The organism is Nocardia sp. NPDC050697, from assembly GCF_040654395.1.
Classification (GTDB): domain Bacteria; phylum Actinomycetota; class Actinomycetes; order Mycobacteriales; family Mycobacteriaceae; genus Nocardia.
Genome location: NZ_JBFAHY010000001.1, coordinates 1442878 through 1496996, shown reverse-complemented (window position 1 = coordinate 1496996; position 54119 = coordinate 1442878). Strand labels below are relative to the sequence as shown.

Here is a 54119-nt window from a genome sequence, read left to right as displayed (position 1 = left end):
GCTCGCCGACCGCCCCGAGGCGCTCGCCGACCTCGCCGCGGTGGAGTCGAGCGCCACCCGCTGGCGCACCGGCTACGCCGAGACCGTCACCGCCGCACCGGAACGCGCCCGCGGCGCCGCCGCCGAGGGGCGGCAGCTCTTCGACGCGGTGCGCGCCGGGTTCACCGGCCAGACCGACCGGCTGGCGGCCGCGCTAAATACCGAGCGCACGGCCATGTACCACAACCGGGACAACCGCAACCTGTTGCTCGGCGGCCTCGTCGTGGTCTTCCTGCTGGCCGCGGTGCTGCTCACGGTGCTGGTGCGCGGCCTGGTGGTGCGGCCGCTCGGGGAGTTGCAGCGCAGCTCGCGGCGGGTGGCCGACGGCGATTTCGAGCACCGGATCGCCGCGCGCGGCCCGGCCGACATCGCCACCGTCGGGGCCGCGGTGGAGGACATGCGCCGCCGGATCGTCACCGAACTGCGCTCCTCCCGCGAGCAGGAGGCCACCCTGGTCAGGCAGGCCGCCGACCTGGATGCCCAGACCGTCGAGCTGCGCCGCTCCAACCAGGAGCTGGAGCAGTTCGCCTACGTCGCCTCGCACGACCTGCAGGAGCCGCTGCGCAAGGTGGCCTCCTTCTGCCAGCTGCTGCAGAAGCGCTACGACGACCAACTGGACGACCGCGGCCGGCAGTACATCGAGTTCGCGGTGGACGGCGCCAAGCGGATGCAGGTGCTCATCACCGACCTGCTCAGCTTCTCCCGGATCGGCCGGGTGAACGACCGCACCGAGCACCTGGAGCTGGACCCCGTGCTGGACCGGGCGCTGCACAACCTCGGCACCGCGCTCGCCGAGTCCGGCGCGACGGTGCACCGGCCGGAGCGGCTCCCCGCCGTGGTCGGCGATCCCACGCTGCTGGAGCTGCTCTGGCAGAACCTGCTCGGCAATGCCGTGAAGTTCGCGGCGCCGGACCGGAAACCGGAGATCCGGATCGAGTACGAGGAGCGCGACGGCACGCACCACTTCGCGGTGCGCGACAACGGGATCGGCGTCCCGCCGGAGTTCGCGGAGAAGGTCTTCGTGATCTTCCAGCGGCTGCACAACCGGGAGGAGTACACCGGCACCGGCCTCGGGCTCGCCATCTGCCGCAAGATCGTCGAGTTCCACGGCGGCCGGATCGAGCTGGACACCGAGTACACCGGCGGCGCCCGGTTCCGCTTCACGCTGCCCGTCGCCGCGGAGTAGCGCAGCGAGAGTTCCGCCACCCGCGCTTTCGAGTTCGGCTACCCGAACTTATGATGACCCCATGAAGTGGGATCGGATGGTGCTGCTCGTGGTGCTGGCGCTCGGGCTGGCCTCGGCCGGCTGCGACCGGGTCGGCGCGCGCGACGACGACGGCCGCCCGGTGGTGCTCACCACCTTCACCGTGCTCGCCGATATCGCCGCGAACGTCGCGGGCGACCGGCTCCGGGTGGAGTCGATCACCAAGGCGGGCGCGGAGATCCACGGCTACGAGCCGACCCCCGGCGATATCCGGCGGGCCGCGCAGGCCGACCTCGTGGTGGACAACGGGCTGAACCTGGAGGCCTGGTTCGCCAAGTTCGTCGCCGACCTCGACGTGCCGCACGTGGTCGCCTCGGAGGGGGTGCGGACCATCGACATCGCCGCCGACGCCTACGCCGGCAAGCCCAACCCGCACGCCTGGATGAGCCCGCTCAACGTCCAGCTCTACGCCGACAACCTGGCCCGCGCCTTCACCGAGCTGGACCCGGAGGGCGCGCCGCAGTACGCCGCCAACGCCGCCGCCTACAAGACCGAGCTGCAACGCGTGCAGGACGACCTGGTGACCCGGCTCGCCGCGCTGCCCGCGACCCAGCGCGCGCTGGTGACCTGCGAGGGCGCCTTCTCCTACCTGGCCCGCGACGCCGGGCTGACCGAGCGCTACATCTGGCCGGTGAACGCCGAGCAGCAGGCCACCCCGCAGCAGGTGACCGGGGTGATCGAGTTCGTCCGCGCGGCCGCGGTGCCCGCGGTGTTCTGCGAGTCCACCGTCTCCGACGCCCCCATGCGGCAGGTGGCCTCGGCCACCGGCGCCCGGCTCGGCGGGGTGCTCTACGTGGACTCGCTCTCCGAGCCGGACGGCCCGGTCCCCAGCTACCTCGAGCTGATCCGGCACGACGCCGACACCGTGGTGGCGGGGCTGACCGGGAGCGCCGCCCGATGACCGCCGCCATCGAGGTCGACGAGGTCACCGTGCACTACGGCGAGGTGCTCGCGCTGGAGCGCGCCGCGCTGACGCTGGACCGCGGCCGGGTCTGCGCGCTGATCGGGATGAACGGCTCCGGCAAGTCCACGCTCTTCAAGTCGATCATGGGCATGGTCACCCCGGACGCGGGCACCGTCCGGATCGCGGGCGGCACCCCCACCGCGGCCCGCAAGGCCGGGCTGGTCGGGTACGTGCCGCAGTCCGAGGAGATCGACTGGGCCTTCCCGATCACCGTGCGCGAGGTGGTCATGACCGGGCGCTACGGCCGGTTGGGGTTCACCCGAAGGCCGCGCGCGGCCGACCGGGCGGCGGTGGACGCGGCGCTGGAGCGGGTGGAGCTCACCGACCTGGCGCACCGGCAGATCGGGCAGCTCTCCGGCGGCCAGCGCAAGCGCGCCTTCGTCGCCCGCGGCATCGCGCAGGGCGCCTCGGTGCTGCTGCTGGACGAGCCCTTCGCCGGCGTCGACAAGCGCTCCGAGGCCACCATCACCGCGCTGCTGCGCGAGCTGGCCGCCGACGGCGCCGCCGTGCTGGTCTCCACGCACGACCTGCACGCCCTGCCCACCCTGGCCGACGAGGCGGTGCTGCTCATGCGGAAGGTGCTCGCGCACGGCGATCTCGACGAGGTGATCCGGCCGGAGAACCTGGTCCGCGCCTTCGGGCTGGACCCGATGGCGGGCGGCGCCCGGTGATCGACCTGCTGCTCGACCCGTTCGCCTACGACTTCATGGTGCGCGCGCTGGCGGCCACCGTGATCTCCTCGGTGGTCTGCGCCATCCTCTCCTGCTGGCTGGTGCTGATCGGCTGGTCGCTCATGGGCGACGCGGTCTCGCACGCGGTGCTGCCCGGGGTGGTGCTCGCCTACATCGTCGGCGCGCCGTTCGCGCTCGGCGCGATCGTCTTCGGCTTCCTCGCGGTGGCGCTGATCGGGGTGGTGCGCGACACCAGCCGGGTCAAGGAGGACGCCACCATCGGCATCGTCTTCACCACGCTGTTCTCGCTGGGCTTGGTGCTCATCTCGGTGACGCCGAGCCAGACCGACCTGAACCACATCATCTTCGGCAACCTGCTCGGCGTCGCCCCCGAGGACCTGTGGCAGATCGCGGCGCTCGGCGCGGTGGTCTTCGTGGTGGCGCTGGCCAAGCGCCGCGACCTCACGCTCTACGCCTTCGACCCGACGCACGCGCACGCCATCGGGCTGAACCCGCGGCTGCTCGGCGCGCTGCTGCTCGGGCTGCTCGCGCTCACCGCGGTGACCGCGCTGCAGGTGGTCGGGGTGGTGCTGGTGGTGGCCATGCTGATCATCCCCGGCGCCACCGCCTACCTGCTCACCGACCGGTTCGGCCGGATGCTGCTGATCGCGCCCGCGCTCGCCGCGGCCGCGGCGGTGACCGGGCTGTACCTGGCCTACTACGGCGACACCTCGGCCGGCGGCATGGTGGTGCTGGCGCAGGGCGTGCTCTTCGCCGCGGTCTACCTGTTCGGGCCGCGGCACGGGCTGATCGCCACCCGCTGGTCGGCGGCGCGCAGGCGCAGGCGGGCCGTGCGCGCCGGCTGACTCACACCAGCGGCTTGCCCGCCCGCATCCGGCGCCGCATATCGGCCAGGTGCCGGTCCAGGGGGTACTGCTGCCACGGCTCCGGCAGCCGCCGGATCAGGGTGCCGAGCCCGCGCATGATCAGCTCGAAGGCGCGCTGCCTGCGCGGCCCCCAGTCCAGCCCGAGCTCGTCGCGGAAGTGCTGCGGCAGGTAACCGGTGGTGAAGAAGCGGTTCACGTGCTTGCCGAGCAGCTGCTGCACCCGGCTGTACGGGCCCAGGTCGACCACCTGGTCCAGCAGGTAGCGGCGCACCTCCTCGTCGATGGAGAGCTGCGGGAGCATGGACTCCCAGTACGCGGTGAAGGCCGCGCGGTCGGCGGGCCACAGCTCGGCCGGCATCTGCAGCGTGGTGCCGAACCGCGCCGACGCCCGGTACAGCGCGTCCTGGAACTCCTCGGTCTGCTCGCCGTAGAGCAGCCGGAAGGAGTCGGCGGTGCCGAGGTAGATGCAGCCCGCCACCCAGAGCTGCAGCTTGGGGTCGAAGGCGTTGTAGCGGACCTCGGCGCCGGGCTGCGAGCGCACCTGCCGGTGCGAGGTATTGGTGGCGGTGCGGTAGGCGATCCGCTCCTCCTCGGTGCCGAGCATGGCGACCGCGAGGTAGGTGAGCGTGGTGCGGCCGCGCTTCTGCGGCCGCAGGTCGAAGCGGCCGCTGGCCACCGTGCTCTCCACCACGCCGCGGCCCACCGGCGCCAGGCTGAGCTGCATGATCACATTCGCCGGGCCGCCGAGCAGCGCGCCCGGCCCCGCGATGAAGCGGCGGCGGTGCATCGGATGGTCGCCGGCCGGGATCGGCGTCGGCTGGATCGCGCGGGTCATCTTCGACCTTCCGAGTTGATGAAACAAGTGGGTTCCAAGTCTCTCATGTAATCAACGGTTCAACAACGATCGCGCGTCCGATGACGCCGGATGTCGAAATAAGTGAATGCGAATTCTGGTGCTGCGCTACGCTCTGCGCACCATTCGTCGTCGCCGAGGGAGAACCGCCGTGGGGCTGCAGGAGCTGACCGATACGCTGGCCGCGGCGCGCGTGCTGATCCGGCGCGGCATGCTGGATCCGCTGCGCCCCGACCACAATCTGCGCACCGTGCGGGACGCGAACCACTACGGTCCCTTCACCACGGTGCTGCGCGCGGCGGCGCGCCGCTGGCCGGCCCGGACCGCGGTGATCGACGACCGTGGCGGGCTCACCTTCGCCGAGCTGGATTCGCGCTCGGATTCGCTGGCCCGCGGCCTCGCCGCGCGCGGCCACGGCGCCGGGACCGTGCTCGGGGTGCTCTGCCGCGACCACCGCGGCATGCTGCTCGCCATGGCCGCGGCCGGGAAGCTCGGGGCCAGGGTGGTGCTGCTGAACACCGGGTTCGGCGGCCGCCAGCTGGCCGAGGTCGCGGTGCGCGAGCGGATCGCGGCGCTGCTGCTCGACGCCGAGTTCCTGCCGCTGCTCGCCGAGGCGCCCGCGGAGATCGCCCGCGTCCTCACCCGGGTGGACGAGGCGGCGCCGGCCGACCCGGAGCTGCTCACGGTGGACGGGCTGGTCGCCACGCACGCGCCGGAGCCGCTGCCCGCCCCGGCCGCGGCGGGCGGGCTGGTCATCCTGACCAGCGGCACCACCGGGACGCCGAAGGGCGCGCCGCGGGAGAAGGTCTCGCCGCTGCAATCGGCGCAGTTCCTCGACCGCATTCCGCTCCCGAGGGACAGCACCATGGTGATGGCGGCGCCGCTGTTCCACGGCACCGGCCTCTCCCAGCTGGGGCTCGGCTGGGCGCTCGGCAATACCGTGGTGCTGCGGCCCGGCCGCTTCGACCCGCGCTGGACGGTGGCGGCGGTGGCCGAGCACCGGGCCGGGAGCCTGGTGGTGGTGCCGACCATGCTGCAGCGCATCGTGGATCTGCCCGCCGCCGAGCTGGCCGCGCACGACACCTCCGCGCTGCGGGTGATCTTCGCGGCCGGGTCGTCGGTCTCGCCGGATCTGAGCAGGCGGACCGCCGAGCTCTTCGGCGAGGTGCTGTACAACCTGTACGCCTCCACCGAGGTGGCGGTGGCGGCGGTGGCGACGCCGGAGGACATGCGGCTGGCGCCGGGCACCGTCGGGCGGCCGCCGGTGGGGTGCCGGGTGGCGCTCTACGACGAGCGGCGGGCGCGGATCACCGAGCCGGGGGTGGTCGGGACGATCTTCGTCTCCAGCGGGCTGAGCTTCGCCGGGTACACCGACGGCCGCACCAAGGAGACCGTGGACGGGCTGCTCTCCAGCGGGGACGTCGGGCACTTCGACGCCGAGGGGCGGCTCTTCGTCGACGGCAGGGACGACGACATGATCATCTCGGGCGGCGAGAACGTCTTTCCACTCGAGGTGGAGAACCTGCTGGTCGAGCGGGGTGATATCGCCGAGGCGGCGGTGGTCGGGGTGCCGGACGCCGACTTCGGGCAGCGGTTGCGCGCCTTCGTGGTCCCGGTCGAGGGCGCCGCGGTGGACGCGCAGGAGATCAAGGACTACGTCAAGGCGGATCTGGCGCGGCACAAGGTGCCGCGGGAGGTGATCGTCCTGGACGAGCTACCGCGCAACGCGACCGGGAAGTTGCTGCGCCGGGCGCTGCTCGAGTACGACCCGGACGCGGCCGGGTGAGCGCGCCGGCCGGGCGGCGCGCGAACCGGACCGCCACCGAGATCCTCGACTACTTCGGGAAGTGCCCGCGCTGCGGGTATCCCGCCACCGCCTGGCTGCACACCGTCGTCGCCGACGGCCGCACCAGGCGCGAGGTGGTCGGGGTCTGTGATTCGCCGTGCGGGTGGACCGGGCCGGTCCGGGTGACCAGCATGACCGGGCAGGGCCGGGCGCGGTCGTAGCCGTCAGGCGAGCGCGGCACGTAGAGCTTCGGCCACGCCGCGCGGGCGCAGCGTCGGGGCGGTGTGGCCGCCCGGGAACACCGCCACCGGCACCCCGAGCAGCGCGCCGAGCGCGTGCGCGCACTCGGCGGGCGGACCATCGGTCGAGCGCCCGACCGCGGGCACGACGAGCTCGGCCCGGAGCGCGGACACCTCCGGCCGGTACTTCCGCACGGCGGGCGCGTCGTATCGGAGGAAGACCTCGAGGTTGGGCCGCTCGAAGTCCGGCCGCCCGATCTCGACCTCCGGCTCCCGATCGGCCGGGTTCACCGCGATGAGCTGGGCGAACGCCACCATGGCGGCCGCCACCCCCGCCTCCGCGTAGGCATCCTCCAGGCGCTTCTGCGCGGCGAAGAGCGCCATCCCCTCCGCGTCAGGGAGCAGCGCGGAGATCGGCGGCTCGTGCGCCACCACCCGGGAGACCGAACCCGGGTGCCGGATCGAGAGTTCCAGCGCGATGGCCGCGCCGATACTGCTCCCGAACACCGCCGCGGGCCCGTCGGCGACCGTCGCCAGCACGGCGGCCGCGTCGTCGGCGTGGTCGGCGAGCGACCCGGCGGGCGGCAGCACGGTCCGGGCCTGGCCGCGCCGGTCGTGGGTCACCACGGTGAAGTCCGCGGCGAGGTCGTCGCCGAGCGGGCCGTACGCGTCGGCGTCCCCGTCCCCGCCGGCCAGCAACAGCAGCACCGGCCCCGAACCCCGGACGCGGTAGTGGATCCCGGTCATGGCGGCGAGGCTACCGCCGCAGGTCGAGATCGGCGACCCGCACCAACCCCTGCTCCGCGCTGGCGGTTTCGAGCACGAAGCGCCCCTGCCGCCCGTCCAGGTGCAGCGCGGCGAGCGAGTTGCCGAAGTGCGGCCCGCTGATCTTCTCCCAGCGCACCGGGTCGGGGGAGATCCCGCGCCGGTCGGCCAGGCGGCGCAGCGCCCGGGCCAGCCGGCGTCCCCACGCCGCGGCGAAGACGGCATGGAAGATCTTCGGCGGGTCGTTGTGCACCGGCGAGCAGACCAGTTGCAGCACCGTGGATTTCGTCGGCTCCGGGTAGTCGGCGCGGGCGGCGTAGCTGTGGTGCACGTCCCCGGAGAGCACCGAGATGGTGGCGGGCGCGTCCGCGGCGCTGCCGATCCGCCGGATGAGCGCGGCCAGCCGCTCGAAGGACTCCCGGAAGGCCGGCCAGTGCTCCAGATCCGCCACCTGCCGCACCTGCTCGCCCAGCTTGCCGCGCCACCCCGGCAGCCCGGCGGCGCGCTCGTTCAGTGACTGGAAATGGCTGAGCGCGGGCGGCATGAGCCACGGCAGCGACGACCCGATGAGCAGGTGGTCGATATCGCCCGCGGCGTTCTGCTCCAGCCAGTCGAACTCGGCAGCGCCGACCATGAGCCGGTCACCGTCCAGGATGCGCCCGCTGCGGGTGTCGATGACCAGCAGCCGGATCCGGCCGAAGTCGCGGCGGTAACTCCAGCGCACCGGCTTGCGCCCGTCTACCTCCCGGTCCGCCTCGGCGCCGAACTCCTCCAGCATCGGCCGCACGTCGCCGCCGTGCGCGACGACCTTCTGATACAGGTCGTTCGCGGCGAGGTCGTCCGGCGCGAGGTTGCCGAGGTGCTGGTAGACCCAGTAGGAGGCGAGCCCCGAGCGGATGCGCTCCGGCCACCAGGGCAGCGCCGCCATCTGGTCGCGCCAGGTACGCGAGGTGTTCCAGTCGTCGCGGATGTCGTGATCGTCGAAGACCATCGAGGTGGGGACGGTGGACATGAGCCAGCGGATCTCCGGGTCGGCCCACGACTCGTGGTACAGCTCGGCGTACTCCCGGAACGAGACCACCTCGCCCTTCGGCTCGTCGCCGTTCCGCCGCTCCGCCAGCCACTCCTTGATGCGCGGCGTCGGCTCGTCGGCGTACACCTGGTCACCGAGCAGGATGAGCGCGTCCGGCCACTCCGGCTCGGGCAGCTCCTTCATGCGCAGCGCGTAGGTGTCGAGCGCGTCCACCCCGATCTTGTCCGCGGTGAGCGCGCCCGGCTCCGCCTTCGCCGCCCGGCAGGAGCCGAAGATCAGCGTGCGCACCTGATGCGTGCGGATCCGGCTCGGCGGGAACTCCGACTCCGGCTCCGGCCACACCGGCGCGCCGTCCAGCGCGACCTCGTACGGCACCGAGCTCTCCGGCTCCAGCCCCGTCACCACGACCAGGGCGAAGTGCAGCTCGCCGACCTGGAAGGTGCGGGCGCGCGCGCCGAGCACGGTGACCTCGCAGGGCGCGTCGGTCTCCACCCACACCGTCGCCGAGGTGGTGTCGACGTGCCGCAGCACCGGACCGAGAACCAGTTCCGCCATGATCTCGACGGTACGTCGCCCGCGCCGCGGCGGCGCGCGGAATCGGCCCGCGAACTCCGGTCAGGCCGGGCTGAACACGTCGAACACCGCCTCGGCGCGGTCCCGCTCGCGGGTCATCCGGTACCGGCCTCGGCCAGCTCGTCGGGGTCGAGGGTGTGCCCGGGGACGAGGCCGGGCAGCGCTGTCTCGCGCTCGCGCTGGATGGGCTGCGCGGCTGACTCCGGCGGGCCGGCCGAGCAGGCCGCGGACCCCGCCGCCGGGATCGGGCGCGGCTTTCCGATCGCGGCGCCCTGCCCCGGTGCTCCGGCCCCGGGGCAGGGCGTGACCCCTGCGCTCGGAGCGCCGGGTGTTCCGCGGGATCGCCCCGGTGCTCAGGTGCCGGGCGGGGTGCCCGCCGTGCGGTTCGGGTCGATCACGGCGAAGACCTCGTCCTGCGGGCCGCGCAGCACGCCCATGCGGCCGAACGGGCTGTCGTCGGGGCCGCTCAGCACCGTGGCGCCGAGGTCGGCGGCGTGCCGGAGCGTGGCGTCGGTGTCGTCCACCTGGAACCAGGTCAGCCAGTAGGACGGCTGGGCGGTCACCTCGTTGACGCCGCCGAGCGGCGGGCCGTCTGGGGTGTGCGAGAAGGTCGAGTAGACGAAGTTCTCGCCGTCGCCGATCTCGGCGTAGGCCCAGCCGAAGACGCCGGTGTAGAACTCCTGCGCGCGCCGGTACCCGTCGGTGTGCAGCTCGTTCCAGCAGTAGGCGCCGTGCTCGTTGTAGATCCCGGCGCCGTGGTGGGCGCGCGCCTCCCAGACGCCGAAGGCGGCGCCGGTGGGGTCGGCCGCGACCAGCATGCGCCCGACGTCCATGACGTCGAAGGGCGGGACCAGGACACCGCCGCCGCTCTCCGTCACCGCGGCGGCGGTGCGGTCGGCGCTGTCGGTGGCGATGTAGGTGGTCCACACCGAGGGCATGGCCATCTCGGGCGGTTTGGGGCCGATCCCGGCGGCGGCGCGGTCGTTGCGCCGCGCCATCAGGTAGCCGCCGGATTCGGCGCCGCCGTCCTCGATCTCCCAGCCGAAGAGCGCGCCGTAGAACGCGGCGGCCTGCTGCGTGTCGTCGACCTGGCAATCGACCCAGCACGGGGTGCCGGGCGGCCAGGGGGTATCGCGATCGGGCATGTCGACCTCCTCTTTCGGTAGTCGTTCGGGTTCATCCTGCGCGCATCGGCGGTGCCGCGCTGCCGTTCCGGCAACAGTTCGGCGAATAGGGGGTTCGGCGATAATTGCGTTGTCCCACCGGCGCGGAATTCGTACCGTCGGACGCATGGATCCGATTACCGAGGGCGAGATCCGCTCGTCGTTCGTCAACTGTTCCAAGGGCGAGGCCAAGCGGCTGCCGGTCCCGCGCGACCTGGCCGAGCGGCCCTGGGACGACCTGGACTTCCTCGGCTGGAGCGACCGCTCGCTGCCGGGCCGGTGCTACCTGGTCGCCCCCGGCGCCGACGGCCCGGTGGGGATCGCGCTGCGCTACGAGACCGGCGGCTCCGGGCGGGCCCAGATGTGCACCATCTGCCTCACCACGCACACCGGCGGCGGGGTCTCGCTGCTCACCGCGCACAAGGCGGGCGAGTCCGGGCGGCGCGGCAACTCGGTCGGCACGTACATGTGCACCGACCTCGCCTGCTCGCTCTATGCCCGCGGCCGCAAACGCCCCGCGCTCGGCAACCGCTACCGCGAGGATCTGAGCACCGAGGAGAAGGTCGAGCGGGTGCGGCAGAACCTCCGCGCCTTCCTGGACCGGCTGCGCGGCTGAGCGCTGCACCGCGGCAACCATGGGGTTACGATCCCCGGTCATGGCCATCTTCTCGCCCGGGTTCCGGGGCAGGGCCCGCGGCGCGGACGACCGGCTGCCGCCGGGGCAGTACCTGACCGAGGACTTCCCGGTGCTCGCCGCGGGCCCGACCCCGCGGATCGACCCGGAGCGCTGGACCTTCACCGTCACCGACGAGACCGGCGCCGAGACCAGCTGGAGCCGCGCGGAGTTCCTCGCGCTGCCGCAGGAGCGGCCGCACGTCGACATCCACTGCGTGACCCGCTGGAGCAAGCTGGACACCGACTGGACCGGGGTCTCGCTGGACACCCTGCTCGGCGCGGTGGAAACCCAGGCCGAGTACGCGCTGGTGTACAGCTACGGCGGCTACACCACCAACCTCCCGCTGGACGACCTGCTGGACGGGCAGGCCTGGGTGGTGCACCGCTACGACGGCGCCGAGCTCGATCCGGAGCACGGCGGCCCGGCCCGGCTGCTGGTGCCGCACCTCTACTTCTGGAAATCGGCCAAGTGGGTGCGCGGCATCCGGCTGCTGGACCGGGACGAACAGGGCTTCTGGGAGGCCGCCGGCTACCACGACTACGGAGATCCATGGCGCGAGCAGCGGTACCGGGACGACTGACCGCGGCCCGCGGCTGGCGCCCCGCCGAACTGGCGGGCGAACGATTCGAGACCCCCGCCGCCCGCACCCTGCTGCTGCGGGTGGCGGACTGGCCGGGGCACCTGCCCGGGCAGCACGTCGACATCCGGCTCACCGCCGCCGACGGCTACCGGGCGGTGCGCAGCTACTCGATCGCCGCGCCCGCCGACGGCGACATCGTCGAGGTCACCGTGCAGCGGGTGCCGGACGGCGAGGTCTCCGGCTACCTGGTGGACGAGCTGCCGCTGGGCGCCAGCGTCGAGCTGCGCGGGCCGGTGGGCGGGTGGTTCGTCTGGGATCCGGCCGCCGGCGGCCCCGCCGTACTGGTCGCGGGCGGCTCCGGGGTGGTGCCGATCATGGCCATGCTGCGGGCGCGGCGCGCGGCGAACCCGGCGGTGCCGATGCGCGTGCTGTACTCGCTGCGCACCCCCGCGCAGCGCTACTACGGCGCGGAGCTGGACGGTGACGAGGTCTTCCTCGCCTACACCCGGCGGGTGCCCGCCGGCTTCCCCCGCGACCCCGGCCGCCTCACCGCCGCCGAGCTCGGCGAGCACGGGCTGCCACCGTCATCCGATGTCACCTGCTACGTCTGCGGCCCCAACGGCTTCGTCGAGGCCGCGGCGGCGCTGCTCGTCGAGCTCGGGCACGACCCGGCCCGGATCCGCACCGAACGCTTCGGCCCGTCGCGCTGACCGAACTGGACACCTGAACGAATCCCTGTCCATAGGATGGCCGGGTGAAAGTACACCTGCAGGTCGACGGCGCACCCGGCCGGGCCGCCGAGCACGCCCGGGAACTGGCCGCGACCGGAGCCGACGGGCTGTTCACCTTCGAGGGTCCGCACGACGTCTTCTTCCCGCTGGTGGTCGCCGCCGGGGCGGTGCCGCTCGAGCTCATGACCAATGTCGCCATCGCCGGGCCGCGCAGCCCGCTGCACCTGGCGCACGCCGCGCACGACCTGCAGAGCTACAGCGGGGGGCGGTTCCGGCTCGGGCTCGGCTCGCAGATCCGGGTGCACATCGAGAAGCGGTACGGCAGCACCTGGGGCAACCCCGCCGCGCGCACCGCCGAGACGGTGGCCGCCGTGAAGGCGATCCTGGACGCCTGGGAGGGGAACGCGCCGCTGAACTTCCGCGGCGAGTTCAGCACGCACACCCTCATGCCGCCGAACTTCAACCCGGGCCCGAACCCGTTCGGCCCGCCGCCGGTGCTCATGGGCGCGCTCGGCCCGGTCATGACCCGCAAGGCCGCCGAGGTGGCGGACGGGCTGCTGGTCATGCCGTTCAACACCGACCGGCACCTGGCCGAGCGCACCGCCCCCGCCCTCGCGGAGGGGCTGCGCCGCTCGGGCCGCACAGCGGCGGAATTCCCGGTGATCGGGCAGGTCATGGTTGCGGTGGGGCGCACCGAGGCCGAGCTGGAGGCCGCGATCGCCGGGGTCGGCATGCTCATCGCCTTCTACGGCTCCACCCCCGCCTACCGCCCGGTCCTGGAGGCGGAGGGCTGGGGCGAGCTGCAGCCGCGGCTCAACCAGCTCTCCAAGACCGGCGGCTACGCGGAGATGCGCGCCCTGGTCACCGCGGAGATGGTGCGGCGCATCGGCATCGTCGGCACCCCCGCCGAGTGCGCCGCCCGCATCCGGGCCCGCTTCGGCCCCGATGTCGCCGAGGTCTGCTGCTACTTCCCCGGCTACACCCCGGACCCCGGCGCCGTCGCCGACCTGGTCACCGCGGTGCACGCGGCCTGAGTTCAGGCCAGCGGCGCGCGGTCCGGGGTGAGCGGGGCCGGGTTGTAGCCGCTGTCGCGCAGCGCCTCGAAGGCGCGCTCCCGGTTGCGCGGGCTGCGGAACTCCGCGTGCACCGTCTTGCGCTCCAGGTCGATGTCGTGGACGGCGATGTCCATGGACGTCAGCACGGCGGTGATGGTGCGGACGCAGTGCTTGCAGTTCATGTCCGGCACCGTCACCAGCCCGTCGGCCGCCGCGTCGGCGGCGGGGGCCGGGGGAGCGGGCACCGGGTCGATGCGGGCCACCGCCGCCGCGAACGCCTCGACGAGGCGGTCCGCGACGAGCGCGTGCAGCTGGAGCGGCACGCCGTCCACCCGCTGCCAGCCCGCGGCCGGGCAGACCGGGCGCTCGGCGGGGCCGAGCAGCGCGTACTGCCGGGAGATGAGGTCCAGCTCGTCGTGGTAGCGGGCAATGGCCTGCTCGATGCCGAGCCCCTCCTCGGTGCGGGCCCGGTGCATGACCGCGCGGGCCTCGGCGAGCGTGGCGTCCTTCATGGCGTGCAGGGCCGCCACCGACTCCGGGGTGTAGCGCAGCCGCTCGCCGGTCTCGGCGAAGGCCACCGGGATCATGCCGCGCCGGTGCGTGGAGGCCTGGAGCTCCCAGAACCAGCGCGTCGCCACCGCGCCGAAGATCCCCGAATCCCGCAGCGCGCGGGCGAAATCGACCGGATCGCGGTGCCGGGTGCGGTGTGCGAGCAGCGCGTGCTGGGTGAGCGCCCGCGCCGCCGCCTCCACCCCGACCCGGACGATCTCCAGCGGCTCCTGGTCGGTGGTCGTCCCGGCCAGCACCGCGCGGGCGGGCGCGTCCAGCGCGCGCACCCGGCCGAGGAAGGTCTCGTCGGTGCGCAGCGCCCGCCAGAGCTCGAGGAAGGCCGAGCGGGCGGCGATCGGCACGATCGGGCCGGGGCCGCCGGCGTGGAAGTGGCCGGTGTTGGTGATGCCCTCCTCGTCCACCCAGGTGAGCCGGTGGGTCGCCGAGGTCACCAGCTCCGCCGGGCACGGCCGCATGAAACGCTCCAGGTAGAGCCGCTGCGAGAGCGTCAGGTGACGTCCGGGCTCTGGCAACAGCGGCACCGCCCGGTAGTGCGCGGTGAACGGCTCGCGATCGGGCGCGGCCGCGGCGAGCAGCCCGGGATGGGCGAGCGAGCCGAGGATCCGGGCGAGGGCGGCACGGTCGTAACGCGGTTCCACGGGACCTCCCGACTGCGTGGCGGCACGACGACACGACGTCGTGCCCGCACGCGATGTGCTGGCGCGGCGTCCGGCCCCCGTCCAGAATAGCGACGCCCGCCGTGCGGACCGACGAGTTCCCGCGACCCGGCCCGTCGGTACCGGTGACGTCGACGTGAGGAGTCAACCCGTGCGAATCGTGCGCGAGGGGATCGGATTCGGGGAATCGCTGCGCTGGCACGGCGGCCGCCCCTGGGTGGCCGACTGGGCCGCCGGGCAGGTGCTCGCGCTGGACGGCGCCGGCGGCGCCGAGGTGATCGCCGAGGTCCCCTCCTTCCCGCTCTGCTTCGACTTCCTGCCGGACGGCAGGCTGCTGCTGCTCGACTCGGCCGGGCGCCGGGTGCTGCGCCGCGAACCCGACGGCGCCCTGCACCCGCACGCCGACCTGGCCGAGTTCGGCGCCACCCCGTGGAACGAGATCGCGGTGGACGCGGCGGGCCGCGCCTACCTGAACAACATCGGATTCGACTTCCCCGGCGGCGAGTTCGCCCCCGGCTTCCTGGTCCTGGTCGAGACCGACGGCACCGCCCGCCGGGTGGCGGGCGACGTCGCCTTCCCGAACGGCATGGCGCTCCTGCCCGGCGGCGCGACGCTGATCCTGGCCGAGTCCTACGCCGAGCGGCTGACCGCGTTCGCCGTGCGCCCCGACGGCACGCTCGGCCCGGCGACCGAGTGGGCGGCCACCCCCGGCGACCACCCGGACGGCATCTGCGCCGACGCCGACGGGGCGATCTGGTACGCCGATGTCGGCACCGCGCGCTGCGTCCGGGTGCGCGCGGGCGGGGAGCGCTGCGGCACCGTGGAATTCGACCGCGGCGCCTTCTCCTGCACCCTGAGCCGGGGCCCGGATCCACAGCTCTACCTGGTCGGACAGGAGTGGGGCGGGGAATCGGAGGTGCCATCGGGGGTAGTGGCCGCGGTACCGGCCCCCGCGCCGGGCGCCGGGCGGCCGTAACCCGTTCGCGGGCAGCGGCGCCCGTTTCGGCGCCGCGCGGCCGGGTAACTGCCGAACGACCGCACCGCACGGATGAGAAGGCACCATGGCTATCAGCAATACCTCGACGGGGTCCGCGAGCCGGATCGCCCAGAACAGCACATTCGAGCACTTCGCCCGCGCCGGGTACGTGATGAGCGGGATCGTCCACCTGCTCGTCGGCTACATCGCGCTGCGCGTGGCCTTCGGCAGCGGCGGCACCGCCGACCAGTCCGGCGCGATGGCCCAGATCGCCGCCGCGCCCGGCGGCAAGTTCGTGCTCTGGTTCGCCGTGGTCGCCTTCGTGCTGATGGCGCTGTGGCGGCTGGCCGAGGCGGCCTTCGGCAGCGCCAACAAGCCGGACAAGAACAGCAAGGAGGGCGAGGCGTTCCGCCGGGTCAAGGCGCTCGCCACCGCCATCGTCTACGCCGGGCTCGCGCTGACCGCCTTCTCCTTCGCCAAGGGCGGCGGCAAGTCGAGCAGCGGCCAGAGCAAGGGCACCACGGCGAAGCTGATGGAGAGCACCGGCGGCAAGGCCCTGCTGATCATCGCGGCGCTGGTCGTGCTCGGCGTCGGCGCCTACTACGTGTACAAGGGCGTCACCAAGAAGTTCCTGGAGGACCTGGACACCAGCAGCCAGCTGGCCAAGCGCCTCGGCACCACCGGCTACATCGCCAAGGGTGTCGCCATCGCCGTCATCGGCGCGCTGATCGCCTGGGCCGTCTTCGACCACGACCCGAGCAAGGCGGCCGGCCTGGACGGCGCCTTCAAGACGCTCGGCGCCCAGCCCTTCGGCCAGGTGCTGCTGGTGCTCGCCGCGCTCGGCATCGCCGCCTACGGCCTGTTCAACTTCTTCCAGGCACGGCACGCGAAGATGTGACATACCGGTCCAGCCGGTCGGCCAGCTCGCGCGGACGGCTCAGCATCACCCCGTGACTTCCGTCGATTTCATCGGGGTCGATGCCGAGCCGTTCGCGCACGACCGTGCGCACGAACTCCGCCGGGAAGAAGCGGTCGTCCCGGCACAGCAGGAACCGGGTGGGCACATCGGGCCACGCCTCGAGCGGCACCGGGACGTCGCCGTCCTCCACCTGATCCCGCCCGCGCGCCAGCTCCTCGCTCGCCAGCTCGGCTGGCACGTCGTGCAGGAACGCGGCGACGACCTGCTCCTCGGTCTCCATCGGCAGCTCCGGGCCGAGCGCGTCGTACCCGGTCGCCGCCCACCACTCGTTCGGCGCCTCGCCCGGCGCCGGGATCATCGCGCTCACCAGGATCAACTGCTCCACCGGGCGCCGCGCCGCCAGCACCGGCGCCACCAGCCCGCCGTACGAGTGCGCCACCACGACCACCCGCTCCGCGTCGCCGAGCTCGGCGGCCAGGAAATCCGCGTACTCCGCGATCCCGCTCTGCGGATCCTCGATCGGCAGGTCCGGCGCGAGCACCTCGTACCCGCGCTCCGCCAGCAGCGGCGCGACCAGGTGCCAGTCCCAGCCGCTGGCTCCGCCGCCGTGGATCAGCAGGACGGTGATGGGGGAGTCGGTCATGCCGGGAAGCTTAGGCGCCCGCTGTCGGACCGCGATGGCAGGATTCCCGCCATGACCGCCTCGGGGGACGATGTCCGCGCCTACGCCCTTTCCCTGCCGGAGACCGCCGAGGACTTCCAGTGGCAGATGCCGATCTTCCGGGTCGGGCGCTCGCTCTTCCTGACGCTGCCCGACGACGAGACCTCAATGGCGGTGCGCTGCCCGATCATCGACCGGGACGAGCTGGTGGCGGCGGAGCCGGAGAAGTTCTGGATCGCCCCGCACGAGGCCGGGAACCCCTGGGTCCGGGTGCGGCTGGCGGCGCTGGACGACCGCGCGGAGCTGCGCGCCATCGTGCTCGACTCCTGGCGGCTGGCCGCGCCGAAGCGGTTGCTCGACACCTGAGCGACCGACCGGATCGCTCCCGATACTGGCAGTTCGCGCCGGGTTTGCTCGCCGGAAGCCACTCTGCCGGGGAGCGAGTTGTCCCGAGGACGTGGGGCGAGAATCGTCGGAGGCATGCAATTCGATGACTACGCCCAATTCCTGCCACCGGAGTACCGGGAGCGGGCCCGCGTCGCCCCGGCGTCGACGTGGTGGCAGTGGCGCGGGCGTCGGGTGCACATCGCGCGCGCGGAGTTACCGGAGGCGCGGCTGCGGGTGCTGGTACTGCACGGCGGCGGCGGGCACAGCGGCGCGCTCTGGCCGCTGGCCGCCGCGGTCGCGCCGGACGGCGTCGAGCTGCTCGCGGTGGATCTGCCGCTCTACGGCGCCACCGTCGAGCCGAATCCGCGCGCGGTGCGGTACGGCGACTGGATCGAGCTCGTCTGCGATCTGGTGCGCGCCGAGACCGCGCGCGACCCGCGGCCGCTGGTGCTCTTCGGGGCCAGCATGGGCGGGATGCTCGCCTACGAGGCGGCGACCCGCACCGGCGCGGCGGCGCACGTGCTCGCCACCTGCCTGCTCGACCCCGCCGACCCGGCCGCCCGGCGCGCGGCCGCCCGCACCCCGGCGGCGGCGCGGCTGGCGCCGGGGCTGGCCGCGCTGGAGCCGGTGCTCGGCGGGGTCATGGTGCCGATCCGGCTGCTCGGCGATCTCCGCGCCATGAGCGCGAACGCCGAGCTCACCCGGTTCTGCGCCCGCGACCCGCGCGGCGGTGGCGCCCGGGTGCCGCTCGGCTTCATGGCCAGCTTCCTGCGCTTCGAGCACACCGCCCCGGCCGGGTACACCGGCCCGCCGGTGACGCTCGTGCACCCCGCCGACGACGCCTGGACCCCGCCCGCGCTGAGCCTGCGGGTGCTGGAGCGGATCGCGGCGCCCACCGAGGCGATCATGCTCGAGGGGTGCGGGCACTTCCCGGTGGAGCGGCCGGGGCTCGACCGGCTCGCGGACGTCATGCTGCGGCTGCGCGACACCGTTCCGGTGGTGAGCCGCAGCACCAGCGAGACCAGCTGATCGGGCTGCGCGTCCACCGGCACGGCGCCGCCCGCTCGACCTGCCGATGCGCTCGGCCGCGGGCTAGCGTTCCAGCGTGCGCTCGGCGGTGCGCAGCACCAGCTCGAAACCGCTCCGCACGATCGGCGTCCAGACCCGGGTGAGCACCCCGGCCGCGATCGGCGTCGCCACCGCGAACTCCGAGCGCCAGCGCACCCGGGTGCCCTCCGGCACCTCCGCGCAGGTGATGCTCCCGGCCTCGTGCCGCAGCGGCGGCACCGCGCGGACGATCCGGTACTCCATGCGATACGGCGGCTCGTACCCGGTGACCAGCTCGGTGAGCGCCAGCGCCGCCGTCACCACCTGCCGCACCGCGCCGACGCCCTGCGGCACCGGTGTGCCGGGGGTGACCAGCCGGGCGCGCAGCACGCCGGGCACCGACCGGTAGTTCGCCGAGTCGGTGAGGAAGGCGAAGACCTCCGCGATCGGGGCCGCGATCACCCGCTCCACCTCGACCGTGCGCGCGGCGGTCATCGCGTGCCGATTCGGCGGGTGAGCGCGGTGTCCGGCGCAGGTGTCTCGGACACCGTGTGTATCGCACGCGACGCAGGCGCCCCGCCGTGCGCCGCGACCGGCGCGGACGCCGTCGGGATGCGGCCCGGATTCAGCAGAACAGCGACCTGCACCGCGGTGCTCCCTCCACTCGGAATGCGCTCGCAAGAATGCGAACCTCAGCTAACTTAGCCGCTTCCGCGCACCGGTGGGGGCGAAACTCGCGGCCCTGTTTCTCACCGATATGGACCACGGGGTCTTGGAATCAGCGGTAACATCGCCGACTGAATCGTGTGGTGTGCCCTGATCCGGGCCACCGGGAGCAGGGAGGTTCTCGTGGGCGTCGAGGTCAGGACCGAAGGGGTCACCAAATCGTTCGGCTCGCAGCGGATCTGGCAGGACGTCTCGCTGACGCTGCCGTCCGGCGAGGTCAGCGCGCTGCTCGGGCCGTCCGGGACGGGCAAGTCGGTGTTCCTCAAATCGCTGATCGGGCTGCTGCGCCCGGAGCGCGGCGCCATCTACATCGACGGCGTCGACATCACGACGTGCTCCAACAAGCAGCTCTACGACATTCGCAAGCTCTTCGGCGTGCTCTTCCAGGACGGCGCGCTCTTCGGCTCCATGACGCTCTTCGACAACGTGGCCTTCCCGCTGCGCGAGCACACCAAGAAGTCCGAGACCGAGATCAAACAGATCGTCATGGAGAAGCTGGAGCTGACCGGTCTGGTCGGGGCCGAGGGCAAGCTGCCCGGTGAGATCTCCGGCGGCATGCGCAAGCGCGCCGGGCTGGCTCGGGCGCTGGTGCTCGACCCGCAGATCATCCTGGTCGACGAGCCGGACTCCGGCCTGGACCCGGTGCGTACGTCGTACCTGTCGCAGCTGCTGATCGACATCAACGCCCAGATCGACGCGACGATTCTGATCGTCACGCACAACATCAACCTGGCGCGGACGGTTCCGGACAATATCGGCATGCTGTTCCGGCGGCAGCTGGTGATGTTCGGCCCGCGCGAGGTGCTGCTCACCTCCGACGAGCCGGTGGTCAAGCAGTTCCTCAACGGCCGGATCATCGGCCCGATCGGCATGTCCGAGGAGAAGGACGAGACCCAGATGGCCCGCGAGCAGGCCATGGTCGACGCCGGGCACCACCACGGTGGCGCCGAGGAGGTCGAGGGCATCGCCCCGCAGATGCGGGCCACCCCCGGCATGCCGGTGCGCCAGGGCATGCTGCGCCGCAGGCAGCGGGTTCAGGAGATCCTGCACACCCTGCCCCCGAACGCGCAGACCGCCATCCGCAACTCCTTCGAGGACGGCGAGCGCACCGAGGTCATCGAGCATTACGTGTAATTTTGGTCCGGCTCCGCCGGACGTGTTCGCGGCCCCGAGAAGTCTCGCCGCCGAGCGCTCGAGTCTCGCGGCTGCGCCGCCTGCGCTTTCGAGCACTCGGCGACGAGACGGGCCGCGAACCGGGCTCGTCGGGCTCGCCCGCTCGGGCGGCTTCAACGGGAAACGGGGTATGCCTGACGAGTAGGCCCCGCCGACAGGAGAAGACCATGAGCGCCGTGCGCACCGAGGACCGGACGATACCGGGGCGGCAGGGCGCGATACCGGTCCGCGACTACCTGCCCGCGGAGCCGCGCCCCGGTGCGGCGCCCCTGATCTGGCTGCACGGCGGCGGCTTCGTCACCGGCGACCTGGACACCCCCGAATCGCACCGGGTCGCGCTGCGGCTGGCCGCCGCGGGGCGGCTGGTGCGCGCCGTCGACTACCGGCTGGCGCCGCGGCCGTGGGGCAGGCGCTCCTCGAACACCCCGCCCGGGCACCACTACCCGGCCGGGCTGGACGACGTGCTCGACGCGAGCCGCGCGCTCGCCGCCGAGCACGGCCGCATCGTGCTCGGCGGCGCCAGCGCGGGCGCCTGCCTCGCGGTGACCGCGGCCCAGCGGCTACCGGGAACGGCGGGGCTGCTGCTCTGCTACGGCCTCTACCACGCCGAACTCCCCGCGCTGCCGGTCTCGGTGCGCAGGCGGACCCGGGGGCTGGCCGGGTACCGGCAGTTCACCCCGGCGGCGGTGTACAAGATGAACGTCAACTACGTGGGCCGCGAGGAGCTGCTCGCCGGCGGCGCCTTCCCCGGCGGCACCGACCTCACCGGGCTCCCGCCCACCCTCATGCTCGACGCCGACTTCGACACGCTGCGCGCCTCCGGCGAGACCTTCGCCGCGGAGCTCGACGCCGCCGGGGTCCCGGTGGCGCACGCCGTCGTCCCGCACTCCTGGCACGGCTACCTGAACCGGCACCGCCTCAATGCCTTCCGCTTCGCCCTCACCGCCATGAACGGCTGGCTCGGCAAGCGCGACGCCGCGATCGCCCGCACCCCCTGACCGGCCCGGCCCGCCCCGGACAGCCTCGGCTGCCCGGGGCGGAAGCCGGCTCAGCCCAGTTCCGCGGCCCGCGCCCAGACCCGGTGCTCGGGCAGCGCGGCGGCGAGCACCTCGAACCCGGCGGTGAGCCCGCCCGCCGCGTCGACACCGGCCGAACCGCTGTCGATCCCGGCGCGGGCGAGCGCCTCGGCACCGCGCTCGGTGTAGGCGATGCCCTTGAGGTGCCGGTGCGCCTCCTGCAGCAGCACCACGAGCTTGGGGTACGGGGGCGCCGCGGCGATCAGCAGGGCGTCGAACTCGACGGAGCGCGCGGTGTCCAGCGTGCGGGAGATCGGCACCGGGCCGAACTCGCCGCCGTGCGGGCCGATCACCAGCGGCGTCACCCCGGCCGCGAAGGCCGCCGCGACGGCGTCGGCCAGCTCGCCGGTGTCGGTGCCGTCGTCGGCGACGATCCCGACCAGCCGCCCGTCCACCGGCCACTCCGCGCCGAGCTGGGAGAGCGCGGGCGACGGCGTGACCTCGGCGAGCTCCGGCGCCGCGCCGTCCAGCGCGAGCCCGAGGTTGCCCGCGACGGTGCTCGCCAGCCCCTCGTCGATCTGCCGCAGCACCCCGAGCGTGCGCTGCTTGATCGCCTTCTCGTACACCTTGCCCAGCTCGAACGAGTACGCCTCGGCCACGTGCGCCTGCTCCACCGGGGTGAGGCTGGCGTAGAAGATCCGGGCTCCGCTGAAGTGGTCGTCGAAGCTCGCGGGCGACTCCCGCACCTTGGTCCCGGCCACCATCTCCGGGAACTCGATCAGCGTCTCGGCCGGGTTCGCGAGGAACGGGCAGCCGCCGTCCAGGCTGTTCGGCCGGTACGGCGCGACCCCGGTGTGCACGGCGGTCTGGTGCATGCCGTCGCGCAGCATGTCGTTGATCGGCGCGTGCGGCCGGTTGATCGGTAGCTGCGCGAAGTTCGGCCCGCCGAGCCGGGTGATCTGGGTGTCGATGTAGGAGAAGAGCCTGCCCTGCAGCAGCGGGTCGTTGGTGACGTCGATGCCGCGCACCAGGTGCCCGGGGTGGAAGGCCACCTGCTCGGTCTCGGCGAAGTAGTTGCGCGGGTTGGCGTTCAGCGTCATGGTGCCGACGATCCGCACCGGCGCCAGCTCCTCCGGCACGATCTTGGTGGGGTCGAGCAGGTCGAAGCCCTCGAAGGTCTGCTCCTCGGTGTCCGGGAAGACCTGCACCCCCAGATCCCACTCCGGGAAGGCGCCCGCCTCGATGGCGTCGCCCAGGTCGCGGCGGTGGAAGTCGGGGTCGACGCCGGCGGCGATCTGCGCCTCCTCCCAGAGCAGCGAGTGCACCCCGAGCCGCGGCTTCCAGTGGAACTTCACCAGCGCCGAGCGGCCGTCGGCGTCGATCAGCCGGAAGGTGTGCACGCCGAACCCCTCCATGGTCCGGTAGGAGCGCGGGATGCCGCGGTCGGACATGTTCCACAGGGTGTGCGCGGTGGCCTCGGTGTGCAGCGAGACGAAGTCCCAGAAGGTGTCGTGCGCGCTCTGCGCCTGCGGGATCTCCCGGTCCGGGTGCGGTTTGGCGGCGTGCACGATGTCCGGGAACTTGATCGCGTCCTGGATGAAGAAGACCGGGATATTGTTCCCGACCAGGTCCCACACGCCGTCGGCGGTGTAGAACTTGGTGGCGAAGCCGCGGGTGTCGCGCACCGTGTCGGCCGAGCCGCGCGAGCCGAGCACGGTGGAGAAGCGCACGAAGACCGGGGTCTCCTCGCCCTTCTCGAACAGTTTCGCGCAGGAGATCTCGGTGGCCGCGCCGTTGCCGACGAAGACGCCGTGCGCGGCGGCGCCGCGGGCGTGCACCGCCCGCTCCGGGATCCGCTCGTGGTCGAAGTGCGTGATCTTCTCGCGCAGGTGGTGGTCCTGCAGCAGCACCGGGCCGCGCGGTCCCGCCTTGAGCGAGTGGTCGGTGTCGCGCAGCCGGGCGCCCTGCGCGGTGGTGAGCGCGGCGCCCTGCTGGTTCCGCGTGCCCGGCTCGGCGCCGGTGGGGGAGACCGGGGCGGGGCCGCGCTGGTCGGCCTTGGGCGGCAGCGGCTCGCGCGGGGTGGTCGGCTCGTCGAGCGGGGCGGGTTCGGTGCCCGGTACACCGGGCGGCTGCGGGGTTTCCGGCATGGCGGAGGGACCTCCTCGATCGGGGCTGACGGGGCGAGGCCGTGCTACCCGGCGCCCCGGGCGCGAAACGCCGCCCCGGTCAGCCCCGCTGATGCACCGTCAGCAGCACGTGGTCGAAGACCGTGCGCAGCCGGGCAGGCACCTCGACGCCGTCGGCCACCGCCGCGCAGAGCTGTTCGGCGAAGCGGGAGAGCTCCAGGCCGCGCTCGGCGGCGCGGGCGCGCAGCAGCGCGTCCGCGCGCCGCGCCGGAATGCCGTAGACCACCATGAGCATCCCGGCGGCCCGCTCGATCGGGCCGCGCAGCCGGGCGTGATCCGGCAGCGCGTCGTCGATCAGCGCCCGGTGCTGGGCCGCCACCGGGCCGGTGAGGTCGACGTAGAAGCCGGTGAGCCCGGCCGGGCCCGGGTCGGCGACCACGATCACCACGCGGGCGTTGCCCCTGGCGTCGGTGAGCCGCTGCCGCAGGCAGAACCCCTCGCCGCTGCCGACGGCGGCGCGGAAGAGCGCGCGATCGTCCGGGTGCTGGTGCGCGGCGAGGAGTTCGGCGGTCGGCACCACCTCGCCGAGCTCGTAGCCGTGCATGGCCGCGGTCTCCGCGGACCAGTGCCAGCGGTGCTCGGCGGCCCGGTGGCCGAAGGTGCCGGTGCGCAGCGCGGCCGGGGATCGCCTGCTTCTCATGCGGCCGGATCGGCGGGGGAGTTGGTCATGGCCGTTTCAGTATCGTGCAGTTGCCGCGCCGCGCGCTATCCGGGGCGGCGCCGCCGCTGGTGTGCCGCCCGCGCCCCGGCGTGCGCGGTCCGGAGCAGCTCCGGCAGCGCGGGAGCGGTTCGCGCGCCGGGGTTCACCACCGCGAGCCAGCCCGCCCCGGCGTAGAGCGGGTGCGCGAAGAGGGTGTCGGTGGCGGCCGGGTCGGCGGCGGGCACCCCGGCGCGCGGCGGGTGCCCGGTATGCGCGGCGAACGCCGTGGCGCCCGCGGCGATATTGAGCCGGAAGCGGCTCGCGCCGAGCCGCGATCCGGCGTCGCCGGGGTAGTCCTTGGTCACGATGGTCGCGAAGGGCTGCGCGCGCGGCAGCACGCCGTCCGGGGCGTAGAAGAAGAAGGTGTCGCCCCAGGCGACCTCGGGCACGCCGGAGTCGCCCGGGCCGGGGCGCTGCGCGAGCACCCCGTCGAGGCCGGAGACAAGGCGGATGATCTCGTCGATGTCCACGCCTTCGAGCATTACATTCGAGTGCTTGTGGAGACTTCCGACCGCACGACCGTGGCATCGGCCCGCCCAGCCCTCCACTACGGCACCGCGCAGCTCGCCCGCCGCGCCGGGTGCTCGGTGCAGCACGTGCGCGACCTGGAGCGCGCCGGGGTGCTCCCGCCCGCCCGGCGCGCCGCCAACGGCTACCGCCGCTACGACGACCTCCACCTGCGGTGCCTCCTCGCCTACCGCGCGCTGGCCACCGCGCTCGGCCCGGTGCCGGCCAAGGAGCTGCTGCGCGCCCTGCACCGCGACCCCGCGGACGCCGTGCTCGCCCGCCTCGACGCCGCGCACGCCGGGCTGCACCGGGAACGCGCCGAGCTCGCCGCGGCGACCGCCGCGGCCGCCGCCGTCGCGGCCGAGCCGATCCCCGACCCGCGCCCGGCCGACGCCATGGGCATCGCCGAGCTCGCGGCGGCGCTCGGCATCCGGGCATCGGCGCTGCGGCACTGGGAGGCCGAGGGGCTCATCCGCCCCGGCCGGGGCCGCGGCGGCGCCCGCCGCTACACCCCGGCCCAGGTGCGCGATGCCAGGATCGTGCACCAGCTGCGCGCCGCCGGACACCGGATCGGCGCCGTGCGCGCGGTGCTGGGCGGGCTGCCGCGCGGCGACACCGCCGCCGTCGCCGCCGCGCTGACCGCCCGCGAGCAGGCCATCGCCGCCCGGTCGCGGGCGCTGCTGAGCGCGGCCGCCGCGCTCGCCCCGCTGTGCGGAGCATGACGGATCTCTCACCGCCGATCGGCGCCGGGCCAGGCATGCTCGATAGGGCGGCGATCGTCGAGTGAAGGGTGCTCCATGTCCGCGCTTTCCCACGGTGGGGGACGGCCCGTCCGGTTCGGGTGGATGCGGCCGTGGCATCCGAGCCCGCTGCTGCGCCCGCTGGACCGCGCCGAGGCGGTGCTCCGGCTGGTCGTGGTGGCCGCCGTGCTGCTCACCGTCCCGCTGGCCTGGAGCCTCGGCACCGAGGTGGCCGCCGCCGACGCGGCACGCATCCGGATCGAGCGGGAGACCAGGACCGCGGTGCAGGCCACCGTGGTGACCGAGCCCGCCGAGGTGGCGCCCTACACCGTCCGGGCCACCGTGCGCTGGGACGAGAGCGGCCGCTCCGGCACCGCCGAGGCCGCGGTGCCGCGGGCCGCGTCGGCGGGCGACCGGGTCACGCTCTGGCTCGACCCCGCGAACCGGCCGGTGCTCGCGCCGCGCAGCCCGGACGCCGCCCCGATCGGCGGGATCGGCACCGGCGTGCTGGTGCTCTCCGCCGCCGCCGGGCTCGGCTGGCTGCTGGTGCGGGCGGTCGCGCTGCTCCTCGACCGGCACCGCTACGCCGCCTGGGGCGCGGCCTGGGAGCGCAGCGCCCCGCGCCGCTACCGCGACCCGCCCGCCGCGGTGTAGCGCAGCGCTGCCTTCGCTACCGCGACCCGCTCGCCGGGGTGTAGCGCAGCCCCCAGCTGCGCTCGGCGCGCGCGCCCGGCGCCAGCCAGACCAGGCCGCGGCCGGAGTTCAGCGCGTCCGGCGGCGCGGTCATCGGCTCCACCGCCACCGCGAGCCCGCGCACCCCGTCGCGCGGGAAGATCCGCGGCGTGAAGACCTGCGCGTAGCCCCAGTCCGGGCCCTGCAGCAGCTCGACGGCGGCGCCGTCCGGCGCGGTCAGCCGGGCCGCGGCGCCGTCCACCGGCCGCACCGCGCCGAAGGCGGTGTCCAGGTCGAGCTCCCCGACCCGCACGCCGCCGCGCAGGTCGAACGGCGTGCCCGCCACCGGGTGCTCGGCCACCGGGTTCATCCGGTCGTCTGCCTCGAACCGGGTGCCCGCGTGCAGCGTGAGCGCCAGCTCCTCGATCGGGTGCGCGCCGACCCGCAGGTAGGGGTGCGCGCCGACCGCCCACGGGGCCGTGCGCTCGGAGCGGTTCAGCACGCCGTGCGTCACCGCGAGGCCGTCCGGGCGCAGCGCGTACCGCACCCGGGTGTCGAGCAGGAAGGGCCAGCCGTGCTGCGGCGGGATCAGCGCACCGAGCGTCACCGCGTCGGCGGTGCGCTCGAGCACGGTGTAGTCGGTATTGCGCAGCAGGCCGTGGATGGCATTGCCGCGGGCCGGTTCGGTGAGGTCGAGCTGCTGGACGGCGCCGTCCAGGGTCCAGCGGCCGTCGCGCACCCGGTTCGGCCACGGCACCAGCACCAGGCCGCAGCCCTGCGGCGGCGGCGCGGTGGCGGGCACCGGCTCGGTGACGGCGGTGCCGTCGACGGTCAGCGAGCGGAGGACCGCGGCCACGGTGCCGATCTCGGCGCGCACCCCGCCCGACTCCAGCGCGATCGCCACTCCGGTGGCGGTGATAGCGGATTCGAGCACGTCGTGAGCCTACGGGGAGAATCCCTGGCTATCGTGGGGCGGTGGCATCCGGAATCGTCAAGCGGCAGGCGCGGCTCGCCGACGGCCGCGAGCTGATCTACTTCGACGACGCCGACACCCGGCTCGGCCCGGAGCGCCGGATCGACGCCAGGACGCTGGAGCCGCGACCCGGCACCGCCGCCATGCGGCTCGACGTGCTCACCGGGGAGTGGATCTCGATCGCCGCGGCCAGGCAGAACCGGGTGGTCCTGCCGCCGTCGGACCGCGACCCGCTCGCCCCGCAGACCCCGCTCAACCCCTCCGAGATCCCCGACGTCTACGACGTGGCCGTCTTCGAGAACCGCTCACCCGCCTTCGGCCCCGCGCTGCCCCCGCTGGCCACCGGCGCGCCCACCGGCCTGGCCGACCTCGCCGAGCTCGGCTTCGGCCGGGAACTCGCCGCCGTCGGCCGCTGCGAGGTGGTGTGCTTCAGCCCGGAGCAGCAGGGCTCGCTCGGCACGCTCGGCACCAGCCGGGTGCGCACCGTGATCGAGGCGTGGGCCGACCGCACCGCCGAGCTCTCCGCGCTCCCCGGCATCCAGCAGGTCTTCCCGTTCGAGAACCGCGGCGAGGCCATCGGGGTGACGCTGCACCACCCGCACGGCCAGATCTACGCCTACCCCTTCGTCACCCCGCGCACCGCCCGGCTGCTCGACACCGCCGAGCGGCTCGGCCCCGGCTTCTTCGGCGAGCTCCTCGACTTCGAGCGCTCCGGGCCGCGGGTGGTGTTCACCGGCGAGCACTGGACCGCCTTCGTCCCCTTCGCGGCGCGCTGGCCCATCGAGGTGCACCTGCTGCCGCACCGGCACGTCCCCGATTTCGCCGGCACCGACGCCGCCGAGCGCACCGAGCTGGCGGTGCTGCTGCCGCGGCTGCTGCGCGGCATCGACGCGCTCTACGGCACCCCGACGCCCTACATCGCCGCCTGGCACCAGGCGCCGGTCCGGGTCGGCCGGGACGCGCTGCGGCTGCACCTGCAGCTCACCTCGCCGCGCCGCGGCGTGGACAAGCTCAAGTACCCGGCGGGATCGGAGGCGGCCATGGGGGCCTGGATCGGCGACATCCCGCCGGAGACCGCGGCGGCCCGGATCCGCGCGGCGCTGGCATGAGCGCCCGCGCGCTGTTCCGCGAGCTGACCGGGGGCGATGCCGCCGGGGTGTGGTCGGCGCCCGGCCGGGTCAACCTCATCGGCGAGCACACCGACTACAACGAGGGCTTCGTGCTCCCGTTCGCCATCGACCGGCGCACCGAGGTCGCGGCCGCGCCGCGCGCCGACGGGGTGCTGCGGGTGGTGAGCACCTTCGGCGCCGGGGCGGTCGAGCTGCCGGTGGCCGGGCTGGCGCGCGCGCACGCCGGCGGCGAGCTGCGCGGCTGGTCCGCCTACCCGCTCGGCGTCGCCTGGGCGCTCGGCGAATTCGGCGCCGACCTGGCCGCGCTGCCCGGCGCCGACCTCGCCATCGACTCCACCGTCCCGGTCGGCGCCGGGCTCTCCTCCTCGGCGGCGATCGAGAGCGCGGTGGCGCTGGCGCTGACCGAGCTGTGGGGGCTCGAGCTCTCCCGGGAGACGCTCGCGAAGGTGGGGCAGCGCGCCGAGAACGACGCCGTCGGCGCCCCCACCGGCATCATGGACCAGTCCGCCGCGCTGCTCGGAGAGCTCGACGCCGCCGTCTTCCTGGACTGCCGCTCGCTCGCCGCCGAGGTGGTGCCGCTCGGCTTCGCCGAGGCCGGGCTGGTGCTGCGCGTCATCGACACCGGGGTCAGGCACGAGCACGCCACCGGCGGCTACCGCGAGCGCCGGGCCTCCTGCGAGGCGGGCGCCGCCGCGCTCGGCGTCCGCGCGCTGCGCGATCTCGAGGTCGCCGACCTCGATCGGGCGCGGGAGCTGCTCGACGACGTCACCTTCCGCCGGGTGAAGCACGTGGTGACCGAGGACCAGCGGGTGCTCGACACCGTGCGCACCCTGCGCGCCGAGGGCGCCGCCGCCATCGGCCCGCTGCTGGACGCCTCGCACGTCTCCATGCGCGACGACTTCGAGATCTCGGTCCCCGAGCTGGACGTCGCGGTGGCAGCGGCGCGCGCCGCGGGCGCGGTGGGGGCGCGCATGACCGGCGGCGGATTCGGTGGCGCCGCCATCGCCCTCGCCCCGGCGGATGCCGTGCCCGCCCTCTCCGCCGAGATCGAGAAGGCTTTCGCGGCGCGGGGTTTCGCGCCCCCGACGCAGTTCACCGTCGTCCCCTCGGACGGGGCGCGCCGGGACTCCTAGTCCAGTTTTCGCCGGGGCGCGGGAACCCCGGCGGGCGCGGCCCGGCGCAGCACCGCGCCCCCGGCGACCCCGGCCACGATCAGCCCGATCCCGGCCGCCGCCTGCGTGCCGTCGGTGATCAGCCCGGCCACGCCGACGCCGATCAGGTAGGGCGGGAACCAGTCCAGCAGCCGGGCCACCGGCCGAGGCGGGTCGGTGGGCTCGCCCGCCGCCTGCGCCGCCCGGTTCGGCGCGTACTCCGGGTACCACTCGGTGAAGGCGATGGCGAAGAGCGTGCTGCCGATCTGCAGCACCCAGCCGGTCCAGAAGTCGTCCGGGTCGTGCAGCACCCCGTCGGCGAGGAAGCCGAGCAGCGCGTTCACCCCGAAGGCGGCGGCCCACACCCCGGTGATCGCGTAGTTCACCCGCAGGAAGAGCGGCGACTCCCAGTACTCGCGCGGCGTCTGCTCGCGCGCGTACTGCAGCGTGAACGGCACCCGCCCGAGCAGCGAGCCGAGCGCGAAGAGCGCCAGCGCGATATTCGAGATCTCCCCGGCCCAGAGCGCCAGCCACTCGATGGCGCCGGGCGAGGCCAGGATCCCGATCACCGCCAGCGTCCCGAAGAAGGCCAGGTCGAACAGCTCCAGCAACTTCACCGAGGTGCGGCGCCGCCGCCCGGCCACGAAGACCAGCAGCGCGAATCCGAACGCCGCCGCCACCGCCTCCTCGAAGCGGCCGGGGCCGTTGAACAGCGACATCACGATCCACGGCGCCAGCCCGGCCAGCGGGGATTCCACGAAGCGGTCGAGCAGCCCGGAGCTGTGCGGACGGTCCACGGCACCCTCCTCGACGAGTCGGGATCTCAGCGTAGACCCGGACTCGGCGAATATCCGGCAATCAGCGCCGCGGCGTCGAGGTGCTCCACAGCGCGAGTCCGATCAGCACCGGCTGGAAGAACAGCCGGATCAGCCGCTTCCGGTCGGTGTCCAGGCCGAAGCCGTCCCGCTTGTTCGTGTACTGGGCGAAATTGCCCGGGAAGACCGCGACGAAGAACAGCGCCAGCAGCTTGCCGAAGCGCGCCCGGTCCCGCGAACTCACGGCGAGCAGCGTGCCGAGCGTGAGCTCCACCCCGCCGGAGGCCATCACCACCCCGTCCTCGTCCAGCGGCGTCCAGCTGGGCACCTGGGCGCGGAAGGTCTCCCGGCCCCAGAAGAGGTGGCTGAGCCCGGCGAAGACCATGCCACCGGCCAGCCCGTACCGGACGACGTCGCGCGCGGTCGTAGAAGAGTCCATGGTGCGACGGCTACCCCGTGCCGCCGGGGCCAACCCGTGGCGTCCGCCGCCGGTTTCCGGCCGCCGAAACCGGACACCCCGCCCAGGGAACACCCGAACCGAGAGGAGCAGGCGCATGCCGGACGAGGACACCATCGCCCAGCTGAACCAGGACATCACCACCGCGGACAACCTCGGTGACACCGCCACCGTGGAGCGGCTGAAGGGTGAACTGGAGAAGGCGAAGCAGGCCGCGGCCACCGGGGACGCGAACCTGGAGTGAGCGCGCGCGGCGGAGCCGGACCGGCTCCGCCGCACCCGGCAACCCCTGGGCTAGGTTCGGTGGCGGACCGTCTGAGAGGGGAACCCCATGCCGGATTACGAGAACCACGCGGGCACCCGCCCCGCCGCCTGGTACGAGGACGCCGCCGCGGGCGCGGACTCGCCCTACGCGGGCCGCCCGGAGCCGGTGCGCGAGCATCGCTACGCCACCCTCACCTACGAGGTCACCGGCCGCATCGCGCGCATCACCTTCGACCGCCCCGAGCACGGCAACGCCATCACCCCGGACACCCCGCTCGACCTGGCGCACGCCGTCGAGCGCGCCGACCTGGACCCGGCGGTGCACGTCATCCTGGTCTCCGGCCGGGGCAAGGGCTTCTGCGGCGGCTACGACCTGTCGCTCTTCGCCGAGCAGTCCGGCACCCCCGGCGACCCGGACTCCACCCTCGGCACCGCGCTCGACCCGATGGTGCAGGCGCGCAACCACAACCCCTGGGGCACCTGGGACCCGGTGCTCGACTACCAGATGATGAGCCGCTTCAACCGCGGCTTCGCCAGCCTGCTGCACGCCAACAAGCCGACCGTCGCGAAGCTGCACGGCTTCGCCATCGCGGGCGGCACCGATATCGCGCTCTACGCCGACCAGATCGTCTGCGCCGACGACACCCGCATCGGCTACCCGCCCACCCGGGTCTGGGGCATCCCCGCCGCGGGCATGTGGGCGCACCGCCTCGGCGACCAGCGCGCCAAGCGGCTGCTCTTCACCGGTGACTCGCTCACCGGCGCGCAGGCCGCCGAGTGGGGGCTCGCCGTGGAATCCTGGCCCGCCGCCGAACTCGACGCCCGCACCGAGGATTTCGTCGCCCGGATCGCCCGCATGCCGCTGAACCAGCTGGTCATGGCGAAGCTCGCGCTCACCAGTTCGCTGCTCGCGCAGGGCGTCGCGAACTCCGGCATGGTCAGCACCGTCTTCGACGGCATCTCCCGGCACACCCGCGAGGGGTACGCCTTCCAGCTGCGCGCCGCCACCGCCGGGTTCCGCGAGGCCGTGCGGGAGCGGGACGAGCCGTTCGGCGACTGGAAGGGGAGCCGGAAGGACTGACCCGGCCCCGAGCGGCTCACCGCTCCGCAATCCCCTCCGCGCGAGCGAAACTCGCCTCCTCGGGGCTGACAAGGCCGAGCAGCGCCAGCGGGCGCTGGGTGACGGTATTGGTCAGGTAGGTCATGACGATGGCCCAGCGATTGACCGCGCGCGGCACCGCGAGGGTGTGGTAGGCGCGGGTCACCGCCTTGGCGAGCAGCCCGGAGAGCGGGATGCCGAGCGGGTTGGCGACGGCGAAGCGCGGGCCGAGATCGACGACCAGCCCGAGGTCGCGGTGCCGGTACGGCGCGAAGGTGCCGATGCCGAGGCTGGCGGCGACATTGCGGGCCAGCGTCTTCCCCTGCCGGGAGGCGTGCTGGGCGGTGGGCGGGGTGATCTCGCCCGGCTTGGTGAGGTCGGGCACGGCGGCGGCGTCGCCACCGGCGAAGACCGACGGGTGGCCGGGCACCCGCAGCTCGGCGTCGACCACCAGCCTGCCGCGCTCCAGCGGCAGCCCGAGCGTCTCCAGCACGGGGGCGCCGGTCACGCCGGTCACCCAGGCGACGGTGTGCGTCGGCACCTCGGTGCCGTCGGTGAGCACCACCCGGTCAGCGGTGAGTTCGCGCAGCGAGGTCTCCAGCCGGATCTCGATGCCGCGGCCGCGCAGCTCGTGCAGCACCTTCTCGCCGAGCGCGGCGCCGACCTCCGGCATGACCTGCTTCGCGGTGTCGAGCAGCAGGAAGCGGAGCTCCGCGCGGTCGATGCCGCGGCGCCGCGCGTAGTCGTCGGCGAGCGCGCGGAGCTGGGCGATCAGCTCGGTGCCGGCGTAGGAGGCGCCGACCACGACGACGGTGCGGCGGGCCCTGCGCACCGCCTCGTCCTCCTCCCGGTCGGCCAGCTCCAGCTGCCGCAGCAGCTGTTCGCGCAGGTAGAGCGCCTCGGCCACGGTCTTGAGGCCGCGGGCGTGCTCGTGCAGCCCCGGCACGTCGAAGAGCCGGGTCACCGAGCCGGGGGTGAGGACGAGGCGGTCCCAGGAGAGCGTGCGCGGCGGGTGGTGCTCGCTGGTGACGGTGATGGTGCGGGCCGCCAGATCGACCGCTTCCGCGCTCGCCACCACCAAGGTGACCTTCGGTACCGCGTCGGCCAGCGGAATCGCCACGAAGCGGGGGTCGATCAGCCCGCCCGCCACATCCGGCAGCAGCGGCGTGTAGAGCATGTAGTCCTGCGGGGTCACCAGCACGATCTCGATATCGCGGCCCGACTTCGCGACCCGCCCGCACAGCTCGCTCGCACAGGTGAACCCGGCGAATCCGCTGCCGACGACGACGATCCGTTCACGGGCGCTGGTCTCGGGCACGGCGCACCCCTCCTTCGGTTCGGTTACCGCGGGCGTTTCCCGGTTGCGGCCGCCGAAACTCAGGCGGCCAGCCCGATGGCGAGGATCACGATGCCGAGCAGCGGCGCGACCAGCTGGATCAGCGCGGGCCGCAGCTTGCCCGGGTCGGAGAGCAGCAGCACCAGCCCGGCCGCGACCATGCTGCCCGCGCCGGCGAAGACCAGTGTGGCGCCGACCGTCCGGTGGTCGAGCGCGACGGCGACGATCCCGGCCGCGACCAGGATCGCCAGGAAGAGGTTGTAGAAGCCCTGGTTGAAGGCGAGCGGCTTGGTGATCTCCGCGTCCTGGGCATTCACCCCGAAGATGGCCCGCGTGCGCGGCGCGGTCCAGGCCAGCGACTCCAGCTGGAAGATGTAGACGTGGATCGCCGCGGCGATTCCGGCCAGGACGAGTCCGGCGACGATCATGGGGTTGGCCTCCGTGGATTCTGGGTGCGGAGACCCAGTATGGGCGCGTCCGGGCCGGAGTTGCGGCAGGGCACTCCGGGTCGGGCTCGCGCCGGGCCGTCGGCCTCGCGCGCGCCCGGGCCCACCGCACCCGCGCCGATCAGCGCAGCGCGGCCGCGATCCGGCGCCACTCCTCGCGGGGGAGGGCGCGCTGGTCGGCGCGGAGCACCTGGACGCAGACGTGGTCGGCCCCGGCTTCGCGGTGCTCGGCGATCCGGCGCAGCACGGCTTCTTCGTCGCCCCAGGCGATGACGGCGTCGAAGAGCCGGTCGCTGACGGTGGCGATGTCCTCCGCGGTGAAGCCGGAGCGCAGCAGGTTGTTGGCGTAGTTCGGCATGGAGAGGTAGCCGCGCAGCCAGGGGGTGCCGATCTCGCGCGCCTCGGCGGCATCGGTGGTGAGGACGACGGTCTGCTCCGGGGCCAGCAGCGGGCCGGCGCCGAGTACCTCGCGCGCGGTGCGGGTGTGCTCGGGCAGCACCAGGTAGGGGTGCGCGCCGCGGGTGCGCTCGGCGGCCAGGGTGAGCATCTTCGGGCCGAGCGCGGCCAGCACCCTTCGGTCGGCGGGGACCGGGCGCTCGGCGGCGTCGAGGCCGTCCAGGAAGGCCGTGGTCGCGGCGAGCGGCTTGCGGTAGCGGCCGGGGGAATTCGCGTCGATGAGCGGTGCGTGGCTCACCCCGATGCCGAGCAGGAAGCGGTCACCGTAGCTCTCCGCGAGCCGGTGGTAGGCGGCGGCCACGTCGGCGGGCTCGTGCATCCAGAGGTTGAGGATGCCGGTGGCGATCACCGTCGTCGAGGTGGCGCGCAGCAGATTCTCCACCGCGTCCAGGACCGGGCCGCCGACATCCGGGATCCAGAGCGCGGTGAAACCCGCCTCCTCCAGCTCGGCCGCGGCCTCCGCCGCCGCGACCTGGTCGCCGTAGCGCAGCGGGGAGCTCCAAATTCCGACACCTGAGAGATTCACGGCCGCCATCTTTCACACTGTTCGGTCTGCTCGCCACCCGCGCCGGTCAGGGCGGGGTGGTCGTGGTGGAGGACGGGGTGGTCGTCGGGGGGAGTTCGCGGGGCGCCGGGGGCGGGGTGGTGGTCGTCGTGGTGGGGGCGGGGGCCGGTGGTTCCGATGCGGGAGTCGTCGTGGTGGTGACCGCGGCCGGGGGCGGAGCCGTGCTCGGAGCGGTGGTGGTGGCCGGGGCGCTCGTCGGCGCGGTGGCCGAGGTGGTGGTGGCGGTGGTCGTGGTGCCGCTCGCCGGGGCGGACTGCGCCCGCAGCCCCGCGACCGGGCAGGCCACCGCGGTCGTGGTGACGGTCAGGTTCTGCTGCGCGAACTCGGTCGAGGTGGCGGTACCGGAGAGCGTGCGGATCTCGGCGACGGCGGCGTCACCGGTGCGCTGGGTGAGGTCGAGGTCGGCGACGGCGATCGTGCTCGTGACGCTCTGCCCGGCCTGCGCCGGGACGGTGGTCACCTGCCGGGTCAGCATGATGTTGCGGCTGGTGCCATCGCGCACGATCAGCTGGTAGGTGTAGGGGGAGCCGAGGTGCGGCCAGGTGAGGGTGGCCCGGGGAGCCGCGGTGGTACAGGCGACCGAGGCGGGGCCGGGCACATAGGCGGGGGCGCCGTTCTGCTCGCCGCGGAGCACCCCGCAGTCCAGGTCCTCGGGCGACACCAGCGCACCGAGGATGTTCTGCACCACGCCGATTCCGCGCCACGCGGTGCTCGCCGCACCCGACGACGTGGGCGGGCCGGGCAGCACGGTGTGCACCTCGAGGTCGTACTGCCAGGCCACCAGCCGGCCGGGCAGCCCGGCGCCGGTGATCACGAAGGACACCGTGCCGCCCGCTGTGGCCGGGACGGTGGTCACCTCCCAGGTGCGCCAGACGGTGCCACTCAGGTCGCGGAGTACCAGCCGGTAGCGGTAGGGGGCGCCGAGGTGCCGCCAGGTCAGCGTGACCGGGTCGGGGCCGGTGGCGCTCTGCTTGCTGCAGGTGACGTAGGCCCCGTTGCCGAATGTCTGATTGATCCGCGGCACGAACTCGGTGCGCGAGGTGAACGCCCCGCTGTTCGCCGCCGCGGCGTCGGTCGTCGCGGCCTGCGCCTCCGGCGCACCGGCCAGCCCGGTGGCGGTCACCAGCGCCGCCACCACGAGCAGCGGCGCCGCCGCGTGCTTCCCGCCTCCGCCGGGGGCGGGGCGGACCGGGCGGGGCAGGAAGGCGATGGCGAGGAGCAACCCGGCGAAGGCGCCGCCGAGGAAGACCGCGGGCGGGCTGGCCAGCCAGGCCACCGCGTACCCGAGCTTCTCGACGTGCACGAAGACCCGCTCGGCCTCGGTCACGGTGTAGGGCTGGGCGTCCTCGGACTCGTTGGCGTCGCCCTTCATCCGGAAGGTCGCGCTGTTGCCGGTGATCGAGTCCACCGCCACCACCCGGTGCGTGAGCCGCTCGCCCGCCGCATTGCGCACCGACACCACATCGCCGGGCTCGATCCCGGTCGCGTCGACGGTGCGCACCAGCGCCACCGCCCCCGGCCCGATCTCCGGCTCCATCGACCCCGACCGGAACAGCAGGGGTTTGATCCCGAACAGCAGCGCCGCCGCGGCGGCGATCAGACAGAACGTCCCCGCCACCGCCCCGATCGTCAGCGCGATCTGCGCCGGAGTCCGCAACTCGGGTCGCCCGTGCTTCCCGGACGCCCCGGGAGCCCCGTCCGGCGCTCCCGGCCCGCCCCCGTACCCGTTCGACGACCCCACCGGCTCCCCGGACCCCGCCCGCTCCCCGGGCGCATCCGGGAGACCCCTGTTCCGCTGCCACGGCGGCGCCCCGTTCACGATTGCCCCACCGCGGTCGCGCTGAACGCGAACCGCACCGCCGCCACCGACTGGTTCTGCACCGCGACCGGCGCCCCGGTCGTCAGCTGCGCCACCACGCAGAGCGGATCGCTGCCGGTACTCGCGGCGATCGGCCGCGCCGTCGTCACCAGCGGCGTCGACCCGCCCGCGCTCAGGGTGCCCTGCGCGAGCCGAGTCCCGGTACAGCTCCCGGTCCGCATGCCGCCTGCGGTCGCGTTGCTCGCCGAACCACCGGGGAAGACGGAGATCTGCAGGTACCCGGCGAGCGCGGCGCTCCCCGCGGGAGTACTCGCGGCCATGGTGTAGGTCAATGGGATCGTCCCCCTGTTCTGGGCGGTGAGCTGCGCGGCGACGCTCTCGCCGGGCAGCATGCCGGTGAGCGCGAGCGCGGGCAGCGCGAGCTCCTTGGTGCCGTCGACGCGCAGGTCGAGGGTGCCGATGCTGAAGGTGCCGGAGGTGGCGGTGGCCGAGTCGCTCCACGCCGCTAGCGTGCCCGCGGTGCCGAGCCCGAGCACGATGCCGAGCGTCAGCAGCGCGCGCACCCGCGCGCTCGCCCACAGATTCCCCAGCGCGGCCAGGTATCTCACCGGCGCTCCCGCTTGGCCCGCAACCGATCCCTGGTGTCGGTGGCGAGCGCGAACAGCGCGTACCCGCCGAGCAGCACGATGAGCACCGCGATGGTGTAGGTCCGCTTCGACCCGGAGAACCAGTTGTTGAGGTACCCGAGGTACGGGATCGAGTACCAGACCGCGCCGCGGATCTGCTCCGGGCGCACGATCTGCTCGTCGTCCACCGGATTGGCATCGCCGCGGGTGACGAAGCCGATCTCCCCGTCGGCATTGCGCCGGATCTGCACGATCCGATGCGTCACCACCTCGGGTGCCCCGGAGCGGAGCTGGTAGGTGATCGGGGTGCCGACCGCGAGCTCGACCGGCTCCTCCGGCCGCACCACCACCAGCGTGCCCGGCGGATAGGTCGGCCGCATGGACCCGGTGAGAATGGTGAACCGGTGCCCGCCGACGGCCAGCGGCAGCACGATGGTCACCACCAGCAGCCCGACCAGGGCGAAGAGCAGCACCCAGGTGAGGACGGATTTGAGCCACCAGCCCGCGCCGGTGGATTCCTCGGGGGGCGCCTCGGGCGCCGCGTGTGCGTTCACGATGAACTCGCCAGGAAGTCGAAGGTCACGGTCGTGGAGGTGTTCGGGACGGCGGCCGCGCCGACGGTGCCGCGCAGGCACCACACCGCGCTGGCGCCCGGCGCCAGCGTCGGCGCCCAGGCCGGAGCGCCCGGCACCTGGGCGCCCGCCATCGCCCCGCTGTAGAGCGCGGTCCCGCCGGGGGCGGCCGACGCCGGGCAGCCGGATTCCGCGCCCACCAGCCAGATCTGCAGCGTGAGCGGCAGCGCCGCCGAGCTCTGCCGCACGTTCTGCAGCCGGTAGTACATGGTCACGTCACCGGCATTGCGCACGGTGAGCGGCTTCTGCACCACCGCGGCCGGGGCCAGGTCGGTGCCGCCGAACGCGTCGAAGACGTAGTTGCTCACCTGGCTCGACGCCCCGCCGACGCGCAGCGCGAGCGTGCCGGAGCGGATGATGTCGCCGCCGATCTTCGACTCGGCGCGCCAGTAGGCGCCGGACTGCTCGGCCACCCCGTAGGCCAGCAGTACCAGCGCCGCACCGGCGATCGCCCACCACCGCAGCCGTCGCATCCCGGCCTCGGTCAGGGCGCGGGATTGGTGTTCTGCGTGAGCGTGATCGCCACCTTGTTCAGCGTGACGCTCGCGTTCTGCGCGACCTTGTCCGGGGTGGTCGGATCGAAGGTGAGCCGGGCGGCGACGGTCAGCGTCTCCCCGTCGTTCGCCTCGGTGACCTGCGAGTTCGGCAGCACGGTGCCGCTGCTGCTCGTCGCGGTGAGCGAGGTGTTCACCAGCCGGGCCTGCAGCGTGGGATCGCTTCCGGCGGCGAACATCTGCGACGTGTCGGCCGCGAGCGTGGCGGTCAGGTTGTCACCGTCGGCGCTGACCGTCGTCGTGCAGGTGTAGCGCAGGGTGTCGCCGGGCACGATCCGGAAGCTGGCCACGTCGATCGAGGTGGCGGTGCCGTCGGTGATGTCCTCCCAGCCAGTCGTCCCGATCGGGGTGCACGGGCTGAGCGCGAGCTCGCCCGCGGTGATGGTGCCGCCGCCGGATTCCGTCCGGTCCTGCCAGAAGGCCAGACTACCGGCGCCGCCGAGCAATAGAATCGCGGCCGCACCGGCGGCCAGTGCCGCCTTTCCTCTCCGGTCCATTCGTCCTCATCTCACGTCGCTGTCGGTACGGACAAATTGCTCTTCGAACATTCCCGGGACTACGGAGAAGCAAACATGCGGCAAATAGTGCCGACCGGCACCGTAAAGTGGGCTGAACGTCCAGTTCAAGGCATGCGGGGATGGAACGGAGACCGAGTCGAGTTTCGCCGCGATAAGCAGACCGCTACCCGGGCGCTTCCGATCGCGGTGCGAGAAGGGATGCAGCGCCGGAGCTCCGCGACGCCGACCACGCCACAGGGCGAGCCGGTGGTCTTCTGGGGACCACGCCGACGGCGACGGCGAGCACGCGGCCACCGCCGAACTCGTCCTCGCCGCCCTCGGTGCCGCTGACGGCTTGACCCTCATGCCGGATGCCTTCCCGGCCGGGCTGGAGCTCTTCGTCGACGAGGTGGTGCCGATCCTGCGCCGCCGCGGCCTGTTCCGGCACGAGTACGCCGAGACCACGCTGCGCGAGCGCCTCGGCATCGCCGCCGCCTGACCCGGCCGACCCGGGCTGCTGCGCAACGCCTTCATCAGTGCTCCCCGAGTTGCGCAGGGGTGGGCTCGCGCAGCGCGAGGCACGCTGCGGCACAGGTTCTTCGGCGGCACCGATACGGTGCCGGAGCCGAATCCGGCGCGGGGCCCGTTCACCCCCACTGTTCGAGCGGAGCAGAGAGCTGAGTCAACCGCCGATCGCCGCACGGGCCAGGGTGCCGAGCGCGGCGGCGATGGCGTCCGGTGTCACGCCGCGGGCGCGCTGGTAGCGGTACACCTCGGCGGCGAGCGGCGCCAGTACCACATCGACCAGGGCCTCCGGTTCGGGAACGCCGGCCTCGGCGAGCAGCGCGCGCACGTGCGCGGACCAGAAGCCGTAGGCGCCGGTGTCGAACCGGGCGCCGCCATGCTCGGCGCCGAGCACCAGGTCGGCGTGGCCCTCGAGCAGCTCGACCATGGCGGCGTAGAAGGCGGCGAGCCGCTCGGCGGGCGGGGCGCCGGGGCCGAGCGGGGGAGCGCCGCGGAGCAGTTTCTCCTGGAGTTCGCGTTCGTGCTCGTCGAGCAGGGCGGTGGCGATGGCGGCGGTGTCCGGGTAGCGGCGGTAGAGGGTGCCGCGGCCGACGCCGGCCGCCCTGGCGATGTCGTCCATGGTGACGGTGCGCGGGTCGCGGGAGCCGAAGAGCTGCCCGGCGGCGGCGAGGACGCGCGCCCGGTTGCGCGCGGCGTCGGCGCGTTCGGCCACCGGGGCGGGCCGGTCGGCCAGCAGATTCTCGCGGGGGTCCATGCGGGCAGCCTAGCAAGTGGACAATATGTCCGCTTGAGCCTAGGCTGGCGAACCAAGCGGACATGCTGTCCGAATGTCCATACCTAGATATGCGCATCAAGAGATGTGAGGCGGGAGCAGGCATGACGGGGTGGATCTTGCTCGGGCTCGCCGGACTCGTCGAGGTGGCCTGGTCGCAAAGCATCGAGCCGACCAGGAATTTCACCCGCCCGCTCCCGACCCTGCTCTGCTTCGTCCTGGCGGCGAGCGCCGTTTACCTGCTCTCACTCGCCATGCGCACGCTGCCGGTCGGCACCGCGTACGCCGCCTTCACCGGCATCGGCGCGGTCGGCGCCATCGGGCTCGGCGTGGTGCTGCACCGCGACCCGCTCACCCTCGGCCGGGTGCTCGCGCTCGCGCTGATCGTCGGCGGCATCGTGCTGGCGCGGATCACGAACCCCGGCTAGCGCCGCGATGGCGGTGGCCAGCCGGTCACCGTCGGGGAGCGGGGCGCCGGGGGCGATGGTGTACAGCAGCCCGAGGCCCTGCGAGAAGACGAAGTGCAGCTCCGCGACGGCCCGCAGCTGGTCGTCGGAGAGCTGGGGGTGCGCCTCGCGCAGGGCGTCGGCGAGGTCGTCGTAGCCGCCCTCGAGCATGGCCTCGAAGTGCTCCTGCGCCTCGGGGGAGCGGGCCACCCGGACCAGGTTCTCGGCGCTGGCGAGCATGGCCGGTCGGTTGGCGGCGAAGGCGGCGGGCATGGCGTTCCAGACCGCGGCGAAGCCGTCGAGCGGGGTCCGGCCGCGACCCTCGCGGATCCGATCCTCCATGGCGTCGCCGATGGCGGTGCCGAGCGTGTCGCTGAGCGCCTCGGTGATCAGCTGCTCCTTGGAGCCGAAGTGGTAGCCGATGGCCGCGAGGCTGACCCCGGCGGCGGCCGCGATCTCCCTGGCGGTGGCCTTCGCCACGCCGCGCTCCACGATCACCTGCCGCGCGCCGGCCAGCAGGTCCTCCCGATTGCCCATGCCCAGACCGTACACCAGCGTCTTAGACATTTGTTCTAGACATCTGTGCCAGCGCGGTTTATACATATGTCTCAGACGTTCGTTTCAGGAGAGGTCGGTCATGCAGGTTCTGATCAGCGGTGGCGGTATCGCGGGGAACGCGCTAGCGCTCGGGTTGGCGGCGAAGGGAATTCGCCCGACGGTGGTGGAGCGCGCGGCGGCCCCGCGGCCCGGCGGGCAGGCGGTGGATCTGCGTGGCCGGAGCCGTGCGGTGGTGGAGCGGATGGGGCTGCTGCCCGCCATCCGCGAGCGCAGGCTGCACGAGCGCGGCATGGCGTATGTGGACGCGCAGCGCAAGGTGTACGCCCGTATGCCCGCGGAAATGTTCGACGGCGCGGGGCCGGTGGCGGACCTGGAGATCACCAGGGGTGACCTGAACGACGTGCTGCTCGGCGCGCTCGGCGACCGCGCCGACTACCGCTACGGCGAATCGATCGCGGCGCTGCACGACGACGGCGCCGGCGTCGACGTCACCTTCGCCTCGGGGCGCCGCGCGCGCTACGACCTGGTGGTCGCCGCGGACGGGCTGCACTCGGCCACCAGGGCGCTGGCCTTCGGCCCGGAGGAGCGCTACACCACGCACCTGGGCGGCGCCATGTCCTTCTTCACCATCCCCACCCCGGCCGACGCCGAGCCGGGCTGGTTCAGCCTGCATCCGGCGGTCGGCGTCACCGCCGGAATCCGCCCGGACGCCGACCCGGCCACCGCCAAGGCGATCGTCATGCTGCGCACCCCCGCCGACCAGGCGCTGCGCGGCGACGCCGAGGCGCAGCGGGCGCTGGTGCGGCGCGCGCTGACCGGGGTCAGCGGGCACGCGCCGCAGATCCTGGCCGCGCTCCCCGACACGCCGGACTTCTACTTCGACGAGCTGGTGCGGGTCGACATGCCGTCGCTCTCCGCCGGGCGGGTGACGCTGCTCGGCGACGCCGGGTACTGCGGCTCCCCGCTCACCGGCATGGGCACCGCCATGGCCGTCGTCGGCGCCTACGTGCTCTGCGGCGAGCTCACCGCCACCCCGGACGACATCCCCGCCGCGCTGGCCCGCACCGAGCGGGTGCTCACCCCGTACCTGGAGCGGGCCAAGCAGGTGCCGGGCGGCGGCATCCGGGCCATGGTGCCCGGCTCGAAGGCGACCGCCCGGCTCGCCCGCGCCGCCGCGGGGGTGATGACCTCGAGGGTGGCCCGCCCGCTCGTGCACCGCATGTTCACCGGCACCGAGGAGACCGCCGTCCCGGTGTACTGATCCGGCCCGACCCGTCGGTTCGGGAATTTGCTGCAACCCATACTCACGCCTACTGTGGCCGGTCACAAGATACGTGGGCGTAGGAACTGGATTGCACAGGACCCGCCCGGGTCGCCCCCGCCGCCCCGGTGCACTCCGCTACCGTCTGTCGCCGCACGGTCGAGGGAAACGAGACGGTGGGCGAGGAAGGAAGCGGCGTGGAGGACCGAAGGGGTACCGGAGAACGCGACACCCGCGCGGCGGCACACGCGGCCTTCCACGTCGTGCTGACGCTGCTCGAGGTCGCGGAGAGATCGGGCATGCCGACGCTGGAGCGGCTGGAGCGCGCGGTGCGCACCTGCGCCCAGCAGGGCATCCCGGCGCCGCGGGTGCTGGACGCGGTGAACGAGGGCATCGACGACGCGCTGCACCGCTGGCCCGGCGGGCGGCGCCCGGTGGTCGCCGAGGAGACCGCCGACTACCGGGCCGCGCTGCGCGGGGTGATCCTGCGCGGCTACGCCTCCTGAGCCTCGGCGGCGAGCAGGGCGTCGCCGTGCTCGTGCGCCCACGCGGCGAGCGCGCGCAGCGGCCCGTCGACCAGCCCGCGGCCGAGCGCGGTGAGCGCGTAGTCCACCCGGGGCGGCGCCTCGGCGTAGCGGTGGCGCTCGATCAGCCCGCGCCGCAGCAGCCTGCCGAGCGCGGCGGTGAGCGCCTTGTCGCTGATGCCGCCGATCCCGGTGCGCAGCGCCCGCCTGCGCCGCGGCCCGGCGTGTAGCGCCGCCAGCACCACCGGGTCCCAGGTGTGCGCCAGCAGATCGGTGGCGGCCCGCACCCGGCAATCCGCGACCTGCCCGGCTTCGTTCATCCCTGGATCATGCCGCCTCCGATACGCGCCCGCTGGTGCGTATCGAACTCACTACCGTCGGCGGCCATGCGAATCGGAATCGTGGGAAGCGGCGCTATCGCGTCGGCGCTGGGACATCGGTGGGTGCGCGCGGGGCACACCGTGCGGCTGGGCGGGCGGGACCGGGGCCGGGCCGCGGCGACGGCGGAGCGAATCGGCGCGCGGCCGGGCACCCCGGCCGAGGCGGTGGCCGATGCCGAGGCGGTACTGCTCGCGGTGCCGTGGGCGGCCGCCGCCGAGGTCGCGGCGCTATTGCCCGCCGGTGTCACCGCCCTCGACCCGACCAACCCGGTGGCGCACGGCGTCGGCGTCCTCGAACTCCCGCCCGGCATCGCCGCGGCACGGTCGATCGCCGCCGCGGCGCCGGACACGCACGTGGTGAAGGCATTCCACCTGTTCCCGGCGCACACCTGGGCGGGCACCGGCCCGGTCCCCGTCACGGTGGCGCTCTGCGGCGACGACCCGGCCGCGCTGCGCACCGCCGAGACGCTGGTGCGCGCCACCGGCGCCACCCCGGCGGTGCTCGGCGGCCTGGACCGGGCCAGGCAACTCGAGGAGGCCGCGGGTTTCGTGATCGGGCTCGCCTTCGCCGGGCACGACCCGCGCGCGGCGGTGCCGGGCCGGTGAATCAGAGCCGCCCGGAGACCTTGGTCGGCGTCACCCGCACCACCACGCGCTCGGCATCGTGCACCGCGGCCGGATTGAACTCGGCGTACGGCTTGCCGGTGTACTTCAGCGACATCCGGTCCGGCAGCGCGCGCTCGGGGTCGGGGGTGAGGGTGGCGGTGCCGCGCACCTCGGCGTAGAGGAAGGGCTGGTCCGGCGGGTTGATCATGACCGTCACCCGCGGGTCCCGGCTCAGGTTCCTGGCCTGTACCCGGTCCACGGTGGTGGAGTAGACGAGGTCGTCGCCGTCCCGGTCGATCCACACCACGGTGAGGTGCGGGTGGCCGTCCCGGCCGATGGTGGCGACGGTGGCGTAGATCGGGCCGTCGACGTGGGCCTTCAGGGCCTCGGAGAGTGCGATATCGGTCACCTGCGTGATCAACCCCGCACTCTCCGTTCGCATTCCGCTACGGCCGGAAGGGCGGGATCGGCATGTCGGCGCCGAAGATGTCCGGGATGTCGGTGCTCGGGCGGTCCGGGAAGCGCGCCGGGCGCTTCTCCAGGAACGCGGTGACGCCCTCGCGGGCGTCGGCGCTCGCGCCGCGGGCGAGGATGCCGCGGGTCTCCACCCGGTGCGCGATCATCGGGTGCTCGACGCCGAGCCCGCGCAGCAGCATCTGCCGGGAGAGCGCCACCGAGACCGGCGCGGAGTGCTCGGTCACCGAGCGGGCCAGCGCGTACGCCTCGTCCAGCAGCCGCTCGGCCGGGTAGAGCCGGTAGAGCAGCCCGGCCTCGTGCGCCTCGGCGGCCTCGACGAGGCGGCCGGAGTAGACCCAGTCCAGCGCGGTCTGCAGCGGCACCAGCCGGGGCAGGAACCAGCTGGAGCCGGACTCCGGCACGATGCCGCGGCGATTGAAGACGAAGCCGATGCGGGCGTTCTCCGCGGCCAGCCGGAAGTCGGCGGCGAGCGTCATGGTGATGCCGACGCCGACCGCGGGGCCGTTGATCGCGGCCACGATCGGCTTGCGCGACTCGAACATCCGCAGCACCACCCGGCCGCCGCCGTCCCGCCAGTCCGCCGGGGCGGCGAAGGTGTCGGCGCCGCCCGCGAGGTCGGCGCCGGCGCAGAAGGCGCGGCCAAAGCCGGTGAGCACCACCGCGCGCACGGCGTCGTCGGCGTCGGTGCGGTCGAACGCCTCGATCAGCTCGTTCTCCATCACCGTGGTGAAGGCATTGAGTTTGTCCGGGCGGTGCAGCGTGATGGTCGCGATGTCGTCGGCGATCTCGAGACGAATGTCGGGCATTCGGACAGCATGCCACGACAGCATGTCCGCTCCGGATGGCCGCGGGGGCGGCTCAGCCGGCCAGCGCGGCGTCCAGGCTGTCGAAGGTCGGGATCACCTTGACGAGGCCGGTGGCCTCCATCGGCCGGTGCACCGCCCTGGAGGCGGCGATCCGCAGCTCGGCGCCGTCGGCGGCCTGGATGAGCGCGTTCAGCCCGGCCGAGTCGAAGAACGGGACGGCGGTCAGGTCGGCGATGACGACGCCGGAGCCCGCCTCGGTCAGCGCCTGCTGTAGCCGGGGCGCGGTGATGATGTCGACCTCGCCGCGGGCGGTCACCACGACAGCGGCATCGACCGACCTGACCTCGACCTGGAAATCGCGGGGCGGATCTGTGAAGCGCACGGTGAACCTCTCTCGACGGCGACGGCCGGGCGTGGTCGGATCCGGCGATGGCCGGTGCCACGCGGAATCCCGCCGCGGGAGATCGCGGGAAGAGTTCGCTGCGGCTGTGAGCTCAACCGCCGTACTCAGCGTATCCCATGGAAATCCGCGCCCCGGCCGTTCCGCCGGGGGGCGTCGCGGGAGAAACATACCGCAGGGTGGTCACCCCGCGCCGGGTCCGGCTTCGAGGGTGAAGAACACCGTCGTCCCCGCCCCCGGCGCCGATTCCAGCCACAGCCGGCCCCCGTGCCGCTCCACGATCCGGTCCACGATGGCGAGCCCGGCGCCGTGGCCGCCGCCGCGCGATTCCCGCGGGTGCAGGCGGCGGAAGAGCCGCAGCACCTCCTTCTGGTCCGCCTCCGGGATGCCGATGCCGTTGTCCCGCACGAAGTACACCGGAACCGGCCCGTCGGCGCGCACCCCGACCTCGACCGTGCGCGGCGGCTCGTCCCCGGCGTACTTGGCGGCATTGACCAGCAGGTTGATCAGGATCTCCTGCAGCCGGTCGGGGTCGGCCGGCACGGTCACCCCCGGCTCCGGCAGCGTGATCGCCACCTCCTGCTCCTCCAGCCGGGCGCCGGCGATCTGCAGCGCGCGCTCGGTGGCCGCGCGCAGCTCGACCGGCTCCCGGCGCAGCTCGCCCTGGCCGAGCTGGGCGAAGTGCAGCAGCGAGTTGATCAGCTCGTCCATCCGCACCGCGAGCGTGCGGATGGTGCCGAGCCTGCGCACGGTGGTGGGGTCGAGGCTGTCGCCCGCGTCCTCGCCGATGAAGGTGGCGGAGTTGGAGATGCCGCGCAGCGGCTCCTTGAGCTCGTGCGCGGCGGCGTGCGCGAAGGTGTCCAGATCGTGGTTGGCCCTGCGCAGTTCGCTGTTCAGGGCGGCCAGCCGGGCGGTGTGCCTGAGCACCACCGTGGTGATGGCGTGGCCGAACTCCTGCACCACCGCCTCGTCCGGCGCGGTCCACGGCGTCGAGCAGCCGCGCACCACCGCCTCGTACACCGCCGAGGAGCCGCGCGGGGTGAGCCGCTCGCCGCGCGGGCCGAGCCGCACCGGCTGCGCCGGGTCGGTGGCCCAGGTGCGCGCGGCCCTGCGCTCCCGGCGCAGCCAGGCGATGCCGGTGCCCGCGCTGTCCAGCCCGAGCACCAGCGCGCCGCTGAGCGCGGGGGAGAGCGCGGTGAGCGCGGGGTCGTGGTCGCCGAGGCAGCCGCTGCTCCACACCTGCCCGGCCGTGATCGGGGGCAGCAGCGACCACAGCGTGTCCACGGCGGCCGCGTCGAACTCGGCGGCGTCGCCGTGCGCGATGACGGTGGTGAGCGCGCCGGTGCTCAGGTCGGCGGCGCGCAGCACGACGGCGTCCGCGGGCACCAGCTGGGCCAGCAGCGCGCCGTTGTCCCGCACCGACTGGGCGATATCGGTGTCCAGCGCGGTGACCAGCTGGGCCAGCGCCTTGCGCGCGGTCTGCCTGGCCCGCGCGGTCTCGGCGTCCTGCAGCGCGGCCAGCTGCAGCGAGAGCATGACCCCGAAGAACTCGCAGGCGGTGCGGACCTCGGGGCTCAGCGTGCGCGGCTCGAGGCCGTGGCAGGCGATGAGCCCCCACAGCTCGCCGTCGCGCAGCAGCGAGACCGACATGGACGACCGCACCGCGATATTGCGCAGGTACTCCAGGTGGAAGCCGGAGACCGTGCGCAGCGTGGAGTCGGAGAGGTCGAGCGGGGCACCGGTGTCGGAGAGCAGCGGCGGCACCAGCACGGCGGTGTCGTCGTCGACGTCCTGGATCACCCGGATCCAGTTGCGCTCGTAGAGCCTGCGCGCCTGCGGCGGGATGTCGGTGGCCGGGAACCAGAGCCCCTGCCAGGGGTCGAGGCCGGCGGCGACCGACTCCGCGATCACCTCGCCCGGCCCCTCGCGGCCCTCGAAGCGGTAGGCGACCACCCGGTCGTAGCCGGTGAGCGCGCGGATCTCGGTGACCGCGGCGGCGCAGGCGGCGAGCACGGTGCGCTCGTTCTGCAGCCGGGTCAGGGTGCTGCGCAGCCGCGGGTAGAAGCGGGCGAACTGGAACGGCCGCTCGACGGCGGCCGGCTCCAGCTCGATCACGAGCACGCCGTCCGAGCGGTAGACGGTGGCGTCGAACTCCGGGCCGCCGGGCGGGATGTGCAGCCCGATCAGCCCGCGGTCGCCGGTGGGGGCGCGCAGCGTCTCGTGCACCGCGGCCAGCCCGTCCGGCCCGATCAGGGCGGCCACCGGGGTGCCGACCAGGGCGGCGGCCGGGCGGCCGAGCACCCGCTCGCTGTTCGACCCGGCGACCGCGATAACGTCGGCGGCGTCCAGCGCGAGCAGCGTGCCGTAGGACTGGATGCCGCCGAGCAGGTGGATCGGCTCGTTGACGCACTGGGACAGGTCGAAGGCGGTGCCCGCCGCCACCTCGGCCGCCAGATCGCGGTCGTCGAGCCGGAACGGGGCTTCGTCGTCGGAGAGCGAGGTCATCGCCGCTCCTTCCGTGTGGGTCGCCGGGTGGAGCAAACGTGGCGGAACCTTACAGTAGGGGTCGGACCATCGGGGTCCGCCGGAGAGCGGGAGGACGAGCGACCCATGCCGACGACTCCGCGCACCCCGTGGTCGACGCTGCTGCACGCCTCCTGGCGCTCGGCCTTCGACGCGCGCAGCGTCGCCGACCTGCCGGACGAGCTGGTCGGCGGGCTGCTCTCGCTGCCGGGGGTGGTCGCGACCTTCGCCGTCGGCGTCGCCGCCACCGATGCCGCGGTCGCCGCGCGCTGGGCCGACCTGGACGGCACCGCGTTCGTCCCGGCCACGCTCGCCACCGAGCTGGCCGCGCGCGCCGCCGAGTGGTGCCCGGACCGCGCCGACGGCTCCGCCGAGGCCACCCTGGTCGAGGTCGACCCCGCCGAGCTCGCCGCGGGCACACCGGAACTCGCGTCCAGGCTCGCCGCGCTCGGCGCGACCGCGCTGCTGGTGGCGCCGTACCGGCCGGTGGCCGGGCCGCGCGGGCTGGTCGCGCTCGCCACCGCCGCGGCGGCGCCGGTGCCGCCGGATATCGTCACCGCGCTGCGCCAGGCGCGGGACATCATGATCGCCATCGACCGGCAGGTGACCGAGCAGCGGGTGCTCGCCGACCGCAGCCTGGCCGATGCCATCCTGGCCGAGGCGTCGCTGCGGATGGGCTCCTCGCTGGAGATCGAGGAGACGCTGCGCGCGGTGGTCCGGATGATTGTTCCCGGCCTGGCCGACGGCGCCGCGGTGCACATCGCCCGCGGCGGGCAGATGGAGCTGGTCGCGGTGGCGCACCTGGACGCGCGCCGGGAGCGCAGCCTGACCGAGCACCTGCGCGCCGACCGCTGGGCGGGCGCGCCGGTGGTGCAGCGTGCGGACCGCTCCGGCTGGGAGGACAGCCCGCTGCCCGCCGGGCTCCCGCCCGATGCCAACCTGGACACCGCCACCATCTCGGTGCTGCGGGCGCGCGGCCGCGACGTCGGGCTGCTGACCCTGTTCCACCGGCACGGCGCGGCGCGCAGGCCGGCGCACGCCTTCCTGCGCAACCTGGCCGGGCGGGCGGCGCTCGCCGTCGACAACGCGGCGCTCTACGCCCAGCAGCGCGCCGACGTCATGTCGCTGCAGCAGCACCTGCTCCCGGCCGCGCTGCCCGACGTGCCGGGGCTGGAGATGGCGACGGCGTACCGGGTCGCCGACCACAGCCTCGACGTCGGCGGCGATTTCTACGGCCTGGTACACGAGCCGGGGCGCACGCTCACCGCGCTGATGGGCGATGTCTGCGGCCGCGGCGCGCCCGCCGCCGCGCTGACCGGGCTGGCCAGGCACACGCTGGAGACCATCCTGGCCGAAGGGCACAGCCCCGAGCGCGCCTTCGACATCCTGAACACCAAGATGCTGCGCACCGGCGTCGGCCGGTTCCTGACCCTGACGGCGGTCACCCTCGAGCTGGCCGCGAGCGGCCCGGACGGGGTGCCGATCCGGGTGCTCTCCGGCGGGCACCCGGCGCCGCTGATCCTGCGCCGCGGCGGCGAGGTGGAGCAGCCGGACTGCTCCGGGCTGCTCGTCGGGGTGCGCCCGGAGCTGGGGTTGCAGCCCTACGACGGCGTGCTGCGCCCCGGCGACCTGATCCTGCTCTACACCGACGGCCTCACCGAGGCCAGGGACGAGGAGGGCCGGTTCTTCGAGGACGAGCTGCCCGCGACGCTGGCCGGGCTGCGCGAGCTCCCCGCCGCCGCGCTCACCGAGACGCTCGCGACCGGCGTCGACCGCTACCGGGTCGGCGACGACGCCGCGCTCCTCGCCATCCGGCACGCGGGCGGAGCGGGGGCGGTGCCGTGACCGAGCCACGCCGGGTCCTCGTGGTCGAGGACTCCGCCGACGACCGCGAGGCGATCGAGCGCGCGCTGCGCGCCTCGCACCCGGACCTGCTCGTCGAGTTCGTCGCCGACGGCGCCGACGGCCTGGCCCGGCTGCGCGACCGCACCGCCCCGCGCCCCGCGCTGGTACTGCTGGATCTGAACATGCCCGGCGCCGACGGCTACACCGTGCTGTCCCGGCTCCGGGCGGAGCCCGCCGCCGCGGAGCTGACCGTCGTGGTCTTCACCTCGTCGACGGCGTCCAGCGATATCGACCGGTGTTATGCCGCCGGTGCGGACAGCTATATCTACAAGCCGGTGGATTTCACCCTGTTCCGGACGGTGCTCCAGGGTGCGGTGGACTACTGGCTGGAGCAGGATCGAGACGACGAGGAACCGGATGGGCCGCCACCGCTCGGGTGAGCCGAGACTCAGGTGTGCATCCCGCGAAGACGGGTAGGCCCAAGAATGCCGGTTTCCGACGTGAAGAGGAGAGATGGACATATCGGATCGCTCCCCGCGGGCGTTGGAGATCGAGTTCCCGGCGCGCGCCGCCGAGCTGGCTGATGTCAGGCACGCGCTGCGCGACTGGCTCGCGGAGAACACCGCGGATCCGGACCGGGCCTACGATCTGCTGCTCGCCGCCAGTGAGGCGTGTACCAACTCGGTCGAGCACGGTCACCGCGAGGACGGCAGGGTGATCACCCTGCGCGCGGAGATCGACGGCCGCAAGGTCTGCATCACCATCACCGACGGCGGCACCTGGCACCCGGCCGAGGAGGGCGCCGATTCGCACCGTGGCCGCGGCCTCATGCTGATCAAGGCGCTGGTGCCGGACACCAAGGTGATCGTCGGCGACACCGGAACCATTGTCGAGCTGAGCGCTCCGCTGCCCTCCTGAGCAGCGTGTTTCCCCGCCTGCCGGTACACCTGGCGACCACGCCCATGGCGTACCCGCGGCGGCACCGGCCGCGCGGCGCGCACAAGGAGCCGCGCGCGGCCTCGCCGGATGCCGGCGCCACTGCCATCGCCGCTAACTGGGGTTTCGGCCACCCGGGCCGTTCGCCGCGGCCTACGGCCGCTCACCCCATGGGACGCTGTACTCCTGACCCCGGCGCGCGCCGCGCCAGCCAGGCCTTCGCCAGCCCGGCCCCGCCGACAGCGAGCCGGCGCGGGATCCCGACCCGCGCGCGCCGGTCGAAGACCGCGAAATCGCTCTCCTCGATCCGGTCCAGGATCTCGGAGTACAGCGTGAGCGCGGTCGCAACGCAGGCCCGCGAGCGCGGCTGCAGCCGCGCGATGCCGCCCTCGGCCCGCCGGTAGATCGCGCGGGTGACGGCGTGCTGCTCGGCCAGCGCCCGGCGCACCCGCGGCTCGGTGCTGCGGTGCGCCTGGCACCAGAGCAGCAGGTCGCGGTCGACGCCGTGCGCGGCGAGTTCGTCGGCGGGCAGGTAGACCCGGTCGCGGGCCAGGTCCTCGTTCACGTCGCGCAGGAAGTTGGTGAGCTGGAACGCCTTGCCGAGCGCGGCGGCGTAGGGGGCGGCCTCCGCCTCGTCGCCGACGGTGCCGAGCACCGGCAGCACCTGCAACCCGATCACCTCGGCCGAGCCGTAGACGTAGCGGTCCAGCGCGGCCCGGTCCGGGTAGTCGGTGATGTCGAGGTCCATCCGCATGGAGGCGAGGAAGTCGTCGAAGAGCTGGTCCGGGATGCGGTAGGCGCGGGCGGTGTGCAGCACCGCGGCGAGCACCGGGTCGGCATCGGCCGCTCCGGCCCGGAACTGCGCGGCCAGCGTCGCCAGCCCCTCGGCGCGCTCGGCGGTGGAGCGGGCGTCGTCGAACTCGTCCAGGATGTCGTCGGCGCGGCGTGCGAAGCCGTAGAGCGCGTGGATCGCCGGGCGCTGGTCGGGGGCGAGCAGCCGGGTGGCGAGGAAGAAGGTCTTGCCGTGTCTGGCGTTCAGCACCCGGCAGGCCTGGTAGGAGTCGCGCAGGGCGGCATCGGTGATGCCTGCGGCGTCGAGCTCGGTGCGGGTCATGGGCGCTCCGATCGGGTGGTGTGCGTGGTTCCGGTGATCCGGTCGGCGGCCAGCCGCCCGGAGATGAGCACCGGCGGAATCCCGACGCCGGGCACGGTCGAGCCGCCCGCCAGGACCACGTTGTCCAGGCCGCGCAGCATATTGGCCGGCCGGAACGGGCCGGTCTGGGCGAAGGTGTGGCCGAGCGCGAACGGGCTGCCCGCCAGCATGCCCTGCCTGGCCCAGTCCGCCGGGGTCACCACGCGCAGCAGCTCCGGATTCGGCAGCGGCTGCGGCAGCCTGGCGTTCGCGATGGCGAGCACCTCCTCGGCGTAGGCCGGGGCGAAGCGGTCCCAGTTGATCCGGCCGCGCTCCAGGTTGGGGACCGGGGCGAGCAGGTAGAGCAGGTCGCGCCCGGCCGGGGCGAGCGCCGGATCGCCCGCGGTGGGGCGGGTGAGCAGCAGCGACGGGTCGGTCATGACCCGGCCGTCCACGGTGATGTCGCGGAAGGCCTGGTCCCACGCCGCGCCGAAGAGCAGCGAGTGGTGCGGCAGCTCGGGCACCGCGTCCACGCCGAGGTGCAGGATGACCGCCGACGGCGCCGGGGTCACCCGGACCGGGCGCCGGGAGCGGTGCCCGAGCAGGTCGTAGCTGGTGTGCAGCTCGGTGGTGAGGACGAGGGCGTCGGCGGGCACCCGCTCGCCGTCGGCGGTGCGCACCGCACGCACCCGGCCGCCGTCCCGCTCGATGCGGGAGACGGTGGCGCCGTAGCGGATCTTCACCCCGGCGGCGGTGGCCGCGGCGGCCAGCGCGTCCGGCACCGCGCGCATGCCGCCGCGCGGGAACCAGACCCCGGAGATGGTGTCCATGTAGGCGATCACCGCGTACGCCGCCAGCGCCTTGCTGGGCGCGACCCCGGCGTAGAGCGACTGGAAGGTGAAGATCCGGCGCAGGTCGGGGTCGGTGATGTGGTCCGCGACGGCCCGGTCCCAGCGCCGGAAGCCGCCCAGCGCGAGCAGCTTGGCCAGCGCGGGGGAGACCAGGGAGAGCGGCGAGTCGAAGTTCGAGGCGATGAAGCCGTCGAACTCGGCCGCGTAGAGCCGGGAGAGCCAGTCCCGCAGCCGCAGGTAGCCGCCTGCCTGCACCGGCCCGGCGAACTCGGTGATGGCGGCGGCCATCCGCCCGGCGTCGGTGTGCACCTCCAGCGCCCTGCCGTCGGCGAAGCGGGCCCGGTAGGCCGGGTCCACCCGGTCCAGGGTGAGCCGGTCCGCGGTGCGCTCGCCGACCGCGGCGAAGGCGTCGTCGAGCAGCTCCGGCATGGTGAGCACGGTCGGGCCGGTGTCGAGGCGGTAGCCGTCGATATCGGCGCGCCCGGCCCGCCCGCCGGGGACGTCGTCGCGCTCGAGCAGGGTGACCTCCCGGCCGCGCCCCGCGAGGTGCAGGGCGGTGGCGAGCCCGGCCAGGCCGGCGCCGACCACAACGACACGGTCGGTACGACCGGGAACAGTGCGCATCGTGCTGCTTCTCCTCAGAGTTCGCGGGTGGTGCAGATCAGCGCCATGCCGTCGAGCAGGCGCAGTTCGGGCTCCTCGATGCGGGCCCACCGGACGGCCTCGCGGGCCTCGGTGACCCGCTCGGTGATCATCGCCTCGATCCGCTCGGCCGCACCGGTGGCGCTGATCAGCCCGCGCGCCGCGGTGACGGCGGCGGCGTCCAGCGCGGGCGCGGCGAGCAGCTCGGCCAGCGCGCGAGCGGTGGCCGGGTCGGCCATCTCCTGCGCGGCCACCACGACCGTGGTCGCCTTGCGCTGGCCGAGGTCGCTGTCGGCGGGTTTGCCGGTGGTCTCGGCGCTGCCGAAGACGCCGAGCACGTCGTCGCGCAGCTGGAACGCCTCGCCGACGAGCCGGCCGTACCGGGAGAGCGCCTCGATCG

Annotated in this window: 59 protein-coding genes and 2 pseudogenes (2 of these 61 only partly in view); 30 read left to right on the top strand and 31 right to left on the bottom strand. The window is 73.8% G+C overall.

The window, feature by feature from the left end; translation table 11 throughout:
- The 4 genes from AB0H71_RS07540 to AB0H71_RS07525 all read left to right on the top strand — a co-directional run.
- On the top strand, positions 1-1225 hold the 3' portion of the coding sequence (locus AB0H71_RS07540; RefSeq protein WP_357016041.1) for an ATP-binding protein. Its footprint begins 317 nt before the window's first position; only the last 1225 of its 1542 coding nucleotides appear in the window; its start codon lies off the left edge, out of view; its stop codon occupies positions 1223-1225.
- Positions 1226-1286: 61 nt separating this feature from the next.
- Positions 1287-2204: a metal ABC transporter substrate-binding protein gene (locus AB0H71_RS07535; protein WP_357016038.1), complete on the top strand. Its 918-nt coding sequence runs from the start codon at positions 1287-1289 to the stop codon at positions 2202-2204.
- Complete coding sequence (locus tag AB0H71_RS07530; protein WP_357016035.1) at positions 2201-2938, top strand: metal ABC transporter ATP-binding protein; 738 nt, start codon at positions 2201-2203, stop codon at positions 2936-2938. Before AB0H71_RS07535 ends, AB0H71_RS07530 begins: the two co-directional genes overlap by 4 nt.
- Before the next feature lie 35 nt (positions 2939-2973).
- A complete protein-coding gene (locus AB0H71_RS07525; RefSeq protein WP_357016232.1) occupies positions 2974-3804 on the top strand; it encodes a metal ABC transporter permease in 831 nt (276 codons plus the stop codon).
- A gap of 1 nt (position 3805) precedes the next feature.
- On the opposite strand, the gene AB0H71_RS07520 is transcribed toward AB0H71_RS07525, so the two are convergent.
- Positions 3806-4660 carry an oxygenase MpaB family protein gene (locus AB0H71_RS07520; protein WP_357016033.1) on the bottom strand — a complete coding sequence of 285 codons (855 nt, stop codon included), beginning with the start codon at positions 4658-4660 and terminating at the stop codon, positions 3806-3808.
- Between the two features lie 229 nt (positions 4661-4889).
- On the opposite strand from AB0H71_RS07520, the gene AB0H71_RS07515 reads away from it, so the two are divergent.
- Positions 4890-6464, top strand: a complete 1575-nt coding sequence (locus AB0H71_RS07515) for an AMP-binding protein (RefSeq protein ID WP_357016229.1) — start codon at positions 4890-4892, stop codon at positions 6462-6464.
- Entirely contained in the window at positions 6461-6685 is a 225-nt protein-coding gene (locus AB0H71_RS07510) for a hypothetical protein (RefSeq protein WP_357016030.1), read from the top strand. The genes AB0H71_RS07515 and AB0H71_RS07510 overlap by 4 nt, the downstream gene beginning before the upstream one ends.
- Positions 6686-6688: 3 nt before the next feature.
- Here AB0H71_RS07510 and AB0H71_RS07505 read toward each other — a convergent pair whose 3' ends face one another.
- From AB0H71_RS07505 to AB0H71_RS07495, 3 genes are all read right to left on the bottom strand, one after another.
- Positions 6689-7450, bottom strand: coding sequence for an alpha/beta hydrolase (locus AB0H71_RS07505; RefSeq protein WP_357016027.1), 762 nt, complete (start codon positions 7448-7450; stop codon positions 6689-6691).
- 10 nt (positions 7451-7460) lie between these two features.
- Positions 7461-9056: an alkaline phosphatase D family protein gene (locus tag AB0H71_RS07500; RefSeq protein WP_357016024.1), complete on the bottom strand. Its 1596-nt coding sequence runs from the start codon at positions 9054-9056 to the stop codon at positions 7461-7463.
- 371 nt (positions 9057-9427) lie between these two features.
- Positions 9428-10219, bottom strand: a complete 792-nt coding sequence (locus AB0H71_RS07495) for a VOC family protein (RefSeq protein WP_357016020.1) — start codon at positions 10217-10219, stop codon at positions 9428-9430.
- 145 nt (positions 10220-10364) lie between these two features.
- Between AB0H71_RS07495 and AB0H71_RS07490 the strand changes: the two genes are divergently transcribed.
- The 4 genes from AB0H71_RS07490 to AB0H71_RS07475 are packed head-to-tail and all read left to right on the top strand — an operon-like array spanning position 10365 to position 13258.
- Positions 10365-10853 carry an FBP domain-containing protein gene (locus AB0H71_RS07490; protein WP_357016017.1) on the top strand — a complete coding sequence of 163 codons (489 nt, stop codon included), beginning with the start codon at positions 10365-10367 and terminating at the stop codon, positions 10851-10853.
- Between the two features lie 40 nt (positions 10854-10893).
- Positions 10894-11493 carry a sulfite oxidase-like oxidoreductase gene (locus tag AB0H71_RS07485; protein ID WP_357016014.1) on the top strand — a complete coding sequence of 200 codons (600 nt, stop codon included), beginning with the start codon at positions 10894-10896 and terminating at the stop codon, positions 11491-11493.
- Positions 11463-12203: a ferredoxin reductase gene (locus AB0H71_RS07480; RefSeq protein ID WP_357016011.1), complete on the top strand. Its 741-nt coding sequence runs from the start codon at positions 11463-11465 to the stop codon at positions 12201-12203. Before AB0H71_RS07485 ends, AB0H71_RS07480 begins: the two co-directional genes overlap by 31 nt.
- A gap of 44 nt (positions 12204-12247) precedes the next feature.
- Positions 12248-13258, top strand: coding sequence for a TIGR03617 family F420-dependent LLM class oxidoreductase (locus AB0H71_RS07475; RefSeq protein WP_357016009.1), 1011 nt, complete (start codon positions 12248-12250; stop codon positions 13256-13258).
- Between the two features lie 2 nt (positions 13259-13260).
- On the opposite strand, the gene AB0H71_RS07470 is transcribed toward AB0H71_RS07475, so the two are convergent.
- Positions 13261-14487, bottom strand: coding sequence for a heavy-metal-associated domain-containing protein (locus AB0H71_RS07470; RefSeq protein WP_357016006.1), 1227 nt, complete (start codon positions 14485-14487; stop codon positions 13261-13263).
- Between the two features lie 169 nt (positions 14488-14656).
- Here AB0H71_RS07470 and AB0H71_RS07465 point away from each other — a divergent pair, with 169 nt between their 5' ends.
- Both AB0H71_RS07465 and AB0H71_RS07460 read left to right on the top strand, forming a co-directional pair.
- Positions 14657-15481: an SMP-30/gluconolactonase/LRE family protein gene (locus AB0H71_RS07465; RefSeq protein ID WP_357016003.1), complete on the top strand. Its 825-nt coding sequence runs from the start codon at positions 14657-14659 to the stop codon at positions 15479-15481.
- A gap of 85 nt (positions 15482-15566) precedes the next feature.
- Positions 15567-16379, top strand: a complete 813-nt coding sequence (locus tag AB0H71_RS07460) for a DUF1206 domain-containing protein (protein ID WP_357016001.1) — start codon at positions 15567-15569, stop codon at positions 16377-16379.
- Here the strand turns inward: AB0H71_RS07460 and AB0H71_RS07455 are convergent.
- Entirely contained in the window at positions 16345-17043 is a 699-nt protein-coding gene (locus tag AB0H71_RS07455) for an alpha/beta hydrolase (protein ID WP_357015999.1), read from the bottom strand. The two genes, AB0H71_RS07460 and AB0H71_RS07455, sit on opposite strands and share 35 nt — an antisense overlap.
- A 51-nt stretch (positions 17044-17094) precedes the next feature.
- Between AB0H71_RS07455 and AB0H71_RS07450 the strand changes: the two genes are divergently transcribed.
- Complete coding sequence (locus AB0H71_RS07450) at positions 17095-17427, top strand: MmcQ/YjbR family DNA-binding protein (protein ID WP_357015997.1); 333 nt, start codon at positions 17095-17097, stop codon at positions 17425-17427.
- A 114-nt stretch (positions 17428-17541) separates the two neighbouring features.
- Positions 17542-18477 (top strand): alpha/beta fold hydrolase, encoded by a 936-nt coding sequence (locus tag AB0H71_RS07445; RefSeq protein ID WP_357015995.1) that lies wholly within the window; start codon positions 17542-17544, stop codon positions 18475-18477.
- A 63-nt stretch (positions 18478-18540) separates the two neighbouring features.
- On the opposite strand, the gene AB0H71_RS07440 is transcribed toward AB0H71_RS07445, so the two are convergent.
- Positions 18541-18990 (bottom strand): SRPBCC family protein, encoded by a 450-nt coding sequence (locus tag AB0H71_RS07440; RefSeq protein ID WP_357015992.1) that lies wholly within the window; start codon positions 18988-18990, stop codon positions 18541-18543.
- A 354-nt stretch (positions 18991-19344) separates the two neighbouring features.
- Here AB0H71_RS07440 and AB0H71_RS07435 point away from each other — a divergent pair, with 354 nt between their 5' ends.
- Positions 19345-20355: an ABC transporter ATP-binding protein gene (locus AB0H71_RS07435; protein WP_357015989.1), complete on the top strand. Its 1011-nt coding sequence runs from the start codon at positions 19345-19347 to the stop codon at positions 20353-20355.
- A gap of 206 nt (positions 20356-20561) precedes the next feature.
- Positions 20562-21392, top strand: a complete 831-nt coding sequence (locus AB0H71_RS07430; RefSeq protein WP_357015986.1) for an alpha/beta hydrolase fold domain-containing protein — start codon at positions 20562-20564, stop codon at positions 21390-21392.
- Positions 21393-21442: 50 nt separating this feature from the next.
- Here the strand turns inward: AB0H71_RS07430 and AB0H71_RS07425 are convergent, their stop codons facing one another.
- From AB0H71_RS07425 to AB0H71_RS07415, 3 genes are all read right to left on the bottom strand, one after another.
- The gene (locus tag AB0H71_RS07425; RefSeq protein WP_357015983.1) at positions 21443-23557 is read right to left on the bottom strand and encodes a catalase; all 2115 of its coding nucleotides are present in this window, start codon (positions 23555-23557) and stop codon (positions 21443-21445) included.
- A gap of 79 nt (positions 23558-23636) precedes the next feature.
- Positions 23637-24236 carry an antitermination regulator gene (locus AB0H71_RS07420; RefSeq protein WP_357015980.1) on the bottom strand — a complete coding sequence of 200 codons (600 nt, stop codon included), beginning with the start codon at positions 24234-24236 and terminating at the stop codon, positions 23637-23639.
- A gap of 65 nt (positions 24237-24301) precedes the next feature.
- Positions 24302-24766 (bottom strand): DUF6194 family protein, encoded by a 465-nt coding sequence (locus AB0H71_RS07415; protein ID WP_357015978.1) that lies wholly within the window; start codon positions 24764-24766, stop codon positions 24302-24304.
- Positions 24767-24817: 51 nt separating this feature from the next.
- On the opposite strand from AB0H71_RS07415, the gene AB0H71_RS07410 reads away from it, so the two are divergent.
- Together AB0H71_RS07410 and AB0H71_RS07405 are read left to right on the top strand one after the other, a co-directional pair.
- Positions 24818-25525: a MerR family transcriptional regulator gene (locus tag AB0H71_RS07410; RefSeq protein ID WP_357015976.1), complete on the top strand. Its 708-nt coding sequence runs from the start codon at positions 24818-24820 to the stop codon at positions 25523-25525.
- A gap of 75 nt (positions 25526-25600) precedes the next feature.
- Positions 25601-26197, top strand: coding sequence for a hypothetical protein (locus AB0H71_RS07405; protein ID WP_357015973.1), 597 nt, complete (start codon positions 25601-25603; stop codon positions 26195-26197).
- A gap of 16 nt (positions 26198-26213) precedes the next feature.
- On the opposite strand, the gene AB0H71_RS07400 is transcribed toward AB0H71_RS07405, so the two are convergent.
- Positions 26214-27149, bottom strand: coding sequence for an aldose 1-epimerase family protein (locus AB0H71_RS07400; RefSeq protein WP_357015971.1), 936 nt, complete (start codon positions 27147-27149; stop codon positions 26214-26216).
- A gap of 41 nt (positions 27150-27190) precedes the next feature.
- On the opposite strand from AB0H71_RS07400, the gene galT reads away from it, so the two are divergent.
- Positions 27191-28297 (top strand): galactose-1-phosphate uridylyltransferase, encoded by a 1107-nt coding sequence (galT, locus tag AB0H71_RS07395; RefSeq protein WP_357015968.1) that lies wholly within the window; start codon positions 27191-27193, stop codon positions 28295-28297.
- Positions 28294-29451 (top strand): galactokinase, encoded by a 1158-nt coding sequence (gene galK, locus AB0H71_RS07390; RefSeq protein ID WP_357015965.1) that lies wholly within the window; start codon positions 28294-28296, stop codon positions 29449-29451. Before galT ends, galK begins: the two co-directional genes overlap by 4 nt.
- Here the strand turns inward: galK and AB0H71_RS07385 are convergent.
- Together AB0H71_RS07385 and AB0H71_RS07380 are read right to left on the bottom strand one after the other, a co-directional pair.
- Positions 29448-30266: a hypothetical protein gene (locus tag AB0H71_RS07385; protein WP_357015963.1), complete on the bottom strand. Its 819-nt coding sequence runs from the start codon at positions 30264-30266 to the stop codon at positions 29448-29450. The genes galK and AB0H71_RS07385 overlap by 4 nt on opposite strands.
- Positions 30267-30327: 61 nt before the next feature.
- A complete protein-coding gene (locus AB0H71_RS07380) occupies positions 30328-30723 on the bottom strand; it encodes a hypothetical protein (RefSeq protein ID WP_357015960.1) in 396 nt (131 codons plus the stop codon).
- Positions 30724-30838: 115 nt separating this feature from the next.
- Here AB0H71_RS07380 and AB0H71_RS07375 point away from each other — a divergent pair, with 115 nt between their 5' ends.
- Both AB0H71_RS07375 and AB0H71_RS07370 read left to right on the top strand, forming a co-directional pair.
- Positions 30839-30985, top strand: a complete 147-nt coding sequence (locus tag AB0H71_RS07375; protein ID WP_357015957.1) for a hypothetical protein — start codon at positions 30839-30841, stop codon at positions 30983-30985.
- 87 nt (positions 30986-31072) lie between these two features.
- Entirely contained in the window at positions 31073-32086 is a 1014-nt protein-coding gene (locus tag AB0H71_RS07370; protein ID WP_357015953.1) for a crotonase/enoyl-CoA hydratase family protein, read from the top strand.
- 16 nt (positions 32087-32102) lie between these two features.
- Here AB0H71_RS07370 and AB0H71_RS07365 read toward each other — a convergent pair whose 3' ends face one another.
- The 8 genes from AB0H71_RS07365 to AB0H71_RS07330 form a co-directional block, all read right to left on the bottom strand.
- On the bottom strand, positions 32103-33422 hold the full coding sequence (locus AB0H71_RS07365; RefSeq protein WP_357015951.1) for an FAD-dependent oxidoreductase: 1320 nt from the start codon (positions 33420-33422) through the stop codon (positions 32103-32105).
- 59 nt (positions 33423-33481) lie between these two features.
- Positions 33482-33868 carry a DUF1304 domain-containing protein gene (locus AB0H71_RS07360; RefSeq protein ID WP_357015949.1) on the bottom strand — a complete coding sequence of 129 codons (387 nt, stop codon included), beginning with the start codon at positions 33866-33868 and terminating at the stop codon, positions 33482-33484.
- A 139-nt stretch (positions 33869-34007) separates the two neighbouring features.
- Complete coding sequence (locus tag AB0H71_RS07355) at positions 34008-34868, bottom strand: LLM class F420-dependent oxidoreductase (RefSeq protein ID WP_357015947.1); 861 nt, start codon at positions 34866-34868, stop codon at positions 34008-34010.
- Between the two features lie 46 nt (positions 34869-34914).
- The gene (locus AB0H71_RS07350) at positions 34915-36525 is read right to left on the bottom strand and encodes a S24/S26 family peptidase (protein WP_357015945.1); all 1611 of its coding nucleotides are present in this window, start codon (positions 36523-36525) and stop codon (positions 34915-34917) included.
- Positions 36526-36722: 197 nt separating this feature from the next.
- Positions 36723-37334 (bottom strand): TasA family protein, encoded by a 612-nt coding sequence (locus tag AB0H71_RS07345; RefSeq protein WP_357015942.1) that lies wholly within the window; start codon positions 37332-37334, stop codon positions 36723-36725.
- Positions 37331-37906, bottom strand: a complete 576-nt coding sequence (locus AB0H71_RS07340; RefSeq protein WP_357015939.1) for a signal peptidase I — start codon at positions 37904-37906, stop codon at positions 37331-37333. Before AB0H71_RS07340 ends, AB0H71_RS07345 begins: the two co-directional genes overlap by 4 nt.
- On the bottom strand, positions 37903-38457 hold the full coding sequence (locus tag AB0H71_RS07335) for a hypothetical protein (protein ID WP_357015936.1): 555 nt from the start codon (positions 38455-38457) through the stop codon (positions 37903-37905). The genes AB0H71_RS07340 and AB0H71_RS07335 overlap by 4 nt, the downstream gene beginning before the upstream one ends.
- Positions 38458-38468: 11 nt before the next feature.
- On the bottom strand, positions 38469-39035 hold the full coding sequence (locus tag AB0H71_RS07330; protein WP_357015934.1) for an alternate-type signal peptide domain-containing protein: 567 nt from the start codon (positions 39033-39035) through the stop codon (positions 38469-38471).
- 334 nt (positions 39036-39369) lie between these two features.
- Here AB0H71_RS07330 and AB0H71_RS07325 point away from each other — a divergent pair.
- A pseudogene (locus tag AB0H71_RS07325) lies at positions 39370-39534 on the top strand (nitrilotriacetate monooxygenase); the annotation flags it as partial.
- Between the two features lie 183 nt (positions 39535-39717).
- Here the strand turns inward: AB0H71_RS07325 and AB0H71_RS07320 are convergent.
- Positions 39718-40314 (bottom strand): helix-turn-helix domain-containing protein, encoded by a 597-nt coding sequence (locus AB0H71_RS07320; RefSeq protein ID WP_357015931.1) that lies wholly within the window; start codon positions 40312-40314, stop codon positions 39718-39720.
- Positions 40315-40376: 62 nt separating this feature from the next.
- On the opposite strand from AB0H71_RS07320, the pseudogene AB0H71_RS07315 reads away from it, so the two are divergent.
- Positions 40377-40658, top strand: a pseudogene (locus AB0H71_RS07315) (SMR family transporter); the annotation flags it as partial.
- Here the strand turns inward: AB0H71_RS07315 and AB0H71_RS07310 are convergent.
- Entirely contained in the window at positions 40578-41315 is a 738-nt protein-coding gene (locus tag AB0H71_RS07310) for a TetR family transcriptional regulator (RefSeq protein WP_357015929.1), read from the bottom strand. The pseudogene AB0H71_RS07315 and the gene AB0H71_RS07310 overlap by 81 nt on opposite strands.
- A gap of 100 nt (positions 41316-41415) precedes the next feature.
- On the opposite strand from AB0H71_RS07310, the gene AB0H71_RS07305 reads away from it, so the two are divergent.
- Entirely contained in the window at positions 41416-42597 is a 1182-nt protein-coding gene (locus AB0H71_RS07305) for an FAD-dependent monooxygenase (protein ID WP_357015926.1), read from the top strand.
- 197 nt (positions 42598-42794) lie between these two features.
- Positions 42795-43103: a hypothetical protein gene (locus tag AB0H71_RS07300; protein WP_357015923.1), complete on the top strand. Its 309-nt coding sequence runs from the start codon at positions 42795-42797 to the stop codon at positions 43101-43103.
- Here the strand turns inward: AB0H71_RS07300 and AB0H71_RS07295 are convergent.
- A complete protein-coding gene (locus AB0H71_RS07295; protein WP_357015920.1) occupies positions 43091-43441 on the bottom strand; it encodes a helix-turn-helix domain-containing protein in 351 nt (116 codons plus the stop codon). The two genes, AB0H71_RS07300 and AB0H71_RS07295, sit on opposite strands and share 13 nt — an antisense overlap.
- Positions 43442-43507: 66 nt before the next feature.
- Here AB0H71_RS07295 and AB0H71_RS07290 point away from each other — a divergent pair, with 66 nt between their 5' ends.
- Positions 43508-44107, top strand: a complete 600-nt coding sequence (locus tag AB0H71_RS07290) for an NAD(P)-binding domain-containing protein (RefSeq protein WP_357015917.1) — start codon at positions 43508-43510, stop codon at positions 44105-44107.
- A gap of 1 nt (position 44108) precedes the next feature.
- Here the strand turns inward: AB0H71_RS07290 and AB0H71_RS07285 are convergent, their stop codons facing one another.
- From AB0H71_RS07285 to AB0H71_RS07270, 4 genes are all read right to left on the bottom strand, one after another.
- On the bottom strand, positions 44109-44516 hold the full coding sequence (locus AB0H71_RS07285) for a PPOX class F420-dependent oxidoreductase (RefSeq protein WP_357015914.1): 408 nt from the start codon (positions 44514-44516) through the stop codon (positions 44109-44111).
- A 37-nt stretch (positions 44517-44553) separates the two neighbouring features.
- Positions 44554-45390, bottom strand: a complete 837-nt coding sequence (locus AB0H71_RS07280; protein ID WP_357015912.1) for a crotonase/enoyl-CoA hydratase family protein — start codon at positions 45388-45390, stop codon at positions 44554-44556.
- Positions 45391-45442: 52 nt separating this feature from the next.
- Entirely contained in the window at positions 45443-45772 is a 330-nt protein-coding gene (locus AB0H71_RS07275; protein ID WP_357015909.1) for an anti-sigma factor antagonist, read from the bottom strand.
- Positions 45773-45973: 201 nt separating this feature from the next.
- The gene (locus AB0H71_RS07270; protein WP_357015907.1) at positions 45974-48295 is read right to left on the bottom strand and encodes an ATP-binding protein; all 2322 of its coding nucleotides are present in this window, start codon (positions 48293-48295) and stop codon (positions 45974-45976) included.
- Positions 48296-48400: 105 nt separating this feature from the next.
- On the opposite strand from AB0H71_RS07270, the gene AB0H71_RS07265 reads away from it, so the two are divergent.
- The 3 genes from AB0H71_RS07265 to AB0H71_RS07255 all read left to right on the top strand — a co-directional run bounded on the left by AB0H71_RS07265 (position 48401) and on the right by AB0H71_RS07255 (position 51076).
- Positions 48401-50158: a GAF domain-containing SpoIIE family protein phosphatase gene (locus AB0H71_RS07265; RefSeq protein ID WP_357015904.1), complete on the top strand. Its 1758-nt coding sequence runs from the start codon at positions 48401-48403 to the stop codon at positions 50156-50158.
- Positions 50155-50598, top strand: a complete 444-nt coding sequence (locus AB0H71_RS07260) for a response regulator (protein WP_357015901.1) — start codon at positions 50155-50157, stop codon at positions 50596-50598. Before AB0H71_RS07265 ends, AB0H71_RS07260 begins: the two co-directional genes overlap by 4 nt.
- A 73-nt stretch (positions 50599-50671) precedes the next feature.
- Positions 50672-51076 (top strand): ATP-binding protein, encoded by a 405-nt coding sequence (locus AB0H71_RS07255; protein WP_357015898.1) that lies wholly within the window; start codon positions 50672-50674, stop codon positions 51074-51076.
- 181 nt (positions 51077-51257) lie between these two features.
- On the opposite strand, the gene AB0H71_RS07250 is transcribed toward AB0H71_RS07255, so the two are convergent.
- The 3 genes in view from AB0H71_RS07250 to AB0H71_RS07240 are tightly spaced (at most 14 nt apart) and all read right to left on the bottom strand, a layout consistent with a single transcriptional unit that may run on beyond the window.
- Positions 51258-52208 (bottom strand): phytoene/squalene synthase family protein, encoded by a 951-nt coding sequence (locus tag AB0H71_RS07250; RefSeq protein WP_357015896.1) that lies wholly within the window; start codon positions 52206-52208, stop codon positions 51258-51260.
- Positions 52205-53701, bottom strand: a complete 1497-nt coding sequence (gene crtI, locus AB0H71_RS07245) for a phytoene desaturase family protein (protein ID WP_357015893.1) — start codon at positions 53699-53701, stop codon at positions 52205-52207. Before crtI ends, AB0H71_RS07250 begins: the two co-directional genes overlap by 4 nt.
- Before the next feature lie 14 nt (positions 53702-53715).
- Positions 53716-54119 carry the 3' portion of a polyprenyl synthetase family protein gene (locus AB0H71_RS07240; protein ID WP_357016226.1) on the bottom strand. 673 nt of this gene lie beyond the right edge of the window, so the window shows 404 of its 1077 coding nt (coding positions 674-1077); the start codon falls outside the window, past its right edge — the gene reads right to left on this strand; its stop codon occupies positions 53716-53718.

Coding starts and splice junctions, on each gene's coding strand:
- AB0H71_RS07535 (WP_357016038.1), top strand. CDS start 1,287: ATGAAGTGGGATCGGATGGTGCTGCTCGTGGTGCTGGCGCTCGGGCTG.
- AB0H71_RS07530 (WP_357016035.1), top strand. CDS start 2,201: ATGACCGCCGCCATCGAGGTCGACGAGGTCACCGTGCACTACGGCGAG.
- AB0H71_RS07525 (WP_357016232.1), top strand. CDS start 2,974: ATGGTGCGCGCGCTGGCGGCCACCGTGATCTCCTCGGTGGTCTGCGCC.
- AB0H71_RS07520 (WP_357016033.1), bottom strand. CDS start 4,660: ATGACCCGCGCGATCCAGCCGACGCCGATCCCGGCCGGCGACCATCCG.
- AB0H71_RS07515 (WP_357016229.1), top strand. CDS start 4,890: ATGCTGGATCCGCTGCGCCCCGACCACAATCTGCGCACCGTGCGGGAC.
- AB0H71_RS07505 (WP_357016027.1), bottom strand. CDS start 7,450: ATGACCGGGATCCACTACCGCGTCCGGGGTTCGGGGCCGGTGCTGCTG.
- AB0H71_RS07500 (WP_357016024.1), bottom strand. CDS start 9,056: ATGGCGGAACTGGTTCTCGGTCCGGTGCTGCGGCACGTCGACACCACC.
- AB0H71_RS07495 (WP_357016020.1), bottom strand. CDS start 10,219: ATGCCCGATCGCGATACCCCCTGGCCGCCCGGCACCCCGTGCTGGGTC.
- AB0H71_RS07490 (WP_357016017.1), top strand. CDS start 10,365: ATGGATCCGATTACCGAGGGCGAGATCCGCTCGTCGTTCGTCAACTGT.
- AB0H71_RS07485 (WP_357016014.1), top strand. CDS start 10,894: ATGGCCATCTTCTCGCCCGGGTTCCGGGGCAGGGCCCGCGGCGCGGAC.
- AB0H71_RS07480 (WP_357016011.1), top strand. CDS start 11,463: ATGGCGCGAGCAGCGGTACCGGGACGACTGACCGCGGCCCGCGGCTGG.
- AB0H71_RS07460 (WP_357016001.1), top strand. CDS start 15,567: ATGGCTATCAGCAATACCTCGACGGGGTCCGCGAGCCGGATCGCCCAG.
- AB0H71_RS07455 (WP_357015999.1), bottom strand. CDS start 17,043: ATGACCGACTCCCCCATCACCGTCCTGCTGATCCACGGCGGCGGAGCC.
- AB0H71_RS07450 (WP_357015997.1), top strand. CDS start 17,095: ATGACCGCCTCGGGGGACGATGTCCGCGCCTACGCCCTTTCCCTGCCG.
- AB0H71_RS07445 (WP_357015995.1), top strand. CDS start 17,542: ATGCAATTCGATGACTACGCCCAATTCCTGCCACCGGAGTACCGGGAG.
- AB0H71_RS07440 (WP_357015992.1), bottom strand. CDS start 18,990: ATGACCGCCGCGCGCACGGTCGAGGTGGAGCGGGTGATCGCGGCCCCG.
- AB0H71_RS07430 (WP_357015986.1), top strand. CDS start 20,562: ATGAGCGCCGTGCGCACCGAGGACCGGACGATACCGGGGCGGCAGGGC.
- AB0H71_RS07425 (WP_357015983.1), bottom strand. CDS start 23,557: ATGCCGGAAACCCCGCAGCCGCCCGGTGTACCGGGCACCGAACCCGCC.
- AB0H71_RS07420 (WP_357015980.1), bottom strand. CDS start 24,236: ATGAGAAGCAGGCGATCCCCGGCCGCGCTGCGCACCGGCACCTTCGGC.
- AB0H71_RS07405 (WP_357015973.1), top strand. CDS start 25,601: ATGTCCGCGCTTTCCCACGGTGGGGGACGGCCCGTCCGGTTCGGGTGG.
- galK (WP_357015965.1), top strand. CDS start 28,294: ATGAGCGCCCGCGCGCTGTTCCGCGAGCTGACCGGGGGCGATGCCGCC.
- AB0H71_RS07380 (WP_357015960.1), bottom strand. CDS start 30,723: ATGGACTCTTCTACGACCGCGCGCGACGTCGTCCGGTACGGGCTGGCC.
- AB0H71_RS07375 (WP_357015957.1), top strand. CDS start 30,839: ATGCCGGACGAGGACACCATCGCCCAGCTGAACCAGGACATCACCACC.
- AB0H71_RS07370 (WP_357015953.1), top strand. CDS start 31,073: ATGCCGGATTACGAGAACCACGCGGGCACCCGCCCCGCCGCCTGGTAC.
- AB0H71_RS07360 (WP_357015949.1), bottom strand. CDS start 33,868: ATGATCGTCGCCGGACTCGTCCTGGCCGGAATCGCCGCGGCGATCCAC.
- AB0H71_RS07335 (WP_357015936.1), bottom strand. CDS start 38,457: ATGCGACGGCTGCGGTGGTGGGCGATCGCCGGTGCGGCGCTGGTACTG.
- AB0H71_RS07330 (WP_357015934.1), bottom strand. CDS start 39,035: ATGGACCGGAGAGGAAAGGCGGCACTGGCCGCCGGTGCGGCCGCGATT.
- AB0H71_RS07320 (WP_357015931.1), bottom strand. CDS start 40,314: ATGGACCCCCGCGAGAATCTGCTGGCCGACCGGCCCGCCCCGGTGGCC.
- AB0H71_RS07310 (WP_357015929.1), bottom strand. CDS start 41,315: ATGGGCAATCGGGAGGACCTGCTGGCCGGCGCGCGGCAGGTGATCGTG.
- AB0H71_RS07305 (WP_357015926.1), top strand. CDS start 41,416: ATGCAGGTTCTGATCAGCGGTGGCGGTATCGCGGGGAACGCGCTAGCG.
- AB0H71_RS07295 (WP_357015920.1), bottom strand. CDS start 43,441: ATGAACGAAGCCGGGCAGGTCGCGGATTGCCGGGTGCGGGCCGCCACC.
- AB0H71_RS07290 (WP_357015917.1), top strand. CDS start 43,508: ATGCGAATCGGAATCGTGGGAAGCGGCGCTATCGCGTCGGCGCTGGGA.
- AB0H71_RS07280 (WP_357015912.1), bottom strand. CDS start 45,390: ATGCCCGACATTCGTCTCGAGATCGCCGACGACATCGCGACCATCACG.
- AB0H71_RS07270 (WP_357015907.1), bottom strand. CDS start 48,295: ATGACCTCGCTCTCCGACGACGAAGCCCCGTTCCGGCTCGACGACCGC.
- AB0H71_RS07265 (WP_357015904.1), top strand. CDS start 48,401: ATGCCGACGACTCCGCGCACCCCGTGGTCGACGCTGCTGCACGCCTCC.
- AB0H71_RS07255 (WP_357015898.1), top strand. CDS start 50,672: ATGGACATATCGGATCGCTCCCCGCGGGCGTTGGAGATCGAGTTCCCG.
- AB0H71_RS07250 (WP_357015896.1), bottom strand. CDS start 52,208: ATGACCCGCACCGAGCTCGACGCCGCAGGCATCACCGATGCCGCCCTG.
- crtI (WP_357015893.1), bottom strand. CDS start 53,701: ATGCGCACTGTTCCCGGTCGTACCGACCGTGTCGTTGTGGTCGGCGCC.